Origin of the sequence: Amycolatopsis sp. lyj-90 (genome assembly GCF_046549035.1) — a bacterium.
Classification (GTDB): domain Bacteria; phylum Actinomycetota; class Actinomycetes; order Mycobacteriales; family Pseudonocardiaceae; genus Amycolatopsis.
Genome location: NZ_JAJPWP010000018.1, coordinates 1 through 56020, shown reverse-complemented (window position 1 = coordinate 56020; position 56020 = coordinate 1). Strand labels below are relative to the sequence as shown.

Below are 56020 nucleotides of genomic sequence, written 5' to 3'. Positions count from 1 at the left end.
GGTGGACCAGGTGGATCGGAAGATCATCGCGGCATTGCGGGAGAACGGCCGGGCTACCTACGCCGACCTCGGCCGGTCTGTCGGGCTCTCGGCTTCATCAGTGCACGAGCGGGTCGGCAAACTCGAGGCCGCCGGCGTGATCACCGGCTACCACGCCATGGTCGATCCCAGCACGGTCGGACTCGGGGTGACGGCGCTGGTCGGCATCCACCCCACCGACACCGCGACCGAAGAAGACGTCGCGGCCGCGCTGGGGGCTCTGGACGAGGTCGAAAGCTGCTACGCCGTCGCGGGTGACGAGGCTTTCGTGGTCAAGGTGCGCGTGGCGACCGTCGACGATCTGGAGCGGTCGCTCAACCGGCTGCGGCGGATCCCCGGCGTCGGCCGGACGAACACCACCGTCGTGCTCTCCACCCGCTTCGAGGGGCGGCCCAACAACGCGGGCCTGGACGACGTGCAGAACGGCAACGCGTAGCCTCCGTTGATGTGAGCGATAATCACCTGCCCCGTGACTTGACGCTGTACGTGCTGGCCAGGTTCCTTCTGGTCGGGGTCATCGGCGGCGGGTTGCTGCTGGTCAACGTCCCGCTGCTGGTCGCGCTGCTGATCGGCCTGGTCGTGGGCCTGCCGCTGGGCCTGCTGCTGTTCCGCCCGCTGAACGCGCGCGTGACGGCCGGGCTCGCCCGCCGCAACGAGAAGCGCGCTCGCGCTCGTGCCGAACTGCGCTCCCAGCTGCGCGGCGACCGGGCGGACGGGGCAGCGTGAGCAGGCTCCACAGCCGCAGCTGGGTCCGCGAAGCCGTCCGCATCATCGAGGCCGACGCGAACCGCAGTGCCGACACGCACCTGCACGTCTTCCCGCTGCCCGCCGACTGGGGCATCGACCTGTACTTGAAGGACGAGTCCGTCCACCCGACAGGCTCCCTCAAGCACCGGCTCGCGCGTTCGCTCTTCCTGTACGGCCTGGTGAACGGCCAGATCGGGCAGGACACCGTGCTCGTCGAGGCGTCCAGCGGCTCGACCGCGGTTTCGGAGGCCTACTTCGCGCGGATGCTCGGGCTGCGGTTCATCACCGTGGTGCCGCGCAGCACCTCGCCGGAGAAGATCGCGCTCATCGAGTTCTACGGCGGCGAGTGCCACTACGTCGACCGGGCGCCGGACATGTACCCGGAGGCGGAGCGGCTCGCTTCGGAGTGCAACGGCCACTACCTCGACCAGTTCACCTACGCCGAGCGCGCGACGGACTGGCGCGGCAACAACAACATCGCCGAGTCGGTGTACGCGCAGATGCAGTCCGAGCGGCACCCCGTGCCGACGTGGATCGTGGTCGGCGCCGGGACCGGCGGCACGAGCGCGACCTTCGGGCGCTACGTGCGCTACAAGCGGCACACCACGAAGATCGCCGTCGTCGATCCGGAGAACTCGTCGTTCTTCGGCGCCTGGGAAACCGGCGCGCTCGACTACGCGACCGGGATGCCTTCGCGGATCGAGGGGATCGGGCGGCCGCGCGTCGAGCCATCGTTCGTGCCGGGCGTGATCGACGAGATGTTCCAGGTGCCGGACGCCGGCTCGCTGGCGGCCATCCGCGTGCTGCGCGAGCGGACCGGGCACTGGGCTGGCGGCTCGACCGGGACGAACCTCTTCGGCGCGTTCACCCTGATCTCGCGGATGATCTCGGAAGGCCAGGCGGGCAGCATCGTCACGCTGCTGTGCGACGGCGGCGAGCGGTACGCGAACACGTACTACGACGACGAGTGGCTGGCGCGGAAGAACATCGACATCGCGCCTTATCTAGAGAAGTACCAGGAGTTCCTGGTGAGCGGGAAGCTCGCTCCGGAGGCCTAGGGGCGACCAGGGCCTACCTCAAGATCGCGGGATCGCCAAAGGAGCGAGGGACCTTTGCTATCGCCTGGGCCACCGGTAGTAGGCGCCTCCTCCGGCGACACCCACGGATAGTGGGTCGAAGCGGGAAACCCAAGTAATGAACGGTCCGTTCACGCCTCCTCGCCCACCCGAGCCCGACGTGGGCTGAAGGGCCCTTTCCCCGCATCAGATGCAGCGAAGGGGCCCTTCGCCGCGTCGCACTCGGCGAAGGGCCCCTTCAGCCCACGCAAGAGACGTCAGAGCGTGAGAGCGACCGCGGTCAGGATCGCCCACCCCAGCATGGCGAACCCGGTGTCCCGCAGCGCCGGGATCAGCGCCCGCCCCTGCTGGCCACCGCCGACGGCCTTGACCGACTTCAGCAGCAGCGGCGCGGTCAGCAGACCCAGCAGCGCCCAGGGCGTCACGAGGGCGAGCAGCACGCTCACGACGTACGGCACCGCGATCAGCACCAGGTAAAGCCGCCGCGTGCCCTTGTCACCGAGCCGGGTGGCGAGCGTGCGCTTGCCGGATTCGATGTCGGTCGGGATGTCGCGGAGGTTGTTCGCCGTCAGCACGCCGGTCGAGAACGAGCCGACCGCGACCGCGCAGCCGAACGCCGTCCAGCTGAGCTGTCCGGCTTGGACGTACACCGTGCCCAGCACGCCGGCCAGCCCGAAGAAGACGAAGACCGCGATCTCGCCGAAACCGTAGTAGCCGTAAGGCTTCTTGCCGCCGGTGTAGAACCAGGCGCCGAGGATGCAGACCGCGCCCATCGCCAGCAGCCACCACAGCCCGCTGATCGCGACGAGCACGAGCCCGAGGACTCCGGCGAGCCCGAGGGACACGAGAGCGGCCGTCAGGACGGCTTTCGGTTTCGCGACCCCGGAGCCGACCAGCCGCAGCGGGCCGACGCGGTTCTCGTCGGTGCCGCGGATGCCGTCGGAGTAGTCGTTGGCGTAGTTGACGCCGACGATCAGGGCCAGTGAGACCAACAGCGCGAGCAGCGACCGGGACCAGGAGAAGCCGTCGAGCGCGACCGCCGCGCCGACTCCGGCGACCACCGGCGCCACCGCGTTGGGCAGCGTCCGCGGGCGCGCCCCTTCGATCCATTCACCAGCAGTCGCCATTCCGCCATTCTGGCCCTGGCGACTACCCGCCGGTATGCGGGGCTCGTCACCCGCTCGCGGTGCCGAGCCACCGCGAGCAGGGGACGAATCGTGCTACTTCAGATCCTTGATCGTGTCTTCGAGCGTCCAGGTGAGTGTGCCGCTGTTCGGAACGGCGGTTTCCGGTTCGTCCGCCAGCGCGGGCCCGGCCAAAGCGACCAGTCCCATCGTGACGGCGGTGCAGGCCAATACTGTGCGTGTCCAGCGCGTCATGGTTAGACGTAAACCCGCGGGTAATGATCGTGTCAACTACGTCCCAGTAATCGGTGGAGAATTCACGACCTTCGTAGGAGATTCCGGACGGCCGTCCTGTCGACCTTTCCGGGGCCCCGCAACGGTAGTTCTTCCGTGAATTCGACCCGCTTCGGAGCGGCCGCCGCACCGGCCTCTTCGCGGCACGCGGCACGCAGGGAATCGACGTCGCAACCAGCGCCGACGACGAGCGCGACGACGGCTTCGCCCCACTCGGGATCAGGTACTCCGACCACGCACGCGTCCCGGATTCCGGGCTGTGCGGTCAAGATCCGTTCGACGGCCGCGGCGGCCACCTTCACCCCGCCGGTGTTGATCATGTCGTCGACCCGGCCGAGGACCTCCAGACGTCCATCCGGTGACCAACGACCGCGATCGGAGGTGCGGAACCGGCCTCCCTCGAAGGCCTCCGAAGTCAGGTCAGGTCGCAGTCGGTAGCCGTGCGCGAGGACGTCACCCGTGATACAGACCCGCTCGTCTTCGAGTTCGACGTGTACTCCATCCAGCGGTACGCCGTCGTAGACGCAGCCGCTCGCGGTCTCGCTCATGCCGTACGCGGGCACGATCTTCACGCCCGCTTCGGCCGCGCGCTCCCGGAGTTCCGCGGTGGTCGCCGCGGCGCCGACGATGATCGCGTCGAACGCGCGGGCCGCTGCCAGTCCCGGCCCCGCGTCGTCCAGCAGCCGTCCGAGCTGAGTCGGCACGAGCGCGGTGTAGCGAGGCCCCTCCAGCGCCAGCAGGGGCGCGGCGGCTTCGGCGAAGTCGTCCGGGCGGAACCCGGGGGCGTGCAGCACGGCGGGCGTCGTCCCGGCCAGGAGCGAGCGGACCAGCACCTGCAGCCCGCCGATGTACTGCGCCGGCGTCGCGAGCAGCCAGTGCCCCGGTCCGCCGAGCCGCGCGTGGGTCGCCCGCGCCGAAGCGGCGAGCGCGGCGGCCGAGAGCAGGACACCCTTGGGCTCGCCGGTGGACCCCGAGGTGGCGATGATCACGGCCGTCCCGGGCTCGGCCGGGCGTGTCGGCTCCATCGCGTCCCGCAAGGCCTCCGACGCGTAGGGGAGGACGGCCGGGCCGCCGCCGAGCGCCTCGGCCAGTGCCGAGGTCAGCTCGGTGATCGACTCCGGACTCCCGTCCACCCCTACCGTGCGCATCCCGCCAGCCTAGGCCCGCGCCCACAGATCGCGTTTAGCCCGCTAAACGCAGGTCAGTAGTAGTACGGGAAGGCCGACCAGTCGGGGTCTCGCTTCTCCAGGAAGGCGTCGCGGCCTTCGACCGCCTCGTCCTGCATGTACGCGAGCCGAGTGGTCTCGCCGGCGAAGAGCTGCTGGCCGACCAGGCCGTCGTCGGTGAGGTTGAACGCGTACTTGAGCATCCGCTGCGCGGTCGGCGACTTGCCGTTGATCGCCCACGCCCAGTCCAGCGCCTCGGCCTCGAGCTCCGCGTGCGGGACGGCGGAGTTGACCGCGCCCATCGCCTGCATCTGCTCGGCCGTGTACTCGCGCCCGAGGAAGAAGATCTCCCGCGCGAACTTCTGCCCGACCTGCTTGGCCAGGTAGGCCGAGCCGTAGCCGCCGTCGAACGAGCCGACGTCGGCGTCGGTCTGCTTGAACCGCGCGTGCTCGGCGGAGGCGAGCGTGAGGTCGCACACCACGTGCAGCGAGTGCCCGCCGCCCGCGGCCCACCCCGGGACCACCGCGATGACCACCTTCGGCATGAACCGGATCAGCCGTTGGACCTCGAGAATGTGCAGCCGTCCGGCCCTCGCCGGATCGATCGTGTCGGAGGTCTCCCCATCCGCGTACTGATACCCGGAGCGTCCGCGAATACGCTGGTCACCACCGGAACAAAACGCCCAGCCGCCGTCCTTCGGCGACGGGCCGTTGCCGGTGAGCAGGACGCAGCCGACGTCCGAGCTCATCCGCGCGTGGTCGAGCGCGCGGTACAGCTCGTCGACGGTGTGCGGACGGAAGGCGTTGCGGACCTCGGGACGGTCGAACGCGATGCGCACGACACGTTTGCCTGAGCGGCTCTCAGAGGAGCGGTGATAGGTGATGTCGGTGAAGTCGAAACCTTCGACTTCCGTCCACGAGGCGGGGTCGAACAGCTCGGAAACCTGGGCGTCATCCACGTTTGGGAGAATAGGACGTGTGGCCGTGAGTCGTAGTGTGAAACCCGAGGTCTGCCGGTGAACCCTTCCACCGCGCAGGCAAGGGTCATCGTCGACGAACTCGTCCGCAACACCGTCTCCCACGTCGTCCTCTGCCCGGGTTCCCGGAACGCCCCGCTGTCGATCGCGCTCTACGACGCGGCGGCCGCCGGACGTCTCCAGCTGCACGTCCGCATCGACGAACGCGGCGCCGCCTTCCTCGCCCTCGGCATCGCCGCGCGCACCGGCCGCCCGGTCGCCGTGCTGTGCACCTCGGGCACCGCGGCCGCGAACTTCCACCCCGCCGTGCTGGAGGCCGACCGCGCGGGCGTCCCGTTGATCGTGCTGACCGCCGACCGCCCGCCCGAGCTGCGGGCCGCGGGCGCGAGCCAGGTCATCGACCAGCACCAGCTCTACGGCAACGCCATCCGCTACTTCGACGAGCTCGCCGTCGCCGAACGCCGTGCCGGGCAGAACTCGTACTGGCGCGGCCAGATCTGCCGTGCCTGGAACGCCGCGTACGGCGAGTGGCGCTGCGGGCCGGTGCACCTGAACATCCCGTTCCGCGAACCGCTCGTGCCGGACATCGACGATGACGGCGAGTGGTACGAGTCACTCGAAGGGCGTCCCGACGGCGCCCGCTGGACCGAGCTCCCCGACTTCGGCGCGCTTCCCTCGTTCGTGGTGCCCTCGGCCCGCCACGGTCTGGTCATCGCGTGCGACACCGGCGTGCAGGCCGCCAGCGAATGGGCCGAGCTGCACGGCTGGCCGGTCGTCTCCGAGACCGGTGGCATCGGGCTGGCCGGAGCGACGGCGATCTCGTCCGGCGCGTGGCTGCTCGGTGTCGAGGAGTTCATCTCGCGGCACAAGCCCGAGCAGGTGCTCTGCATCGGCCGTCCGACGGTGTTCCGGCAGGTCCAGCGGGTCCTGTCCGATCCGGACGTCGAGGTGCTGCTGGTCCGGCCCGATTCGGACTGGCCCGCGCCCGCGCACAACGTCCGGCAGGTCGGCCAGTGGTTCGACGAACCGACCAAACCGGCCGATCCGGAGTGGCTCGCCAGCTGGCAGCGCGCGGACAAGGCGGCGTCGTCGGCGGTGGCCGAGGTGCTCGCCGACGAACCGTGGCCGAGCGGGCTGCGCCTGGCCACCGAGCTGGTCGACGCGGTCCCGGAGGGATCACTGCTGGTCGTCGGCTCGTCCAACCCGACCCGCGACGTCGCGCTCGCCGGACGGCTGCGGCCCGACGTCCTCGTGCACCGCAACCGCGGCGTCGCCGGGATCGACGGCATGGTCTCGACCGCGATCGGCGCCGCGACCGTCCACAGGGGACATTCGTACGCCCTGCTCGGCGACCTGACGTTCCTGCACGACGCGAGCGGCCTGCTGACCGGACCCGCCGAACAGCGCCCCGACCTGACGATCGTGGTCCTCAACGACGACGGCGGCGGCATCTTCTCGCTGCTGGAGCAAGGCGCGCCCGAGCACAACGCCAGCTTCGAGCGGGTGTTCGGGACGCCGCACGGCGCCGATCTCGGTGCCCTGTGCGCCGGTTACCGCGTCCCGCACGTCGTCGCCGAGACGCTCACCGAGTTCCGGGCCGCGCTGAAGCCCGCGCCGGGTCTGCGGGTGGTGGAGGTCCGGGTGGACCGAACGCGCCACCGCGAGCTGCACGGGCGCCTCCGTACGGCGGTTTCGTCGGCCGTACGCGCTGTCTAGCCGATTTCCGTCTCAGTCCAGAGGGTAGGAACCCCTCCTTCGGACGTGTCTGCGTGGTGATCATCTGGCTACGTTCGAGCGCGCTGACAAATCCTGGGAGGGATTCGCAATGCGCTTGAAGACTCGCGCCGGCTTCGCCGGACTGACCGCGGGCGTCGTCTCGGTGCTGCTCGTGGGCTCCGCGGCCGCCGCACCCGCGCCGGGCTCGATCGGCGTCGGTGACCCGTACTACCCGCACGCCGGGAACGGCGGCTACGACGTCGGGCACTACGACCTCAGACTGACCTACCAGCCCTCGACCGATCTGCTGTCCGGGGCCACGACGATCCTGCTCACCGCGACGCAGGACCTGTCGCGGTTCAACCTCGACTTCGGCCTCAAGGTGTCGAGCGTCCGGGTCAACAACCGGCCCGCGCAGTTCGCGACGTCGACCGACGGCACCGGTGAGCTGACCGTCACGCCGTCGACGCCGCTGAAGAAGGGCCAGACGGCGACCGTCGTCGTGGCCTACGCGGACACGCCGTCGAAGGTGAAGATCGACGGCTTCACCGCCTGGAAGAAGACCCCGGACGGCGCGCTGGCCGTCGACGAGCCGCAGAGCGCGGCCTGGTGGTTCCCGTCCAACGACCACCCGACCGATCTGGCCACCTACGACATCTCGGTCGAGGTCCCGAACGACGTCGCCGCGCTGTCGAACGGCACCCTCGTGCGCAAGACGGTGCAGCGGCCGGGCTGGACGCGCTGGAACTGGCGCAGCACCAAACCGCAGGCGACGTATCTCACGTCGCTCGAGGTCGGCAAGTTCGAGGTGAACGAGCAGACCACGCCGGACGGCAAGCCGTTCATCACCGCCTACGGCGCCGACCTCGGCGAATCGCTCGGCGCGGCCAAGGCCAGCATCGAGCGGACGCCGGAGATCACCGAGGTGCTCGCCTCGAAGTTCGGGCCCTACCCGTTCGAGGCGCAGGGCGGCGTCGTCACCACCGGCATCACCTTCGCGCTGGAGAACCAGACGCGTCCGGTGTACGGCGCGCGGGCCTTCCGGTCCGGCTCCAACACCTCGATCGTCGCGCACGAGCAGGCGCACCAGTGGTTCGGCGACAACGTGACGCTCGGCAAGTGGAGCGACATCTGGCTGAACGAGGGCTTCGCCTCCTACGGCGAGTTCCTGTGGTCGGAGGAGACCGGCGAGGGCACCGCGGACGAACTCGCGCAGTACATCTACGACTCGGCGCCTGCCGAGGACCCGTTCTGGCAGGTCCTGCCCGCAGACCCCGGTGAGCCGAACCAGTTCCACGCGGCCGTCTACGACCGCGGCGCGCTCGCGGTGCACGCGTTGCGCAAGGCTGTGGGCGACGACACGTTCTTCCGGATCCTGCAGACCTGGCAGCAGGTCAAGAAGGGCAAGTCGGCGGTGATCCCGGAGTTCATCGCGCTCGCGGAGCGGATCTCGGGCAAGCCGCTGTACGACCTGTTCCAGACCTGGCTCTACACCAAGGGCAAGCCGTCGGTGAGTCCTAACGGGACCCCGGCCTCGGCACTTCGGGCCGCCACGGCCCCGGTCGCGCCGAAGTCCTACCCGCAGATCAAGGCGACGCACGAATTCCTCGGCGAGCGACACGCCCACTGACGGGTAGCGCTACGCTCGCGGCGTGACGGCCAAAGCGGAGCGGGTGAGGCGCATCGGGTGGTATGCCGCCCTCGTTGTCGCCTCACTCGTCACCGTGCTCGGCGTCTCGCTGCTGTTCGCCGCGTTCCGCAACGACAGCGCGATCGAAGCCGAACTCGGCCAGGCCACCGCGCAGGTCGAGTCGGTGACGTTCGACCGCACGATCATCAACTACGCCACCCCCGACGGCATCGTGCACAGCCCGGCCAACGGCGTCCTCTACCCGGCCGGGCTGGCCGCCGGGCAGCTCGTGAACATCGAGTACGACGTCGGCGACCCGGAACTCGCGCGGGTGGCCGGGCGCTCGGCGGCGAACACGCTGCTGCCGCTGGGCAGCATGATCTTCTTCACCTGGCTGGTCGCCGGGCCGCTGCTGTGGTGGATCCGGCGGCAGCGGCTGGCTCACCGGCGCTCGCTCGCGGAAGCCGCCGCCTGAGCGGTCCGCTCCGCTCCCCGGAGAGACGCTATGAAAGGCCCGTTACTTGCAAATTTTGCAAGTAACGGGCCTTTCCTCTCACGCGCCGCAAGGAACGGGCCTTTCCTAGCGCGCCGCAAGTAACGAGTCGTTCCTCTCACGCGCGCGGGCGGAGCCGAGCGCTCAGCCGACCGACTCCTGCCACCACCCCAGTACCTCGTCGGCCACCCCCGGCGCCGCGACCAGCAGCGCGTCGACGGGCAGCGCCGAGCCCTCCCCGTGCCGGTCCAGCACCACGGCTCCCGCCTCGATGGCCAGTGCGACCGAGCCCGCGACGTCCCATTCGCGGTAGTTGTGCAGCACCGCCGCGGCCGCGTGTCCCAGCGCGACCTGTGCGATCGCCAGCGCGGCCGAGCCCAGCACCCGGACCCCGGCGTGCGCGGCGGCGGCCCGTTCGATGAAGTGGCCCATCCCGGGCCAGACACCCTTGCGCGTGAGTTCCGTGCAGACGATCGCCCCGGCGACCCCGCAGCGGTCGGTCAGCGTGATCGGCTTGCCGTTCGCCCGGGCGCCGCGGCCGCGTGCGGCGGCGTAGATCTGGGCGCGGTACGGGTCCGCGACCACGCCCACCACCGGCCCCGAAGCGTCGATCAGGGCGAGGCTGTAGGCGCACCAGGGGACGCCGGCGACGTAGTTCGCGGTGCCGTCGACCGGGTCGACGACCCAGCGGTACTCGGCGACGTCGGCACCGTGGTCGGCGCCGAATTCACCACCGACGACGGGGATGCCGGGGAACTCCGCGGTCAGCACCCGGCGGGTGTGGCGTTCGAGGATCCGGTCCGTGTCGGTGACCCAGTCGAAGGGCGAGTCGTTCGGATCCGGCTGCGCGCCCCGGCCCGCGGTCGCGGTGATCACGTCGGTCGCGTCGTTGGCCAGCCGCCCGGCCACTTCGAGGGCCCTCGACAGCAACCCGGGCTCGACGGGTTGCGGCGGCCTTGACGACAGGAGGGTCATGCCTGCCTAGTGTGGCCGAAACTGGTTTCCGGAACACGACCTTGAGATGACATGTCGTCTGTTCCGTTTTTGTTGGCGTGGGCGTCACAACCGGATGCGACAGTGAGCATCGTGCGAGTCGCGATAGTCACCGAAAGTTTCCTGCCCCAGGTGAACGGCGTGACCAACTCCGTGCTCCGCGTCGTGGAACACCTCCGCGACCGCGCGCACGACGTGCTGATCATCGCCCCGGGACCGGGTCCCTCGGAGTACCTCGGCGCCCCGGTCGTGCGCATTCCCGCCCTCGACTTCCCCGGGGTGAACTCCCTCCCGGTCGGCGTGCCGACGAGGACCGTGCTCACCGCGCTGGCCGATTTCGGGCCGGACGTGGTGCATCTGGCGTCGCCGTTCGTGGTCGGCGCCCGCGGTCTCGCCGCGGCGAGACGGCTGCGGGTGCCGTGCGTCGCGGTGTACCAGACCGACATCGCCGGTTTCGCCTCCGCGTACGGCTTCGGTCTCGCCGCCCGCGCGGCCTGGCGCTGGGTGCGACGGCTGCACTCGCGGGCCGACCGCACGCTCGCGCCCTCGTCGGATTCGGTGGAACAGCTGAGACTGCACGGGATCCCGCGGGTGCACCGCTGGGCGCGTGGCGTCGACATCGAGCGGTTCTCGCCGGTCCACGCCGATCCCGCGTTGCGCGCCGAGCTGGCGCCGAACGGCGAACTGCTGGTCGGTTTCGTCGGCAGGCTCGCGCCCGAAAAGGAGGTCGAGCGGCTGACCGCGCTCGCCGGGGTCGACGGGATCCGCGTGGTCGTCGTCGGCGACGGGCCGGAGCTGCCGATGCTGCGCGAGCGGATCCCGGGGGCCGCGTTCCTGGGCGCCCGGTACGGCGAAGAGCTTTCCGCCGCGTACGCGAGTCTCGACGTCTTCGTCCACACAGGACCGCACGAGACGTTCTGCCAGGCCATCCAGGAGGCGATGGCCTCTGGGCTGCCGGTGCTCGCGCCGAACGCGGGCGGCCCGAAGGATCTGGTCCTGCCCGGCCGCACCGGCTACCTGCTGCCCGCCGACCGGGCCGGGTTCGCGACGGCGCTGGTGGAGAAGGTGAACGACCTGCGCGACGACGCGCTGCGCGCCAGGCTGGGGGAGAAGGCGCGCAAGGTGGTGCTGAACCGGACCTGGCCCGCGGTCTGCCGGGAACTCGTCGGTCACTACGAGGCTGTCCAAGGCAAGATCGCTCGCGCGGCCTGACCCGATGCACATCGTCCAGCTGGCCAACTTCTACGGGCCACGCTCGGGCGGGTTGCGGACGGCGCTGCACCACCTCGGCGCGGGCTACGTGGCGAGCGGCCATCAGGTGACCCTCGTGGTGCCAGGGCAGCGCTACGCGGACGAGACGCTGCCTTCGGGAGTCCGCCGGTTTTCCCTTCCGGCACCCCGGATCCCGGGTACGGGCGGCTATCGCGCGGTCGATCCGCACCGGGTGCGCGCGGTGCTGAACCGGCTGGAACCGGACAGGCTGGAGGTGTCCGACCGCCTCACGCTGCGCGGTATGGGCGGGTGGGCGCGGCGCAACGGCGTACCCAGCATGGTGATCTCGCACGAGCGGCTCGACAGGCTGCTGGAGCAGTTCTTGATGCCGGAACCCGTCGCCCGGCGCGTCGCCGACGTCGCGAACCGGCGGATGGCGCGGCACTACGACACGGTGGTCTGCACGACGGCGTTCGCCCGCGTGGAGTTCGACCGGATCGCCGCGCCGAACGTGTGCCGCGTCCCGCTCGGTGTCGACCTCACGACGTTCGCCCCGGCCCGGCGTGACGACGGCTGGCGGCACACGCTGTCCGGCGACGCCGACGCGCTGATCGTCCACTGTGGACGCTTGTCGCCGGAGAAGCACGTCGAGCGCAGTGTGGACACGGTCGCCGAGCTGACCGAGGCCGGGCACCGGGTACGGCTCGTGATCGCGGGTGACGGGCCCCGGCGGCGAGCGCTGGAACGGCGGGCGCGCGGGCTCCCGGTGACCTTCCTCGGCTTCCTCTCCGGGCGTGGCGACGTCGCGCGCCTGCTGGCCAGCGCCGACGTCTCCCTCGCACCCGGTCCACACGAGACGTTCGGGCTGGCCGCGCTGGAGGCGCTCGCTTCGGGGACGCCGGTGGTGGTCTCGGCGTCGTCGGCGCTGCGGGAGATCGTGCGACCCGGCTGTGGTGAGGCCGTCGACGACAGGGCCCCGGCTTTCGCGGGGGCCGTCACCGGATTACTGGAGTGTCCCGAGGGGACCCGACGGGCGGCGGCGCGGGCACGGGCGGAGGAATTCGCCTGGCCACAGTCGGTTCAGGGGATGCTCTCCGTCCTCATTTGAGCTTTTGTATCCAATTTGTACAACCGGCATTCATCGTCCCCTCAGCCATCGAGCGAGAGGACGGCACGTGAGGTTCGAAGTACTGGGCACGTTCAGCATTTCTTCCGGTCCGAGGTCGATCCCGTTGCGCGGCCGGATGAGAAGAACGCTCCTCGGGGTTCTGCTGGTCCGGGCGAACACCTACGTGCCGGTGAACGTGCTCACCGAGGCCCTGTGGGACAGCCGGTGGGAGCCGCGCGCGGTGCCGAAGCTGCACTGGCACGTCCACAAGCTGCGGCAGGCCTTGCCCGAGGGGGACCGGCTCGGCTTCGACAACGGTGGCTACCGGCTGGAGGTCCACCCCGGCGAACTCGACGTCGAGACCTTCGAGACGCTCGGAAGCCAGGCGCTGAAGTCCGCGGACCCCGCGCAGCGCGCGTCACTGATCCGGCAGGCCCTCACTCACTGGCACGGAGCGCCCTACGACGGCCTCGACGTCCCCCTGCTTTCGGACGAGACGATGCGCCTCTCGGAGCACCGCTTGGTCCTGCTCGAAGAGCTCTACCAGGCCGAACTGAGCCTCGGGCGGCACGCGAGCGCGGCCGTCGAGCTGGCGGATCTGGTGCGGCGGCACCCGTTGCGGCAGCGTGCCCAGTACCTCCTCATGGACGCTCTCTGGCGAGCCGGGCGCACCTCCGACGCGCTGGCGGCGTACCGGCGTGCGCGCCGGGTCTCGGTCGATCAGCTCGGCCTCGAACCGGGGCCGGAACTGCGGTTGCTGGAGCGGCGGATCCTCGCCGGCGAGGTCGCGGGGGCCGGTGCGCACCGTGCCCCGGCGTTGCTTCACCGGGCCAGGTGACCCTACGGCGCGCCGCTTTGCTCCTGCTTGGCCGACGTGTCTCAGAGACGCCGGGTTAATGTTCGGGTATGTCCCGAGCGAGTCTTGACAAGGATCCGCACGAAGTCGCCGCCATGTTCGACGACGTCGCGGACGGCTACGACCGCGCGAATTCGTTCATGACCTTCGGCTTCGACCGCCGCTGGCGCACCACCACCGCACGGGTGCTGGACGCCAAACGCGGCGAGAAGGTGCTCGACCTCGCGGCGGGCACCGGCGTGTCCACCGTCGAGTACGCGCGCAACGGAGCCTGGTGCCTCGCCGCGGACTTCTCGGTCGGCATGCTCAAAGCGGGCAAGCACCGCGGCGTGCCGATGGTCGCCGCCGACGCGCTGAAGCTGCCGTTCGCCGACGACAGCTTCGACGCGGTGACCATTTCGCTCGCGCTGCGGAACTTCGTCGACACCAAGGCCGCCCTCACCGAGATCGCGCGCGTGGTCAAACCGGGCGGGCGCCTGGTCATCTGCGAAGTGTCGACGCCCACATTCCCGCCGATCCGGTTCCTGCACCGGACGTTCATCGCGAAGCTGCTCACCTGGGTCGGCAGCCGGACCTCGTCGAACCCCGAGGCCTACTCCTACCTGGCCGAATCCATGCTGGCGTGGCCGGATCAGCGGACGCTCGGCGAGATCATCGCGAGCGCCGGATGGACCGAGGTGGAGTGGCTGAACCTCACGTTCGGCGTCGTCGCCATCCACCGCGCGAAGAAGCCAGCCGTAAACTCGCGAGCATGACCCGTCGCAACGCAGACCACGACGCCGAAGTCATCGTCGTCGGTGCCGGACCGGCCGGCTCCACCGCCGCCACGTACCTCGCCCGCGCGGGCGTCGACGTGCTGCTGCTGGAGAAGACCGAGTTCCCGCGCGAGAAGGTGTGCGGCGACGGCCTGACCCCTCGCGGCGTCAAGCAGCTCATCGACCTCGGCATCGACACGAGCGAGGACGCGGGCTGGGTGCACAGCCGCGGCCTGCGCATCCTCACCGGCGAGCTGACGCTCGAACTCGACTGGCCGGACCTGACCAGCTACCCGCCGTACGGCGTTTCGCGTACTCGTCAGGACTTCGACGACCTGCTCGCGAAGACCGCGGTCAAGGCGGGTGCGCGGCTCTACGAGCGCACCACCGTCACCGGCGCGATCACCAGCCCGGCCGGTCGCGTGATCGGCGTCGAGGCGAAGGTCGGCCCGGAGAAGACGCCGGTGAGCTACCGCGCTCCGCTGGTCCTGGCCTGCGACGGCGTCTCCGCGCGGCTCGCGCTGAGCGTCGGCATCCAGAAGAACGAGAAGCGCCCGATGGGCGTCGCGGTGCGGCAGTACTACAAGAGCCCGCGCCACGACGACCCGTTCATCGAGGGCCACTTGGAGCTGTGGGACCGCTCGGACCCGCGCGACCCGAAGCTGCTGCCCGGCTACGGCTGGGCGTTCCCGCTGGGCGACGGCACGGTGAACGTGGGCCTCGGCATGCTGTCGACGTCGGCCGCGTTCCGCAGCACCGACTACCGCGCGCTGCTGCGCCAGTGGCTCGACGGGACGCCCGAGGAATGGGGCTACCGCGAGGAGAACGCCATCGGCAAGGTCGGCGGCGCCGGTCTCCCGATGGGCTTCAACCGCACCCCGCACTACCGCGACGGCCTGCTGCTGCTCGGCGACGCGGGCGGCATGGTCAGCCCGTTCAACGGCGAGGGCATCTCGGCCGCGATGGAGTCCGCGCAGCTGGCGTCGGAGTTCGTCGTGCAGGCCTTGGCGCGGCGTGAGGGGCCGTCCCGCGAGCGGGCGCTCGAGGGCTATCCGCGCGCCGTCGGGGAGCTGATGGGCGGCTACTACCGGCTCGGCAACGTGTTCGCGAAGCTGATCGGGAAGCCGAAGATCATGCACGCCGCGACGAAGTACGGACTGCGGATCAACTCGATCCTTCCGCTGGTCTACAAGGGACTCTCGGGCTGCTACGACGCCAAGGGCGGGGACGGCGTGGACCGCCTGATCGCCGCGCTAGCTCGGGCTACGCCCACTCCGCGCTGACACTCCGGGGCCTTCACGCGCTTAGGGAGACGCCCGCCCGCCCGCACCCTCGCTTCGCGAAGGATGCCATGCCCGCATCGCATGCGGTGAAGGCTCCTTTCACCCCGTCTGACGCGGGCAAAGTCCCCTTCAGCAGTACTCCGGGCAGTGGTATCGGTCACAGGACAGAACCGGTCAAAACCCGCATCGGAGTCGATCTTCGGAACGACGTCGCAGGTCACCGGTACCGCACGTCGGAAGTAACCGTACTGGCCGTGCGGCCAAGTTAGGGCAGCCTTATAGCACGGGGCCTAGGGACAAGAATGTGAGTCACGTCCTACACTCGCCCCATGCTTTGTGAATCGCTTCACATCCTCGACGGGAGGCTTGTGAACTATTTCACAAGCAAGGGGGCCGTCATGCACGGCCCGTAAGGGTTGCCTAACCCTCGGCGGTGTGACCCAGGTGACTTAGGGTGCCGACCGAGGGAAGCGGTGAACCCCGACTCGAAAACCGCAGCGGCGCGGAAAGGATGGCGAAAACCCCGTGCTGATGTTGCCCGTGCTGACCCAGGCCGGCACCCCCTCGGTGCCCAACCTGAACATGTACCTCCCCCTGGTCCTCCTGTTCGTCCTCGCTCTCGGATTCGCGGTGCTCTCGGTGCTGCTCGGCCCGCTCGTCGGCCCGAGCCGTCCCAACAGGGCGAAGACCGCGGCCTACGAATGCGGCATCGAACCGTCGCCGCAGCCGGTCGTCGGCGGCGGCCGGATGCCGGTCGCGTACTACATCACCGCGATGCTGTTCATCCTGTTCGACATCGAGATGGTCTTCCTCTACCCGTTCGCGGTCTCCGCGGACGCGCTGGGCATGTTCGGCCTGGTGGAGATCGTGCTGTTCATCGCGACGGTCGGTTTCGCGTACGCCTACGTGTGGCGTCGCGGCGGCCTGGATTGGAACTAGAGAAGCATGGGCCTCGAAGAAAAACTCCCCAACGGCATCCTTCTCGCGAGTCTTGAAGGCCTGGTCAACTGGGCGCGCAAGAACTCGATGTGGCCTGCCACCTTCGGTCTCGCCTGCTGCGCGATCGAGATGATGACCGTCGGCGGTTCCCGGTACGACATCGCCCGCTTCGGCATGGAGCGCTTCAGCGCGACACCGCGCCAGGCGGACCTGATGATCGTCGCCGGCCGCGTCACGCAGAAGATGGCGCCGGTGCTCCGCCAGATCTACGACCAGATGGCCGAGCCCAAGTGGGTGCTGGCGATGGGCGTCTGCGCCTCGTCCGGCGGGATGTTCAACAACTACGCCGTGGTGCAGGGCGTCGACCACATCGTCCCGGTCGACATGTACCTCCCCGGCTGCCCGCCCCGCCCCGAGATGCTGCTCGACGCGATCCTGAAACTGCACGCCAAGATCCAGGACGAGCCGATCAACGCCCGTCGCGCCGCGATCCGCGCCGCGAGTGGTGAGCGCACCGAGCTGATCGCCTCCTCGATCAAGTACGCGAAGAAGTGAGCGACGTGCCTGAAGAGACCCCCGAAACCCCGGAGACCGGCGGCGAGCAGTCCAGCGCCGACCGGCCCGAAGGCGGCTTGGAGCCGCGAGGCGTCCGTCCGGCCGAACCGGTCGTCACCGGTAAAGAGCGCCAGGGCATGTTCGGCGTGCACGGCACCGGTGACACCTCCGGCTACGGCGGCGTCCGTCTCCCCGCGTACAACCCGCCCCCGGCGGAGCGCCCGTACGGCGGCTGGTTCGACGAGTTCGCCGACGAGTTCTACGCGGCCTTGGCGGACAACAAGGTTCCGGCGAGCGCGGTCCTGCAGACCACGGTCGACCGCGGCGAGATCACCTTCTACGTCGCCCGCGAGCACCTCGTCGAGATCGCGCGGACCCTGCGCGACGACACCGGTCTCCGGTTCGAGCTGCTCAGCTCGGTTTCCGGCGTGGACTACGGCGTCGACGTCCCGCAGCGGCTGCACTCGGTCTACCACTTCACGTCGATGACCTACCGGCGCCGCATCCGCATCGAGGTCACCCTCGACATCGAGGACCCGCATGTCCCGTCGCTGGTCGGGCTCTACCCGACCGCCGACTGGCAGGAGCGGGAGACCTGGGACATGTTCGGCATCGTCTACGACGGTCACCCGGCCCTGACCCGCATCCTCATGCCGGACGACTGGGACGGCCACCCCCAGCGCAAGGACTACCCGCTCGGCGGGATCCCGGTCGAATACAAGGGCGCGGAGATCCCGCCGCCGGACCAGCGGAGGTCGTACTCGTGAGCATCAGCGAGAACGCAGCAGAAGCAACGGAAGTCCCCGAGGCCGATTCCCGGGACACCACCGAAGGTCGCGTCTACACCGTCTCCGGCGGTGACTGGGAAGACGTCATCGAGGACTCCCGCCACGACGAGCGCATGGTCATCAACATGGGCCCGCAGCACCCGTCGACGCACGGCGTGCTCCGGCTCGTGCTGGAGATGGAGGGCGAGACCGTCACCCAGCTCCGCTCGGTCATCGGCTACCTGCACACCGGGATCGAGAAGAACTGCGAGTACCGCACGTGGACCCAGGGCGTCACCTTCGTGACGCGCATGGACTACCTCGCGCCGCTCTCCACCGAACTCGCGTACTGCCTCGGCGTCGAGAAGCTGCTCGGTATCCAGGCCCCGCGCCGTGCCGAGCTGCTGCGCGTGATGCTGCTGGAGATCAACCGCATCGGTTCGCACCTGGTCTACATCGCCACCGGCGGCATGGAGCTCGGCGCCACCACCGCGATGACGCTCGGCTTCCGTGAGCGCGAAGAGGTCCTGCACCTGCTGGAGCACCTCACCGGTCTCCGGATGAACCACGCGTTCATCCGCCCCGGCGGCCTCGCGCAGGACATGCCGGACGACTACCAAGAGGTCGTCAGCGCGTTCGTCAAGACGATGGACGAGCGGCTTCCCTTGTACGACAAGCTCTTCACCGGTCAGCCGATCTGGCGCAACCGGCTCAAGGGCGTCGGCTACCTGCCGGTGGACGCGTGCCTCGCGCTCGGTGTCACCGGCCCGGTGCTGCGCAGCGCCGGTCTCCCGTGGGACCTGCGCAAGACCGAGCCGTACTCCCGCTACGACGAGTTCGAGTTCGACATCCCGACCTCGACCGACGCGGACTGCTGGGCGCGGTACCTGATCCGCGTCGAGGAGATGCACCAGAGCCTGCGGATCATCAAGCAGTGCCTGAAGAAGCTCGAGCCGGGCCCGGTCATGGTCGAGGACAAGAAGGTCGCCTGGCCCGCGCAGCTCTCGCTCGGCAGCGACGGCCTGGGCAACTCGCTCGAGCACGTCCGCAAGATCATGGGCCAGTCGATGGAATCGCTGATCCACCACTTCAAGCTGGTCACCGAGGGCTTCAAGGTCCCGGCAGGCCAGTCGTACACGACCGTGGAATCGCCGCGTGGCGAGCTCGGCGTGCACCTCGTGTCTGACGGCGGCACCCGGCCGCTGCGGGTCCACGTGCGCGAACCGAGTTTCGTGAACCTGCAGTCGATGCCCGCGATGGCCGAAGGCGGCCTGGTGGCTGACGTCATCGCCGCCATCGCCTCGATCGACCCCGTCATGGGGGGAGTGGACCGTTGAGCACCCAGCCCGGAACGACACCGACGCCCGAGCCCGGCACCAGTTTCGCCGAGCAGACCCATGTCGCCGCCGGTGGTGACGTCGACGTGATCGCGATCGCGCCGGATCCCGCCGAGGCGGAGGGGATCCTGGAGAACGCGAAGCTCGAAGACATCTTCGACGCCGACACCTACGCCAGGGCGCAGAACCTGATCTCGCGCTACCCGCAGTCGCGCTCGGCGCTGCTGCCGCTGCTGCACCTCGTGCAGTCGGTGCAGGGTTACGTGAGCCAGGAGGGCATCGCCTTCTGCGCCGCGCAGCTGGACCTGTCCGACGCCGAGGTCAGCGCGGTCGCGACGTTCTACACCATGTACAAGCGCCGCCCGTGCGGCGAGCACCTGGTGAGCGTCTGCACCAACACCCTTTGCGCGGCCATGGGCGGCGACGCGATCTACAAGAAGCTCCAGACGCACCTCGGTTCCGAGGAGAAGCCGCTGGGGCACAACGAGACCGCGGGCACGCCGAACGAGCCCGGCTCGATCACCCTCGAACACGCCGAATGCCTCGCGGCCTGCGACCTCGCCCCGGTCATCCAGGTCAACTACGAGTACTTCGACAACCAGACCGAGGACAAGGCCGTCGCGCTGGTCGACGCGTTGCAGGCGGGCAAGAAGCCCGCCCCGACGCGCGGCGCGCCGCTGAGCAGCTTCAAGGGCGCCGAGCTGCAGCTCGCCGGGTTCTTCCCCGACGACGCGCAGCAGTACCGCACGGACGTCGACGGTCCTTCGCAGGCCGTCGAAACCCTGCGGGGCGCGCAGGTCGCGCAGGACCGCGGCTGGACGGCGCCCGCCATGAAGGACGTAGCGCTCCCTGAAGTGGAGAAGAAGTAATGGCAGACCCCATCACTCCGGTCCTCACGAAGCGCTGGCTTTCGCCCAACTCCTGGACGATCCAGTCCTACGAAGCCCTCGAGGGCTATACCGCGATCCGCAAGGCGCTCAAGGGCACTCCCGAGCAGATCGTCCAGCTGGTCAAGGACTCCGGCCTCCGCGGCCGTGGCGGCGCGGGCTTCCCGGCCGGCATCAAGTGGTCCTTCATGCCTCCGAACGAGGACAAGCCGCACTACCTGGTGATCAACGCCGACGAGGGCGAGCCGGGGACCTGCAAGGACATCCCGCTGATGATGGCGGACCCGCACTCGCTGATCGAGGGCTGCATCATCGCCTCGTACGCGATGCGCTCGCACCACTGCTTCATCTACGTCCGCGGCGAGGCGCTGCACTGCATCCGCCGTCTCAACGCGGCCGTGCGCGAGGCGTACGAAGCGGGCTACCTCGGCCCGAACATCCTCGACTCCGGATTCGGCCTGGACATCACCGTGCACGCGGGCGCCGGGGCGTACATCTGCGGCGAGGAGACGGCGCTGCTGGACTCGCTGGAAGGCCGTCGTGGCCAGCCGCGGCTCAAGCCGCCGTTCCCGGCCGCCGCGGGTCTCTACGCCGCGCCGACCACGGTGAACAACGTCGAGACCATCGCCAGCGCGCCGTACATCATCAACGGCGGGTCCGACTGGTTCCGCCAGATGGGCCGCGAGAAGTCGCCCGGCCCGAAGATCTACTCGATCTCCGGCCACGTCGAGAATCCCGGCCAGTACGAATGCCCGCTCGGCACCACGCTGCGCGAGCTGCTCGACATGGCGGGCGGCATGAAGGACGGCGTCCCGCTGAAGTTCTGGACGCCGGGTGGTTCGTCCACGCCGATGTTCACCAAGGAACACCTCGATGTTCCGCTGGACTTCGAAGGCGCGGCGGAAGCCGGGTCGATGCTGGGCACGACGGCCGTTCAGGTCTTCAACGAGACCGTTTCCGTGCCGTGGGCCGTGATGAAGTGGACGCAGTTCTACGAGCACGAGTCCTGCGGCAAGTGCACGCCGTGCCGCGAGGGCACGTACTGGCTGGCGCAGATCCTGGAGCGCATGGTCGAGGGCAAGGGCACCGAAGAGGACATCGACACCCTCCTCGACGTCTGCGACAACATCCTCGGCCGGTCGTTCTGCGCCCTCGGTGACGGCGCGGTCTCGCCGATCCAGAGCGGGATCAAGTACTTCCGGGATGAATTCCTGGCTCTGTGTAATGCAAACAAGCGCGAACTGGTGGGGGCGCAGGCATGACGATCGCACCCGACAAGCCCGAAACGTCCACAGAGGACATTCCGGTTCCCGAAGGCCACGTCAAGCTGGTCATCGACGGTGAAACGGTCATCGCGCCCAAGGGCGAGCTGCTGATCCGCACCGCCGAACGGCTCGGCACGGTCATCCCGCGCTTCTGCGACCACCCGCTGCTCGACCCGGCCGGCGCCTGTCGCCAGTGCCTCGTCGAGGTCGAAATGGGTGGCCGTCCGATGCCGAAGCCGCAGGCCTCGTGCACCATGACGGTCGCCGACGGCATGGTCGTGAAGACCCAGCTGACCTCGGCCGTCGCGGACAAGGCCCAGCAGGGTGTGATGGAGCTGCTGCTCATCAACCACCCGCTGGACTGCCCGATCTGCGACAAGGGCGGCGAGTGCCCGCTGCAGAACCAGGCGCTCGCGCACGGCCGCGCGGAATCCCGCTTCGTCGACACGAAGCGGACGTTCGCGAAGCCGCTGCCGATCTCCTCGCAGGTGCTCCTGGACCGGGAGCGCTGCGTGCTCTGCCAGCGCTGCACCCGGTTCTCCCGCGAGATCGCCGGTGACCCGTTCATCGAGCTCCTCGAACGCGGCGCCCACCAGCAGATCGGCACGGCCGAGACGGCCGACGTGCTGGACCTGGCTTCCCGGACGACGTCTGGCCAGCCGTTCCAGTCGTACTTCTCCGGCAATGTCATCCAGATCTGCCCGGTCGGCGCGCTGACGTCGGCCGCGTACCGGTTCCGTTCGCGGCCGTTCGACCTGGTGTCCGCGCCGAGCGTGTGCGAGCACTGCTCGTCCGGCTGCGCCGAGCGGACCGACTTCCGCCGCGGCAAGGTCATGCGGAAGCTCGCGGGCGACGACCCCGAGGTCAACGAAGAGTGGCTCTGCGACAAGGGCCGGTTCGCCTTCCGTTACGCCTCCGCCGACGACCGCATCCGCCGTCCGCTGGTCCGCAACGCCGACGGTGTCCTGGAAGAGGCTTCCTGGACCGACGCGCTGCGCGCGGCCGCCGCCGGGCTCACCGAGGCGCGGGACGGCAAGGGCGCCGCGGTGCTGACCGGTGGCCGCCTGACCGTCGAGGACGCCTACGCGTACTCGAAGTTCGCGCGGATCGCCTTGGGCACCAACGACATCGACTTCCGCTCCCGTCCGCATTCGGCCGAGGAACTGAACTTCCTCGCGTCGCACGTGGTCGGGACGACGCCGGAAAGCGGCGTCACCTTCGGCGAGATCGAGCGGGCGCGCACGGTGCTGTGCGTGGCGTTCGAGCCGGAGGACGAGGCGCCGATCGTGTTCCTGCGGCTGCGCAAGGCGGCTCGCAAGAACCGCACCCGCGTCGTCCACTTGGGACAGTGGACCACCTCCTCGGTCCGCAAGACCTTCGGTGAGCTGCTGGCCTGCGCGCCGGGCAGCGAAGCCGCCGCACTCGACGGCATCGCGCAGCACGCGCAGGACGTCGACGCGGCGCTGACGGCCGAAGGATCCGTGATCCTCGTCGGCGAGCGTGCCGCCGAGGTCCCCGGCCTGTTCTCGGCCCTGCACCGGCTGGTGGAGCGCACCGGCGCCCGGCTCGCGTGGATCCCGCGTCGTGCGGGTGAGCGCGGTGCCCTGGCGGCGGGCGCGACGCCGACGCTGCTTCCCGGCGGCCGTCCGGTCACCGACGCCTCGGCTCGCGCCGAGGTCGAAAAGGCCTGGGGCGTCACGCTTCCCGCCACCGCGGGCCGCGACACCACCGCGATCCTCAAGGCCGCTTCCGGGCACGACCTCGACGGCCTGCTCGTCGGCGGCGTCGACCCGGACGACCTGGCGGACCCGGATCTGGCCCGTCGCGCCCTCGAGAACGCGAAGTTCGTGGTGAGCCTGGAACTGCGGCACAGCGCGGTCACCGAGCACGCGGACGTCGTCCTCCCGATCGCCCCGGCGGTCGAGAAGGCGGGCAGCTACCTGAACTGGGAAGGCCGCCGCCGCGAGTTCGCGGTCACCCTCGAAGGCACCGGCGCCCTGCCGGACTGCCGGGTGCTCGACACCCTCGCCGTCGAGATGGACGCGGACATCTTCACCCAGACCCCGGCCGCTTCCGCCGCCGATCTGGCCAAGCTGCAGGGCAAGACCGAGCCCACGACCTTCGAGCCGATCGCCGCCGCGGCGGCCTCGATCGCGGGGAACGGCAAGGTCCTGCTGGCCACCTGGCGTCAGCTGATCGACAACGGTTCGCTGCAGGACGACGAGCCGCACCTCAAGGGCACGCAGCGCGAGGTCGTCGCGAAGCTCTCGGCGAAGACCGCCGAAGGCTTGGGCGGCACCGTGAAGGTCTCCACCGAACGCGGCTCCATCACGCTGCCGATCGAGGTCGCGGACCTGCCGGACGGCGTCGTGTGGCTCCCGGGCAACTCCGACGGCTCAGCCGTCCGCGCCGCGCTCGCGGCCGGACACGGCTCGGCCGTCACCCTCACCGGAGGTGAGAAGTGACTCCGTTGCTCACCCAGATGCCGGACGCCGCCGAACGGGCGGCGCTGCTGGCGGACGACCCGTTGTGGCTGATCCTGATCAAGACGGTCGTCATCCTGCTGATCGGCCCGATCCTGACGATCTTCCTGATCGTCTGGGAGCGCAAGGCCGTCGGCCGGATGCAGAACCGCCCCGGCCCCAACCGGGTCGGGCCCGGCGGCTACCTGCAGTCCCTCGCGGACGCGATCAAGCTGCCGTTCAAGGAACAGATCATCCCGGACACCGCCGACCGCAAGGTGTACTTCCTCGCGCCGGTGATCTCCGCGGTGCCCGCGCTGATCGCGCTGGCGGCGATCCCGTTCGGCCCGGTGGTTTCGATCTTCGGTGAGAGGACCACGCTCCAGCTGGTCGACCTGCCGGTCGGCGTGCTGGTGATCCTGGCCTGCTCCTCGATCGGCGTGTACGGCCTCGTGCTGGCCGGCTGGTCTTCCGGTTCCCCGTATCCGCTGCTCGGCGGGCTCCGCTCGGCCGCGCAGGTGATCTCGTACGAGATCGCGATGGGCCTGTCCATCGTGGGCGTCATCCTCTACGCGGGTTCGATGTCGACCTCGCAGATCGTCGAATCGCAGCAGACCGGCTGGTACTTCTACCTGCTGCTGCCGAGTTTCGTGATCTACCTGATCTCCATGGTCGGTGAGACCAACCGTGCGCCGTTCGACCTCCCCGAGGCCGAATCCGAGCTGGTCGGCGGTTTCCACACCGAGTACAGCTCGATGAAGTTCGCGATGTTCTTCCTCGCCGAGTACGTCAACATGGTGATCGTTTCGGCGTTCGCGACCACGTTGTTCCTCGGTGGCTGGAAGTTCCCGTTCGTCGGCGCCGAGCACGCGCTCAACCAGGGCTGGCTCCCGCTGCTGTGGTTCACCGCGAAGCTGTTCATCCTGCTGTTCGGCTTCATCTGGCTGCGCGGCACGCTGCCGCGGCTGCGGTACGACCAGTTCATGCGGCTGGGCTGGAAGGTCCTGGTCCCGGTCAACCTGGTCTGGATCGTGGTGATCGTCTCGGTCCGCGCGATCAAGAACTCGGGCGGGCTCTCCACACCGCAGATCCTCATCGGCGGCGGCGCGCTCATTCTCGTCGTCGTCATCCTGAGCCTGCTGCTGCCGGACAAGAAGGTCCCGGACGACGACTACGTCCCGGTGACCGGCGGCGGGTTCCCGGTGCCGCCGCTCGACCTCCAGGTTCCGGACAAGACTCCGCGTCAGAAGGCCCTAGAGAAGGCCGAAGCCCGGGCGGCCAAGCGCAAGCCCGCGGCGGTTTCCAGTGGAAGGGAGGCCGGCGATGGGGATGTTTGATCCCATCAAGGGTTTCGGTGTCACCTTCGGGATGATGTTCAAGAAGGTCGCCACCGAGGAGTACCCGGAGGCCGGCGCCCCCGCCGCTCCGCGCTATCACGGCAGGCACCAGCTCAACCGGCATCCGGACGGGCTGGAGAAATGCGTCGGCTGCGAGCTGTGCGCGTGGGCCTGCCCGGCGGACGCGATCTTCGTCGAAGGCGGCGACAACACCGAAGAGGCACGCTTCTCGCCCGGTGAGCGGTACGGCGCCGACTACCAGATCAACTACCTGCGCTGCATCGGCTGCGGGTTGTGCGTCGAGGCCTGCCCGACCCGGTCCCTGACGATGATCAACTTCTACGAGCTGGCCGACGACGACCGGCAGCGGTTGATCTACACCAAGGAAGACCTCCTCGCGCCGCTGCTGCCGGGTATGGAGCAGCCGCCGCACCCGATGAGGCTCGGCGAGAACGAGCAGGACTACTACGTCAACGGCCCGGAACTTGCGCGCCCCAAGCCAGTCGAGAGCACGGAGGCCGCCAAGTGATCACGGCCTTCCTCGCCCAGACCGACGTTTCGGCCGGGATCACCACCGGCGAGACCATCGCGTTCTGGGTGCTCGGCCCGCTCGCGCTGCTCGGCGGGCTCGGCATGATCTTCTCCCGCAACGCCGTGCACTCGGCGCTGTGGCTGGTGCTCACGATGCTGTGCCTCGGCGCGCTGTACATGATCCAGCAGGCGCCGTTCCTCGGCTTCACGCAGATCATCGTCTACACCGGCGCGATCATGATGCTGTTCCTGTTCGTGCTGATGATGGTCGGCCGGGAGAGTTCCGACTCGGTGGTCGAAGTCCTGCGCGGGCAACGGGTCATGGCGACCCTGCTCGGCATCGGCGTCGGCGGCCTGCTCGCGGCGGGTCTCGCCCGTTCGCTGGCCAACGTCACCCCGGCGCTGCCGCTCGACCCGGCGAACGTCGACGGCGGTGGCCCCGGTGGGCTGGGACGGCTCATCTTCACCAAGTACCTGTTCCCGTTCGAGCTCACGTCGGCACTGCTGATCACCGCCGCGCTCGGCGCGATGGTGCTCGCCTTCACCGACCGGCACGCCAAGGGCGGCAAGAAGTCGCAGAAGGAACTCGTCGTCGACCGGTTTACCGGAAAGCACGACAGGCCTTCGCCGCTGCCCGGCCCGGGTGTCTTCGCGACGGCCAACTCGATCGCCACCCCGGCCCTGCTGCCGGACGGCTCGATCGCCCCGGAGTCGCTCTCGGACATCATCGAGTCGACCTCGGCCTCGCGACTGGAGGACGAGCGCAAGCAGGTGTCCGGTGCGGAACCGGGCCCGGACGCCCACGCGCTCGTCGGCAAGAAAGAAGGGGACGAGGAATGACCCCGACGTACTACCTGCTCCTGTCCGCGCTGCTGTTCACCATCGGCGCTGTCGGGGTTCTGGTGCGCCGCAACGCGATCGTCGTGTTCATGTGCATCGAGCTGATGCTGAACGCGGCGAACCTGTCCCTGGTCACGTTCGCCCGGATCAACGGCGGACTCGACGGTCAGGTGATGGCGTTCTTCGTGATGGTCGTCGCCGCCGCGGAGGTCGTGGTGGGGCTGGCGATCATCATGGCGATCTTCCGCACCCGGCGCTCGGCCTCGGTCGACGACACCAACCTGCTGAAGTACTGAGGGAGCACCGAAAGTGACCGCATCATCGTGGCTGCTGGTGGCCTTCCCTGCCCTCGGCGCCCTTGTTCTCCTGCTGGCCGGTAAACGCGCTCGTCCCTGGGGGCACCTCCTCGGCAGCGCGACCGTCTCACTGTCCTTTGTGTACGGCCTGATCCTCTTCTTCACGGCCGACACGAAGAACATCGCGGACGTCAAGCTGTTCTCGTGGATCCCGGTCTCGGCGCTGCAGGTCGACTTCGGACTCCGGATCGACGCGCTTTCGCTGACCTTCGTCCTGCTGATCACCGGCGTCGGCATGCTGATCCACTTCTACTCGATCGGCTACATGTCCGAGGACCGCGACCGGTCGAGGTTCTTCGCGTACCTCAACCTGTTCGTCGCCTCGATGCTGATCCTGGTGCTGGGCAACAGCTTCGTGACGCTGTACCTCGGCTGGGAAGGTGTCGGCCTCGCGTCGTACCTGCTCATCGGCTGGTACCAGGACCGCCCGTCCGCGGCCACCGCGGCGAAGAAGGCGTTCCTGATGAACCGCGTCGGGGACGTCGGGCTCGCGCTGGCGATCTTCCTGATGTTCAAGTACGTCGGGAGCACCGGCTACGCCGAGGTCTTCGGCGCCGTCGGCCAGATCCCGACCGGCGCGGTCACCGCGATCGCGATCCTGCTGCTGCTGGGCGCCTGCGGTAAATCCGGTCAGTTCCCGCTGCAGGCCTGGCTTCCCGACGCGATGGAGGGCCCGACCCCGGTCTCGGCCCTCATCCACGCGGCGACGATGGTCACCGCCGGCGTCTACCTGGTCGCCCGCGCGCACGAGATCTTCAACGCCACTCCGGACGGCCGCCTGATCGTCACCCTCGTCGGTACGGTCACGCTGCTGATCGGGTGCATCATCGGCTGCGCCTACGACGACATCAAGAAGGTCCTGGCGTACTCCACGGTCAGCCAGATCGGCTACATGATGCTCGCCGTCGGCCTCGGGCCGATCGCCTACGCGCTCGGCATCATGCACCTGGTGGCGCACGGTTTCTTCAAGGCCGGGCTGTTCCTCGGGGCCGGTTCGGTCATGCACGCCATGAACGACGAGGTCAACATGCGGAAGTTCGGCGGGCTGCGCAAGCACCTGCCGGTCACCTTCTGGACCTTCGCCCTCGGCTACCTCGCCCTGATCGGCATCCCGCCGCTTTCCGGCTTCTTCACCAAGGACGCGATCATCGAAGCGGCCCTGTCCCAGGGCGGCTGGCGCGGCTGGGTGATGGGTGGCGCGGCACTGCTCGGCGCCGGGCTCACCGCGTTCTACATGACGCGCCTGATGGTGATGACCTTCTTCGGCAAGGAACGCTGGAAGGAGATCAAGTCCAGCGACGGCCGCGACTTCCACCCGCACGAGTCCCCAGCGGTGATGAAGTGGCCGATGATCATCCTGGCCGTCGGTTCGATCGGCGCCGGTGCGTTCTTCGCGCTGGGCGACCGGTTCGCCGAATGGCTCTCGCCGGTGGTCGGCCCGCTCGAAGAGGGTGGCCACAGTGTCATCCCGCACCTGCTGGTCCCGTTCCTCACCGTGGCGCTGTCCGTGCTCGGTGCGGTGGCCGCGTGGCTCTTCGTCGGTCGCAAGGACGTTCCGGTGGAACGCCCCGAACGGGTCTCCGCCGTGGTCAAGGCCGCGCGCAACGACCTCTACGGCAACACCCTGAACGAGACGCTGGTCGCCCGCCCGGGCACCTGGCTCGCCCGCGCGCTGGTCTACGTGGACAACCGCGGGGTCGACGGCGCGGTCAACGGCCTCGCCGCCGCGCTCGGCGGCGGATCCGGGCGCCTGCGCCGCCTGCAGACCGGCTTCGTCCGCTCGTACGCACTGTCCATGCTGGGCGGCACATTCCTGCTTCTGGCGGCACTCCTGCTGGTGAGGTTCTCCTGATGACTTGGCTCCTGGCAACCATCCTGGTGCCGCTGGTAGGCGCGGCGGTCGTGGCGGGGTTGAAGAAGAACGATCGCCTGGCGACGCTCACCGCGCTCGGGGTGTCCATCCTGACGTTCCTGCTGGTGATCCCGCTGTGGGCGAGCTACTCGCCGACGGGGGACCGGATCCAGCAGAAGTCCTCGATGGACTGGATCCCGAACTTCGGCATCCACATCTCGTTCGGCATCGACGGCATCGCGCTGGTGATGATCGCGGTCATCGGGCTGCTGGTGCCGATCGTGGTCGGCTCGCTCGGCCTGACCGACAAGCTCCCGGCCGGGCGCTCGGCGGGCGGGTACCTCTCGCTGATCCTGGTGCAGCAGTCGCTGACCATCGCGGTGTTCGCCGCGACCGACGTCTTCCTGTTCTACGTGCTGTTCGAGATCATGCTGATCCCGATGTACTTCCTGATCGGCGGCTACGGCGGCGCGAACCGGCAGTACGCGGCGGTCAAGTTCTTCCTGTACTCGTTCCTCGGCGGCCTGATCATGCTGGCCTCGGCCATCGGGGCGTACTCGATGGCTTCGGACGAACTCGGCAAGGGCACCTTCGACTGGGAAACGCTCGTCACGGTCGTCCGCGACGCGCCGACGGGCACCCAGATCTGGCTGTTCCTCGGGTTCTTCCTGGCGTTCGCGATCAAGGCCCCTTTGGTGCCGTTCCACACCTGGCTGCCGGACGCCGCGGGCCAGGCGCCCATCGGCGTCGCGGTCCTGCTGGTCGGCGTGCTGGACAAGGTCGGCACGTTCGGGTTCCTGCGCTACTGCCTCCCGATGTTCCCTGAGGCCAGCAAGGAACTCGCGCCGTGGGTGCTGGTGCTCGCCGTCGCGGGTGTCCTCTACGGCTCGATCCTCGCCGCCGGGCAACGCGACATGAAGCGGTTCATCGCCTACGTGTCGATCGCCCACTTCGGGTTCATCGCGCTGGGCATCTTCACCTTCAACGAGCAGGCGATGGTCGGCTCGGTGTCGTACATGCTCAACCACAGCCTCGCCACCGGGATGCTGATCGTGGTCGTCGGGCTCATCGTGATGCGCGGCGGATCCACCAAGATCTCCGACTACGGCGGCATGGCGAAGGTGACCCCGCTGCTCGGCGGGATGCTGCTCATCGCCGGTCTGTCCACGTTGTCCCTGCCGGGCACGAACTCCTTCATCAGTGAGTTCCTGGTGCTGCTGGGATCCTTTGTGGACTATCCGGTGTACACGATCATCGCGACGGTCGGCATGGTGCTGGCCGCGGCGTACGTGCTCTGGCTCTACCAGCGCGTCATGCAGGGCCCCGTCCGCGGTGACGCTTTGTTATCGCCGGCCCCGACGGGGCCTCCCACCCCGACCAGCGATCGATCGCCGGCTTTGACCAGTACGGCTATCGCGCCCGAACTGGGCGCGACCAAGGCCATCAAGGACCTCGGCGGCAAGGAGATCGCGATCCTGGCGCCGATGGTCGTGCTGATCATCGCGCTCGGGTTCTATCCCAAGCCGGTGCTCGACACGATCACCCCGTCGGTGCAGGCGACGATGTCGTCCGTGCAGGGAGGCAAGTAAACAGTGCTCTTCTTGACTCAGGCGCCACCGGTGAAGGTGCCATCGATCGACTACTTCGCCGTCACGCCGATCTTGATCATCCTCGGCGCGGCGTGTGTCAGCGTGCTGTTCGAAGCCTTCCTGCCCAAGCACATGCGGTGGCCGTCGCAGGTCTTCCTCTCCCTGCTCGGGATCGGGGCGGCGGGTGTCTTCCTGGCCTGGTACGCCAGCTCGTCCGCGCCGAAGGGCGGTGTCACGACCTTCAGCGGCGCGATCGCCGTCGACCGGCCGTCGCTGTTCCTGTGGGGCACCCTGCTGGCGCTGGCGCTCGGCGCGCTGCTGCTGATCGCGGACCGCTCGGTCGAACCGGGCGGCGCGTTCGTCGCGCAGGCCGGTATCCGCCCGGGCACCGTCCAGGACCGCGCGCAGGTCGGCACCACCGGCATGCAGACCGAGGTCTTCCCGCTGACGCTGTTCGCGCTCGGCGGCATGATGGCGTTCGTCGCGGCCAACGACCTGCTGACCATGTTCATCGCGCTCGAAGTGCTGAGCCTGCCGCTGTACCTGATGTGCGGTCTGGCGCGGCGGCGTCGCCTGCTCTCGCAGGAATCCGCGGTCAAGTACTTCCTGCTCGGCGCGTTCTCGTCGGCGTTCTTCCTCTACGGTCTCGCGCTGCTCTACGGCTACGCGAACTCCGTGCAGCTGTCGGACATCGCCAACGCCGCCGCCGGTTCGGACCGTTCGGACACACTGCTGTTCGCCGGGCTCGGCCTGCTCGCTGTCGGCCTGCTGTTCAAGGGCTCGGTCGGCCCGTTCCACACCTGGACCCCGGACGTCTACCAGGGCGCGCCGACCCCGGTCACCGCCTTCATGGGCGCCTGCACCAAGGTCGCCGCGTTCGGCGGGATCCTGCGGGTGTTCTCGGTGGCGTTCGAATCGACCAGCTGGGAATGGCGCGGCGTGCTCTGGGGCGTCGCGATCATCTCGATGCTGATCGGCGCGGTGCTCGGCCTGACGCAGACCGACGTGAAGCGCATGATCGCCTACTCGTCCATCGCGCACGCCGGCTTCCTGCTCATCGGTGCGATCACGATGACCGAGGAAGGCCTGTCGAGCACGCTGTTCTACCTGCTGGCCTACGGCTTCACCACGCTCGCCGCGTTCGGTGTCGTCTCGCTGGTGCGGGACTCGAACGGCGAGGCGACGCACCTGTCCGCGTGGGCGGGCTTGGCGAAACGGTCTCCGGTACTGGCGGGCGTGTTCACCTTCCTGCTGCTCGCCCTGGCCGGTATCCCGCTGACCAGCGGTTTCGTCGGCAAGTTCGTGGTGTTCTCGGCGGCCCTGTCCGACGGGATGGCGCCGCTGGTCGTCATCGCCCTGATCTTCAGCGCCGTCGCCGCGTTCTTCTACCTGCGGGTGATCGTGCTGATGTACTTCTCCGAGCCGGCCCCCGACGGCCCGACCGTCACCGTGCCCGGCGCGTTCACCACGACGGCGATCACGCTCGGCGTCATCGTCACGCTGGTGCTCGGCCTGATCCCGGCGTTCGCCCTCGACTGGGCGGCCTCGGGCGGCTTCGCCCTCAAGTAGTTCTTCGCGCGTGAAGGCCCCCTCGCTCTTGTGAGGGGGCCTTCACGCGTATGTGGGTAGTTGCCCGGTGAGGGGTCCGCGAGCACGCTTCGCGCGTCATAGTGTGGTCACGTTGTCACGCTTGGGGAGGGGTGCGATGTCAGGCGGGTATGAGGTCGTCTTGACGGCGATCGAGTCTTCGGCCGGTGCGGCGAAGCGCGCGGCCGAGGTGGTCCGGCCGACGGATCTCGCGGCGGGATTGACCGGCGTCGCGGCAGGACTGCCCGGCGGGGTCTCCGGTGAAGCGGCCAGGCTGCTCGCCGACGCCTGGGGCCGGGCGGTGCCGACCTGGGTCGAGAACGTCGATGCCTACTCGGCCCAGCTGGACCAGGCCGCGGCGCGATACCGGTCGAACGAACAGTCCGCCGTCCACGACCTGCGTCCGATGGCCCCCGGCGGTGGGCGGAGGCCGGTCTGATGGTCACGTGGGCCGACGTCCGGCGATGGGATCCGGCCGCGGTGGGGCGGGTCGCCGACGACCTCAACGCGTGGTGCACCCGGCTCATCGGCGCGAACGACGACGTCGAGGCGATGGCGCGGTTCGACGGCTGGACCGGCGACGCGTCCGTCGCCGCCTCGACGCGGGGAAACTCGCTGATCACCACCGCGGAACAGTTGGTCGCGCAGGCCTCGGCCGTCCGCCGGGGTGCCCATGAAGTGCAGATCGCGCTCGAGCGGATCAGCGCGTTCGTCCGGGAGACCGAAGACCTCGCCTATCGTCACGGGCTGACGATCGGTGACGGTTGTGTGGTGCCGGTCCCGGGGCAGCCGCCGCTCGCGCCCGAGGTGCTGGCGATCCGTCAGCGGGTTCAAACGGAGATCGCGGACAAGGTCGAGCAGATTCTGCGCCGGGCAACGGACGTGGACGCGGATTTCGCCGCGATCATGACCAGGGCGATGCGCGGCGAGATCAGCGAACAGGGCGTCGGCACCCTCGCCCAAGCCGCCGACGTCGGTGCCGCGCAAAGCGGACTGTCGATCATCGGTCCGCCCGAAGGTGGCGCGCCGAGCGACAACAAGGCGTGGTGGGACAGCCTGTCCGACACGGCGAAGGTCGCCTTGCTGCAGAACGCGCCGGACCTGATCCGCAACCTGGACGGTGTCCCGGCGGTCGATCGCGACTCGGCCAACCGTGCCGTTCTGCAGCGGGAGATCGACCGCCTGCAAAGCGAGGCGACCGAGATTTCGCGCGCCAACCCGAACGATCCGCGCACGCCGAACCAGGGCGACTGGCCGGGCAAGGAGAAGCTCGACGAGATCGCGGCGAAACTGGACGGGCTGCGGGCGATCCAAAGCCGTCTCGATCATCCGGGGCCGGGGCAGCAGCAGGCGTTCTTGCTCGGGTTGGACGTCGGCGGGGACGGCAAGGCGATCATTTCGGCGGGGAATCCGGACAAGGCGGTGAATGTCGCGACGTATGTTCCTGGGACGGGTGCGGATCTGGCGGGGATCAATGGCGAGATGGTCCGCTCGGATCGGATGGTCGATGCCGCTCTAGGTGCGGGATCGCCCTCGACCGCCGTGATCTCCTGGGTTGGGTACGACGCCCCGGATGATGTTCTGCCCAACGCGATGAGTGAGAGCTACGCCGACAACGCGAAGAAAGACCTGGACCGTTTCCAGGACGGTTTGCGAGCGACACACGAAGGCGCCCCTTCACACAATACGGTGATCGGGCACAGCTATGGCACGACCGTCATCGGGCACGCCGCGCGCGACGAGCGACTGGCCGTCGACGACATCGTGTTCGTCGCGAGTCCTGGTGTCGGGGTCAATCAGGCGGAGGAACTCGGCCTGCCTGCGGACCGCGTTCATGCGACCGTGGATCGCAAGGATCCGATCCAGCTGGTGCCGATCCATGGGATCGAACCCCAGCATTTCGAGGGTGCGGATGTGTTCGCCTCGGGACGGCCGAACGAGCCGCCACCGTCTTACTGGGAGGGCTACGACGAAGCTTCACATTCGAAGTACTGGGATATTGAGAACAAGGCACTGGTCAACATGGGGCGAATCATCGCCGGGCAGCCCACTTCCTGACGAGGATCGGACATCATGCGGTACTGGATGACAAGGGCGGCCGTCGCGATGGTGGTCACTCTGGTGGCTGGCTGCGGTTCGGGAGGGAGCGATATGAAACCCACGATGACCATCAAACAAGCCAATCAGAGGATCGAGGATCACTTGAGCCAAGTGCGTGAGGCTCTACCCGCCGAAGCGCGCTACCAACTTACCTACTCCGAGGAACGAGGACCTTGTCTTGATCCAACGGATGGCGGGTCGGCTGAACGTGTTGTCGCGAACCGAAGCTACGAAATCCTTGGCCTGCCGAAAGAGAACATCCCGTCGTACTTCACCGCAGTGAAGGCATGGGCGGGAAATCATGATTTCCGCGTACTCGACAACAATCCGCCCAATGAGTACTTGTGGCTCGAGAGTAACTCGGATTCATTCCGGATGGCGTTGCAGTCCAATCACTTGGGCAAGCTGTTCCTGAAAGGCTCGTCGCCGTGTGTCTGGCCTGACGGAACGCCCATTCCCGAAGCTGCGGCTCAAAACGCACCGGAGCCGGAAATCGTCGCGCAGACAGTCACGACACCGCCGGTTCAGAAGCCGCGTAAGACCCGTCCGCCCGTTGACGACGAGGACTTCGCGCAGACCGATTGGACCGACGAAGACACCTATTGAGTAGGCGAATTGCCGTCGTGCACGTGGCAAGGTCGCTCGCCTGAAGAAGGGGAGCGATGCCGAAACCGAAGCCCGTGCCGCTGGCTCGAGGACTTGCCGAGGGTCTCCGCGCCGCGCGGAAGGCCAGCAGACTGGCGATGACCGAAGTGGCCGACAAACTGGCGTGGTCCCAGTCGACGCTGAGCCGGATCGAAACCGGCGTGCGCTCGGCGTCAGCCGAAGAGGTGTCTGCCTTACTCGCGGTCTACCAAGTCACCGGAGAACACCGGGACACGCTGCTCGAGATGGCTCACGACGTCGACCGGCCGAACTGGCTCGAAACTCGTCAGAGCGGTGTGTCGTATCAGGTGAGGACCCTTGCACAGTACGAAAAAGAGGCCACCAGAATCATCGAGTGCAGCACAACGATATTGCCCTGCTTACTGCAAACGCCCTCGTACGCGAGGGCCTCGCTGGTCGCTGTCGGCGCATCCACCGCGGAGATCGAAGCGTCGGGGGAGGCGCGGCTGGAACGTCAGAAGGTGCTGGGCCGGAAGAACTGATCGCCTACCTCGATGAGGGTGCCTTGCGACGGCAGATCGGCGGCGCGCGGATCATGGCGAACCAGCTTCGGCACCTCGTCTCGATGGCGCAACGGCCGTCCGTCGAGCTCCGGGTGTTCCCCTTCGACGTCGGTGGCCACCCGGGGATGAGCGGCGCCTACGCCCTGCTCGATTTCGCGGACGGCCCGCCGGTGGTGCGGCTGGAACACCAGCGGTCGGGTGTCTTCCTGCATCGGCCAGCCGATGTCGAGCCCTATGTGCAGGTGACACTGCGGGCGAACGCTGTGGCGCTGGATTCGGCACGATCGGTGCGCCTGATCGAGAGCCTGGTGCCGTCCGGCTAGTGGTCGAGGCTCGCCCGCAACGCGGCGACCTTCTGTGCCAGCAAAGTGGGTTCGCCGGGCAGGACCGTGATGTACCGGTTCCGGGGCGAACCGGTCACGTGCATGGCCACCCGTCCGGCGTCGAGGTCCAGATACGTCAGGCCGTCGATGGCCTCGGTGCGGCGTCCTCCGTCAGGGCGTTTGGCCGCGGCGAAGAACCCGACGCCGAAGTACGGCTGGTCGAAGACCTCGTCCAAGCGACGCGCGTCCCGGCTTCGTGACTCGGGTTCGTCGTAGAGGTCGTTCCCGGCGTCGAGCTTGAAGTCGTCCTGGGGCAAGGAGAACGGAGCGAACCGCGCCGGCGGGTACTCGGGCAGGTTCATCACGAGGGCCGCCGCGCGGTCGGTGGTCCGCACGCCTTTCAGCCACACTCGGTTTCCTTCGCAGATCGCGGTCACCGCGGCACGCCCGCGGACGGCGACGAGCACGCCGTACTGCTCGGTTTCCGTCCGCACGGTCGCGTAGTACTCGGTGTTCGGCCGGTCGAGTACGTGCAGGACGTCCTCGAAGTCGCTGGTCAACCGTTTGCCCTCGGTGAACCCGAGCCCGCCGAGCTCCTCGAACGCCGCCCGGTCTTCGCCGTTTCGCGACGACGGCGGGATGTAGCGCAGGCCGCCCGCGAAGATCAGATGCGGATCTCCGCAACCGGCGTGACGGAACGCGGTCAGCAAGGTGTCGAGCGTGATCTCGACCGGGCGCGCGAGCACCACGTGTCTCCCTCCCCTGGGAACTGTGGCGCTAGCTCTTCTTCTCGCCGATCACCGGCGGCGTCGGCTTCTCGGTGTAGCCGCCGAAGGTCTCGTCCGGATCCGGGTTCTGGAGGTACGCCGGAGCCTTCTTCTCCTTGTCCTCCTCGCCTTTCCCGCGGCCGGCGCCGGGCGCCATCGGCATCCCGTTCGCCCCGCCACGACCGGCGGCACCCGCCGCTCCCGCCGTGCCACGGCCACCGACGCCTTCACCCGGCATCCCGGCACCGCTTCGGCCGCCCATCCCGGGCTGCCCGGACCCGCCGGGGCCACCTGGCGTGCCGCCTCGGAACCCGCCACCAGGTCCACCGGGCGATTTGCCGCCGGTTCCCGGACCTGCGAGACCGGGGCCGTTCGGTCCGCTTGTTCCCGGACCGAACGGGCCGTACCCAGGTAGGAACGTGCCGGGCGGGTTGTAGCCGGTGGGCGGCCTGCCGTTGGGCCCGAAGTCGAGGTTTGCCGCCGGCGGTACGACCGGCGTGGTCTGGGGCGGCGTGTACGAGTTCGCGCGTGTGCCGTCGTCGGGCTGCTGGTGCTGTGTGCCCGGATCCTGCTGGCGCTGGCCCGGCTGGGGGCCTTGCCCCGGCTGCGGACCGCTGTCGGCGGGGCCGCCCTGACCCGGCCCCGGCGCATAGGCACCCGGCCCGTTCGGTCCACTGGGCCCGTTCGGTCCGCTCGTGCCGCGATAGGGCTCGCCGATGCCGGGATCGCGCCCGTCCGCACCGTCGCCGAACCCCTTCGCCGCCGGCTTCCCGGAGCCGCCGTCGTCCAGGGTGACACTGCCGCCGGGGTCGGTGAGCTGGGCGTACTGGGCAGGCAGCTCGTCACCGTTCGAAGTGCTGGCCGAGTGGTAGGTCGCGAAGGTGTCGATGTTGTGCTGGCTGTCGGCCTGATAGCCCTTGAGCTTGTCGAAGTAGCCGACAGGCTTGCCTGCCATCAGGTCGAGCGCGTCCTGAGCGGTGGGCTGGGGCTGCTCCGGCGGCACCGGCTTGACCGAGTTCTTCGCCGATCCGAACGCATCCATCTGCGAGGTGATGGCGCTCTGGGCGCGGGCCAGGTGCATGGCGTCGTCCATCGACGCCTCGACGAGTGGCTTGGTCGCGTCCACAGCCGCGTTGCTAGCCCCGCCCTGCCAACCTGCGGCCGTCTTCTGGCTGAGCGCCGTGATCCGTTGCATGCGCTCGTGGTGCCGTTTGGTCAGGTTGTAGGCGCCTTGCTGGGCGTCGGAGAGCGAGCCGGTGCCTTCGCCGCCGGTGACCTGTTCGTAGATCTGAGCGGCGGTGAGCGGTCCTTCGGCGACCATCAGTTGCCTCCGCGGATGGTGGTCAGGACTCTGATCGCAGCTTCTCGGGCAGCGTCGCAGGGGTCCTTCTTGCCGATGTTGGCTTCGGACTGCTCGGCGACTATGCCGACAGTTTCGGTGTCGCTCGCCCCCAGTGCAACCGAGCACTTACCTGAAGGGCGTTCGTCTTTCGTGCCGTAGGCGGTCAGGGGGTGGCCGTCAACTGGCGCGAGCGGTTCGACAAATTTGTAAGCCCCGCCCTTCGCTTTGTAGACAGTTGCTGTGCCCCCATCTGGGGTTCTGCCGAAGATCACATCGACCAACGGGCGAGAGGTCGCCGGAATGGACCACATGCAAGAAGGCCCTGCTGCGCCGTCCAGGCTCTCCTTGGGAGATGCGCCGGACCCAAGAAGTTCTCCCGCCTGTTTTTCGGTGAGAGCGTTGCAGGGTGTCCGCTTGACCTGGGTCAGGTTGAGGGGAGTGGCTACTTTGGGGACGTCTGGACCGGGCGACTGATCAGACGAGCTTGAGGGGTTTGGGCTCGCTCCGCCGCTCGTGGGCGTAGGGGTGCCGTCGGTGGTCGGGGGTGAGCACGCGGAGAGCGCTAGTGCGGCGGCACCGATGAGGAGTATGGAGCGTCGCATCAGAGGATGCCCTTCGGCTGTTGATCGATGACTGCGGTGGCGTGTTCTTCCGCGGTGGCGTATTTGCCGAGCGCGGTCACGTACTTGTTCGCCATGTTCTCGCAGTAGGCGATGCGCAGATTCAGGGCGTTCGTGAGGGCTGTGCCGGAATTCCGGGTGACGTTGGCGTTGTTCCCACTGGCGTACTCCTGCCCTGGGGGCTTCGCCTTGGCCAGGTACTCCGCTTGATTCAGATCGACTTTGTACTCCTTGGCTAGTTCATGCCACTCCGCCACCAGCTCATGGAGCGTCGCCTCGTCGTACTTGAACCCAGCACCCTCCGCGACCGGCGTCCCGTAGGTGCCGCCGGTCGGTGGGGCTTTGCAGATCGAACCGGGGTTGAAGCCGGGTTTGTAGACGGGTGGTTCGTCAGACACGGCCATGCACCTCTGCCGCCGCGAATCGATCCCCGCTGAATGGGCGAACCCGCCCCGAAGTCACCGTCGTCATGTGCCCCTCCCGTGGCTACAAGGCGCGTCTCCCCGATGCACCCTGCGTAATCCGACGCCGGGAAGATTACCAGGGTTCCCGAGGCGGGGAACCCGTCCGCATAAAGTCCCGCTCCCCACTGAATAGCGTCAGCAGCCATGGTGACTATCCGTGAAAACCATTCGTGTGAATGCGCCTCGGAGAACAGGGTTCTACCTGGTAGTCGACACGTTGACCTCGCATACTCTGCGTAATGAAGTTCCGAAGAGTGATTCTCGGCGCAGTGCTCATCGGCCTGGCAGCGGCTTGTACGGATTCCGTGGATACACCCCCGCCGCGACCGCAGTTTCCGAAATGGCACCCGCAACAACCGCGTCCCACCGATCGTGACGAACAGGCTGTCGGTGCTGCGCTGACCGCCCTCGATTTCTGCGACCTGATCGACCTTGCGGCCTATGACCGCAGAAAGGCTGGCGACACCCGCCCCGTCACGCGCGAACCCAAGGTGAGGGACGGCAGGAAGACGTGCATGCTCCTCCGCGACGGCTACGAAGCCCTCGTCTACGTCCAGGACATGGATCCGAGTCACGCGTGGCTCCGGAACGACGGCGCCGTGGTCGACCTCGGTGGTGTCAAGGCCTACCAGGTCGAAACCCGTCGCGACGGCGGTGTCAGCGGCTGCGCGATCACTGTCCCGGTCAGCTTTCAGCGCGCGATCGGTTTTGAACTTGGGCTCCAGAGCCGGAGCAAAGACTGCGGACTCCTTCGCGATTTCGCCACCGCTGGCGCCGCGAAGCTCTCCCGCGATCTCGTCTACCCACCGGACGGCCAGGACAGTGGCCGCGTCGGGGCCTGCGCGGACTGGGTGTCCACCAGCAAAGGCGAGAACTGCGACCCGGCCGTCGACGCGCAGGTGCCCACGGGCGCTGAGCTGGTCCTCGCCGCCGGGGCGGCCGATCCGAACGTCGAATGCGCGGTGTTCCGCGACGCGGTCAAGAAGACCTTCGGTCAGGACTTCGAGCCGATCGCCACACCGGGCTCCTGCTACTTCGTCGAACCGCGGCACCGGCTCCAGATCGAGACCGGGGCCACTGCGAACGGCGGCGCGCCGGGGCAGTGGCTCGCGGATCCGAACAAGACCTACAAGGACCATCGTCAGACCTCGTTCAGCGGCAATCCGGGTGTCACGTTCCGCTCGACGGACGACCACGAATTCTCTCTCTACATTTCGCCGCTGGGGAGCTTGAATGCCGTAGGGCACGTCCGGCTGACGATCACACCTGAACGAGAACGCGGGATCGACGACTGGGATCGGTCGAAGACGGTCACCGCCGTGGACGTCGCCAAGGCACACGCTGTGATGGAACTGGCGATGGCGACCCACTTTCGGGCGCCGAAGTGACGTCCGCGCCGTCGTAAGCTTTCTCCATGTACATCGAGCGGGTCCGGCTGGAGAACATCCGCGGCTTCAGCGGTGCCCGCACCGTCGACCTCCGGTTGCCCGGCCCCGGCTGGGTGGTGCTCGCCGGGCGCAACGGCTCGGGCAAGACGTCGCTGCTGCGCGCCATCGCGGTCGCGGCGGCGCCGGACGTGGCCTGGGGGCTGCTGTCGGACGCCGGGAGCTGGATCTCCATGGACCAGACCTCCGGTTCGATCGAGTTGTCGGTGATGCGCGAGGAGGGGCCGGCGCCGGTCGAGGTCCGCTGGCTCGACTCCGGCCTGCTGCCGATCTCCGGACTTCCGCCGGGTCAGCCGTTCTGCGCGGCCTATGGGCCCTTCCGGCGGCTCGCGGGAGGTAGTGGCGAGGCCGAGTCGTGGATGCGTGGCGCGGGGTCGTTGGCGCGGATGGCCAGCCTGTTCCACGAGGACGCCTCGCTCGCCGAGGGCGTCACCTGGTTGATCAACCAGCATCTCCGTGCCCTGGAAGGAAAAGCGGGTGCCCGCGAGCTGAAGGACGCGGCGCTGGAGATCCTCGGCGACGGCCTTCTGCCCGGTGGTTACCGGATCCGGGACGTCGATTCGGACGGGCTCTGGGTCGAGTACCGGGGTGACAGGTTTCCGCTGCGCGAGATGAGCGACGGCTATCGCACGGTGACCGCGCTCGTGGTCGACCTGCTCAAACAACTCGACAGCGCGGGCCTCGATCACGAGAGCCCCGGTGTCGTGATCATCGACGAGGTCGACGCGCATCTCCACGTGTCGTGGCAGAAACGCATGGGACCTTGGTTCAAGGCGCATTTCCCGCGGATCCAGTTCATCGTCACCACGCACAGTCCCTACGTCTGCCAGGCCGCCGATCCCGGCGGGCTCATCCGGCTTTCCGGGCCGGATGAAGAGGTTCCGCCCCGGGTGGTCTCCGAGGAGCTGTACGAACGGGTCGTGTTCGGCACGGGGGACGACGCCGTGCTGTCCGACCTCTTCGGCTTGGACACGCCCTATTCGCCGCAGGCGGTCGAACTGCGGGAACACCTCGCCGAGCTCGAGTTCCAGGTGGCTTCCGGCCGGGCGGACGCGAACGGTGTCCGGGAATGGGAACGCCTCCGGGACATGCTGAGCAGCTCGCCGCCGAGCCGGGTGGACGAGGTGGCCAGGCGGTTCGAGGCCGACGATCGGTGATCGGGATCCGCCGGATCGCGCTGCCGGAACGGGTGGTGGCCGATCTCGAAGAGCTGACCGCGCGAATTCCTTCCGGTGACAGCAAAGAAGCGCGACGGCTCTGGCGGGTTTCCCGTGCCGTGCGGCGCTCTCTGCGGGCGGGCCTCGACGCCATGGCCTCCGGACGCGGGTACTGCATGTACTGCGGCGACGGGCTCGGGTCCACTGTGGACCATTTCGAGCCGATCGCGCGGAATCCTGGGCGCGCGTTCGACTGGCTCAATCACGTGCTCGCGTGCGAGTACTGCAACAGCCACCACAAGCGCGACCTGTTCCCGGTGGACGACGACGGCGACAGCCTGCTGATCGACCCGACCGCCGAAGACCCGTTGGAGCACCTGTTCCTGGTGCTGTCCATCGGGACCTACCGTGCGCTGACCGCAAAGGGTGAGCAGACGATCAAGGTGTGCGGGCTCAACCGCGCGCAACTGGCGCGTGGGCGGGAAACGGCGGTCAACCAGGTGAGCGCGCTCGTCACAGGGTGGTGGATCGCGCGCGAGCTGGGGGACGACGTCCGGCGGCGCGCGATGGCCTGGACGCTGCTCGACCAGCCGCACGCCGACGTCCTGCACGCGATGCTCCGCCAGGCGGGGATGCCCGGGGCCCGTGCCGTGTTCCGCAAGGACGACGAGCTCATCGAGCTGCTTCGCGCGCCGGAGCTCGCCGAAGACCTTCAGCTCTCCGGCGGCGCGGTGTAGGCGGCGAGAGTCGCGTCGGCGCGTGTGCGGGCGGTGGCCGCGTCGGTCCCGTTGGCGACGTCCGCCTCGTACCAGGCCTCGCTGCTGAGGGTCATGAACCGGACGCCGTCTTCGCTCGTCATCCAGGCCATGGCGGCCTCGGGGTCGTTGGCCTCGCCGGATTCGAGGTGCAGCGCGAGGCCGTGCAGCATCATGTCCCAGCCGATGCCGACCGCGCCCGGGCCGAACTGCTTCCAGTGCTCATTGGGGATGGCGGTGTGGTCGAGTTCGAACCGCGTCCGTCCGTCGGCTTCGGCGCTCAGCCGGACCTCGACCCAGCTGACGTCACCGTCGTACTCCCAGGTCGCGGCGAAGCTCTTCGGCGGATCGCAGCGTTCGACCGTCCCACCGGCGTTGCCTTCGAACTGGTATTTGCCGCCGGCCCGCAGCTCACCGCTGATCGGGAGGAACCAGCGCGGGATGCGTTCGGCGCTGGTGCAGGCGTCCCAGAGGTCGTCGAGGTCGGTGTCGTAGACCTGGCTGACGGTGGCCGTCACCGCCTCACCCGCATCGATCACGCGGTTGCCCAGCTTGCGCTGAACGGAGTTGATGTGGCTGGTCACGTCGACCATCGGTGCCCTCCTCGACTCGGTTTCCGCCAAGGTATCAGCGTGGACTTATATAAGCCAGGACAGAAAAAGGGCGCCCGGAAGGCTCCGGGCGCCCCGTTCCCTGGCGGGGTGGCTCAGGGGGTGGGGGAACAGGCCGCGCGCCCGATGACCACTTCACCGGTGATGCCGGAGGCGGGCGCGAACTTGATCCGCAGCATGGTCAGGCCGATGCTGCCGTTGCCGGGGAGGTGCTGTTCGTTGAAGATCGCTTCGGCGAGCAGGGTCCCGTCGGATTTGGTGAGCGGCTTGACGTAGCCCACCGGCACCGGCTTCGGCAGGGTGCCGAGCCCGCTCGCCGCGCTGTAGGTCCAGCTCGCGCTCGTTTCCCGATGCGTCGCCGAGCAGGTGACCGTGTAGTCCCCGATCCTGACGCGCGGCCCGCGCGACGAGACCAGTGCCGACAGTTCGAAGTTCTTGCCCTTGGCCTCGGACTTCGTCGTGGTCACGTCGTTCGCCGGGTCGACGACCGTGGTCGTGCAGGTCGTGGTGCCGCCACCGAACGTGATCCCGGTCTTGCTCACCGCCCCGGACGAGTTGGCCGTCGGTCCCTCGACCGCGCAATCGGCGAGCGACGAAATGGAGATCGGCGCCGAGTTGCCCTTGGTGAAGGCGGCGGAGCCGAGTGAGGCCACGCCGTCCGGGTTGGCCGCGGAGGCGGGCGTCACTCCGGCGGTGAGACCTGCCAGCAGCAGTGCGCCGACCAGGCCGGCCCGGCTTGCGATGGTGATGCGCATGGGCTTCCTCCTCACGTGATGGAGAGCGAGCCGGATCGGCCGTTCTTCCCTTTGTGATCACTATCTGCGTGTCGGATTCGACCGTTGCGCGCGTCACGGTCGTTTCACTCGACCGTGGATCATGGGCACCCGTTGGATATTCGGGTTCGTATCCGGATACAGGTCTGTATATTCGAACGCATGCCGACCTACCGCGTCCTCGTCAACGGCAAGTTCGACCACCCCGACGCCGACACCCGCGCCCGGCTCCTGGCCGGGCTCGATCAGCACCAGGCGATCGGGTTCACCGAGGACGGGCTGCTCACCTACAGCGCGCACCTCGGCGCGTTCACCTTCCGCGTCACGCTGCGGGGGGAAGAGGAACGCGACGTGCTCGACGAGGCCGAGCTGAAGGTGATGGAACTGCTGGACGCCAAGGGCTACCCGTACCGCGACGTCGCGGGGAAGGCGACCTGCATGGACGACATCAAGATCCGGCGCCGCTGAGCTCGCCGGTCAGGACACCTCGCTAGCCGGGGCTGCGAAGGTGTTGCACGCCGACGTGTCCTTGGCCTTCCAGCCTCGCTGCTGCCACAACGCGGCGTTCTTCGCCGAGCCGTGGGTCTCGCTGTTCTCGACCACGTACTCGCCTTGCCTGAGCGGCTTGAGCAGCGCGGCGCTGAGCGAGCCGCGGCCGACGGCGTTGGTCAGGAACAGCGCGCTGAAACAGTCGGCCTGGAGTTCGAGCCGCCTGCTCAGGTCGAGGATCTTCGGCCGGTCGCCGTCCGCCTCGCGGTAGAGCGAGTCGTGCTTCGAGAGGATGCCGGACTGCTCCTGGACGTGGTGCCCGTACTCGTGGGCGAACAGGAACAGCTGGGTCAGGAGGTCGGGGCCGCGGTCCTCGAGCTGCCTCGGCAGCGGGACGAAGATCGTCGCGCCGTCCGAGCAGTAGAAGCCCATGGCCTCCGAGGCGGGCGGAGGAGCGCCGCAAGCGGTGTTCTGGACGTCGTCCGCGTTGACCTTGACCGGGATCCGCGGTTCGCCGACCTGGGTCAGGACCGGATGCCACGCCTGCTCCAGGCAGGGGACCATGGCCAGGTAGAAGGCCTCCAGCTTCTCCTTCGTACCGCCGATCTTCGGCAGCTCGCAGGTCACCTTCGGCATGGTCACGCCGGGGGCGACGAGCGGATTGTTCGCCGTCTCGTACTTGCGGGTCGGCACGGGCGGCCGTGAGACCGAAGGCGCGGAGGACGGCGAGGCGGTCGGCGGCGGCGGCTGCTGCCGGGGTTGGACGGCGCCCGCCTTCGAGTCCTTCACACCGCCCATCACCAGCGCGGCGACGACCAGCATCACCGTCATGAACACGGCGAACAGGATGACGGTGAGCCACACCGTCGAACGCTGCTCCCGGTGGTCTTCGGCGGGAGGCGCCCACGCCGGTCTTTCGCCGGAATCATCCGGTGTCGTCATGCTTTTTCCCCAGTTCGCGCTAAGACCAGCAGGATACTCGGCGGGGGTGTCATGTTCGTCACCGTTTCCCCTGGACAGCACGTCAACAGGCCTCGGTGGGTAGCCACTACGCTGGAAGCAATCCCGAACGGTGTCAAAGAGAGCGGAGCCGACGTGTCTGTGTCTTCACCTGCCCCAGGTGGTGCCATCGAGGACCTGCGCGCGTCCGTGGGGCTCCAGATCGCCGATGAACAGCTCCTGCGCACTCTCGCGGCCGGTCTCGCGGACGTCGAGACGCTGCTTCGCGACGTCGTGCGCAGTGACGTCAAGGCCGTCGAGGACGCCGCTTCGCACCTGGTCGAGGCGGGGGGCAAACGCTTCCGTCCGCTGTTCACGCTGCTGGCCTCGCAGTTCGGGCCGAAGCAGGGTGACCAGGTGGTCATCGCCGCCGCGGCGGTCGAGCTGGTGCACCTCGCGACGCTGTACCACGACGACGTGATGGACGAGGCGACGATGCGCCGCGGCGCGGAGAGCGTCAACGCCCGCTGGGACAACACCATCGCGATCCTGACCGGCGACTTCCTGTTCGCGCACGCCTCACGGCTGGTCGCGGACCTCGGCACCGACGCCGCCCGGATCATCGCCGAGACCTTCGGCGAGCTGGTCACCGGCCAGATGCGCGAGACGGTCGGCCCGGCCGAAGGTGACGACGCCGTCGAGCACTACCTCACGGTCATCGCGCAGAAGACCGGTTCGCTGATCGCCACGTCCGGCCGCTTCGGCGGGATGATGTCCGGCGCCGCCGACGAGCACATCGACGCGCTTCGCCGCTTCGGCGACATCATCGGCACGGCGTTCCAGATCTCCGACGACGTCATCGACATCGCGTCGGCCTCGGACGAGCTCGGCAAGGCACAGGGCACGGACCTGCGCGAAGGCGTCCGCACCCTGCCGATGCTGTACGCGCTCGCCGACCCGGCCACCGACCCGCGCCTGGTCGAGCTGCTGTCGGGCCCGATCGCCGACGACAAACTCGTCGCCGAGGCCCTGGACCTGCTGCGGGCCTCCTCCGGACTCGAACGCGCACGCGAAACTCTTTCCGACTACGCTCGTCGGGCGCGTGCCGAGCTCGCGTCGCTGCCCGCGTCGCCAGCCCGGGACGCCTGCGAATCGGTCGCCGACTACCTGGTCGCGCGAACGCATTAAAGGGGCAAGATAGATGTCCATTTTCGGACAGGTTTGGCTGTGGAGCCTGCTGGCGTTCGTCGTCGGCGCGCTGCTCACCTGGCTGGTACTGGTGCTTCCCGCGCGTAAGCGCATCCGTGAGCTGGAAGGCTCGCTGGCCACCGTGCACGCCGAGACGTCCCGGCTGCCCGCCGGGGTGAGCCTCGGCGCGGGGGCCGCGGCCGCCGCGGGCGGGACCGCGTACTTCACGAAGCCGACGGACGACGAGCTGGACGAGGAGTTCGCGGCCGCCGAGGAGCCGAAGCCCGCTTACCCCGAGACGCTCACCGAGCACGAGCCCGCGCAGGTGTGGACCGAACCCGTCCAGGAGCAGGCCCCGGAGCCCGTCCAGGACGTCGTCGAAGAGCACCCCGCCGAAACCCAGACCTTCGAGCCGGAAGACGAGTACGAGGCCGAGTACCGCACCGCGCCCGATGTGGAACCCGAGCCGGATCCGGAACCCGCGGCCGAGCGGACGCAGTTCATCCCGGCGGCCCAGTTGGAGCCGGAACCCGAACCCGAGCCGGAGAACCCGTACGCGGCCGCCGCGACCGAGTACCTCCAGCCCGCGTCGAAACTGGACGTCGAGCCCGAACCGGAGCCCGAGCCCGAACCTCAGCCGATCTTGCCTGGCGAAGGGCCGTACCGGTCCCGCCTGGAGATCCAGCTGGACCCCGAAGGCGTCGAGACGCAGCCGGAGCCGGTCTCGCTGTTCAGTCCCGCTTCGCGCGTGGACACGGAGCAGGCGCCCATCGAGACCAACTGGTTCGAGCGGGAAGAAGAGCTTCAGGATCCGCCCGCGTACGCCTTCGGTTCCGACGAGGAGGCGCGGGCCGGCCTCCTCGACTCGGAGCCCGAGACGCCCGCCGAAGCCACCCAGGTACTGCCCAAGCGCACGCCGAGGGGAATGGTGCGCGGCGGTTTCGAGCCGCCGCAGCCGATCCAGCCGTCGATGCGGGCGATCGAACGTCGTGAGCCGGACCTGTCCGGTGGTCAGAGCGGTTCGCTGTTCGAGCCCGCCGTCCAGCCGGGCGACGCGATGCCCGCCCCGGAGCCCCCGCCCGCGCGGGAGGCCGCCGCTCCTGTCGCGGAGTCCGTTCCGCCCGGCCCGTTCGGTCCCGGTTCGGCGATGCCGCGGCCGGGTGGTGGCCGTCCCGCGGACGACTTCGCGGTCAAGGCCAGCGTGACGGCCCTGCGGTACTGCACCGAGGACTCGCCGCAGTTCCCGAAGATGGTCGCGGAGGTCTGGTTCCGCACCGCCACCGACGCGGAGCGCGTGGGGTTCCGGCCGCTCAGCTGACGAACGCTATGAAAGGCCCGTTACTTGCAAAATTTGCAAGTAACGGGCCTTTCATAGCGCTTGTGCGAGGACGGACGGCTAGCTGACGACGGTCCAGGTGTCCTTGCCGCGAAGCAGGGACTGCAGGTTCGGCGCCTTCGCCTCGCGGGCCGCCGCGACCTGGGCACGCGCCTGGTCGTCGTAGGTGGGCCGCTCGACCTGGCGCAGGATGCCGGTCGGCACGTGGTTCAGGTTCTGGTCGCCGATCCGCGACAGCGCGAACGCGTACGCGGTGTCTTCGATCGTCGGGTCGTGCACGACGAGGTTCTCCTCGCCGATGTTCGCGACCTTCCCGACCTCGAGCCCGCCCCAGCCGCCGCGCGTGACGCCGAACTCGCCCTGCGATCCGAACTTGATCGGCTCGCCGGTCCGCAGCGGGATCAGCCGGGACGCGGCCTCGTCCTTGTCCTTGAGGACGTCGAAAGCGCCGTCGTTGAAGATCGGGCAGTTCTGGTAGATCTCCACCAGTGCCGACCCACGGTGCTTCGCGGCGGCCTCCAGCACCTCGGTCAGGCCCTTGCGGTCCGAGTCGAGTGCGCGGCCCACGAACGACGCCTCGGCGCCGATCGCCAGCGAGAGCGGGTTGAACGGGGTGTCGACCGAGCCCATCGGGGTGGACTTGGTGACCATGCCCGGCCCGGACGTCGGCGAGTACTGGCCCTTGGTGAGGCCGTAGATCCGGTTGTTGAACAGCAGGATCTTGATGTTCACGTTGCGCCGCAACGCGTGGATCAGGTGGTTGCCGCCGATGGACAGCGCGTCGCCGTCACCGGTGACGACCCACACCGACAGATCGGGCCGCGCGGTGGCGAGCCCGGTCGCGATCGACGGCGCGCGGCCGTGGATCGAGTGCATGCCGTAGGTGTTCAGGTAGTAGGGGAACCGGGACGAGCACCCGATGCCCGAGATGAACACGATGTTCTCGCGCTTGAGGCCGAGCGTCGGCAGGAACGACTGCACGGCGTTGAGGACGACGTAGTCCCCGCAGCCGGGACACCAGCGGACCTCTTGGTCCGACTTGTAGTCCTTCGCCTTCTGCGGCTCGGTTTCGGTCGGCACGAGGTCTAGGCCGCCGAGAGTAGGAATCCCCAGGTCAATCGCGGTCACTTCGCCGCCTCCGTACTGGTGATGATCTCCGTGAACACGCCTTGCAGCTCCTCCGCCTTGAAAGGCAGCCCGGCGACCTTCGTGTACGACTTCACGTCCACGAGGTACTTGGCCCTCAAGAGCATCGAGAGCTGGCCGAGGTTCATTTCAGGGACGACCACGGTGTCGTACGAACGGAGTACGTCACCGAGGTTGCCCGGGAACGGGTTGAGATGCCGTAGGTGCGCCTGCGCGATCGGCATGCCTTCCTTGCGGACGCGGCGGCACGCGGCGCCGATCGGCCCGTAGGAAGAACCCCAGCCGAGCGCGAGCACCCGTGCCTTGCCGCCGCTCGGGTCGTCGACGACGAGGTCCGGGACGTCGATGCCGTCGATCTTGGCCTGCCGCAGGCGGACCATCGTCTCGTGGTTGTCCGGGTCGTAGGAGATGTGACCGGTCTTGTCGGCCTTCTCCAGCCCGCCGATCCGGTGCTGCAGACCGGCGGCGCCCGGCACCGCCCACGCGCGGGCGAGGGTCTCGGGGTCGCGCACATACGGCCAGAATTCCCCGGAACCGTCCTCGGCATTCGGCTCGGTGGCGAATTCCACCCGCAGATCCGGCAGCGTCTCGACGTCCGGGATCAGCCACGGCTCCGAGCCGTTCGCGATCGCGCCGTCCGACAGCAGGAAGACCGGGGTCCGGTACTTCAGCGCGATCCGGGTCGCCTCCATCGCCGCGTCGAAGCAGTCCGCGGGGGAGAGCGGCGCGACGATCGGGACCGGGGACTCGCCGTTGCGGCCGAACATCGCCTGCAGCAGGTCGGCCTGCTCGGTCTTGGTCGGCAGGCCGGTGGACGGGCCACCGCGCTGGACGTCGACGACGACCAGCGGCAGTTCGGTCATCACCGCGAGGCCGATGGCTTCGGACTTCAGCGCGACACCGGGCCCGGACGTCGAGGTGACGCCCAGCGCACCGCCGTAGGAGGCGCCGAGCGCCGCGCCGATGCCGGCGATCTCGTCCTCGGCCTGGAAGGTGAGGATGCCGTAGTTCTTGTGCTTGGACAGCTCGTGGAGGATGTCCGACGCCGGGGTGATCGGGTACGTGCCCAGCAGGATCTGCAGGCCGGACTGCTGCCCGGCGGCGACCAGCCCGTACGCCAGCGCGGTGTTCCCGGTGATCTGGCGGTACGTGCCCTGGTTCAGCTTCGCGGGCGCGACCTCGTACGTCGTCGCGAACGACTCCGTCGTCTCGCCGTAGTTCCAGCCGGCGCGGAAGGCCAGGATGTTGGCCTCGGCGATGTCGGACTTCTTCGCGAACTTCTCGCGCAGGAAGCGTTCCGTGCCCTCGGTCGGCCGGTGGTACATCCAGGAGAGCAGCCCGAGCGCGAACATGTTCTTCGCGCGTTCGGCGTCCTTTTTGGACAGTCCGGTCGCTTCGAGCGCGCCTCTGGTCAACGTCGACATGGCCACCCGGTGGACTTGATAGGCCGAAAGGGTGTCGTCGTCGAGGGGATCGTTCTCGAAGCCGACCTTGACCAGGTTCCGCTTCGTGAACTCGTCGGTGTTGAGGATGATCGTCCCACCCGTCGGGACGTCGGCGAGGTTCGCCTTCAACGCCGCGGGGTTCATCGCGACCAGGACGTCCGGCCGGTCGCCCGGCGTCAGGATGTCGTAGTCGGCGAAGTGCACCTGGAAGCTCGAGACGCCAGGGATGGTGCCCTGTGGCGCGCGGATCTCCGCGGGAAAGTTCGGCATGGTGGACAAGTCGTTGCCGAAGGCGGCCGCCTCCGAGGTGAACCTGTCGCCCGTCAGCTGCATGCCGTCACCGGAGTCGCCGGCGAACCGGATGACCACCCGGTCCAGCTTGGCGACCTCGGTGGGCCTCACGGCCGACAAAGAGCTGTTGCCGTTCGCACTCGTGCTCATAGGTCAGGGATTCCCTCTCTCCCGACGTGCGTCGTCCCCGGCAGCGCCGGAGATCCGGTGCCTCGCCCGGCGGTGTCGGCCAGGTCACAGGTGCCATGTCCCGAGGTTAGTCCTCGGCACCCGTCCCAGGTTGCCGTATAAACGGCCTGGACCTACTCCTCGAGTGTCCTGAGCTCGGCGCTGAGCGGGGGTTATCCGGTTTATGTGTTACCGATGGTAACGGTTAACGATACGTCCCGATTGTGAGCCGTATCTCCTTCAAGCGTACGGAAGTCCGCTCGAGGAATGGTCATTGGCCGGTCATTGCGGCCCTCAGCCTGGCCAGCCGCTCGGCGAAGGCGGGCGCGGTGAGTGACGCGAGCTGCGGCTCGATCTCGGCGTCGACGGCGGCCGAATGGTCGGTCAGTGAAGCGGTGTGCCGAAGCGTGCGCTTCGTCGCCAGCAGGACGTCGCGAGGAGCGTCGACGGCGGGTTTCGCCAGTTCAAGGGCGGCCTCGAGCAGGTCTCCGTCGGCGAGCCGGAGCGCGAGCCCGGATTCGACGGCGGCTTCGGCGCCGACGACCTCGCCGAAGAGGGTCATCGCGGCGGCCTTCTGCGGGCCGACGAGCCGTTGGATCATCCACGTCATCCCACCGCCGGGGTGGATGCCGAGATCAAGAAATCTGGCCACGAACTTCGCCTTCGGTCCCACGATGCGGACGTCCGCGGCGAGCGCGAGGTTCAGGCCGGCGCCCACCGCGGCACCGCCGACGGCGGCGATCGTCGGCAGGGAACAGCGGGCGACGGAGAGGAAGCCGTCGTAGATCGCGCGGAGCCCGTCCTCCCGTGCGCCGGCGAGCGTGTCCAGGTCCGCGCCCGCGCAGAAGGCCGGGGGCGCGCCGGTGACGACCACGGCGTGGACGCTCTCGTCGGCTTCGGCACGCGCGACGGCGTCGGCCAGCTGGGCGGACAGGTCGAGGGTGAGGGCGTTGCGGGTCTTGGGCGCGTCGATGGTGAGCACGGCGACGCCGCCGTCATGGCTGGAGCGGATCTGATCGGTCACGGTGCCGAGGGTTTCACGCTTCGGGCGTCGGCGGGCGCTCCAGCAACCGGGAAAGGACGACGGTGGAGACCGTGCGGTCGACGATCTCCAGCCCGCGCAGCCGCTCCAGCGCGGTCTCCAGATGGTGGATGTCCGACGCGCGCAGATGGACGATCGCGTCGGCCGCGCCCGACACCGTGTAGGCCGCGACAACCTCCGGCAGCGGCTCCAGCCTGGCGCGGATCCGGGCCGGGGTGATGTTGCCGTTGCAGGTCATCTCGACGAACGCCTCGGTGCCCCAGCCCAAGGCTTCGGGGTCGACGACCGCGGTGAAGCCGCGCAAAACCCCGGTTTCGAGCAGTCTGTCGACCCGTCTCTTCACCGCGGGCGCAGACAGACCGACGACTTTCCCGATGTCGGCGTAGCTGGACCTCGCGTTGGCCATCAGACATGAAACGATTCGCTGGTCGATGGTGTTCACACGCAATGTTTAGCAGGTATACGCGCAGCGAACAGCGATTGATTGCGGAATTAGGTGAGCCTTACCCTTCGTGTATGCCGGTACTAGAGCAGCCCCGTGTGCCCACGACGCGCCGCTACCTCATGTGCCCGCCGCGGTACTTCGCGGTGGATTACGTCATCAACCCGTGGATGGACCCGTCCGTCCCGGTCAGTGTCGACGCCGCGATGGCGCAATGGACCGAACTCCGTGACACCTACCGACGCCTCGGCCACACGGTCGAGGAGATCGACGCCCAGCCCGGCCTGCCCGACATGGTGTTCGCCGCGAACTCCGGCACCGTCGTCGACGGCCGGGTCCTCGGCTCCCGGTTCCGCGCCCCGCAGCGCACCGCCGAGGCCGAGCACTTCCGCCGCTGGTTCGTGGAGCACGGCTACCGCGACATCACCATGCCCGAGAAGATCAACGAGGCCGAGGGCGATTTCGCCTGGACCGGCAAGGTCCTGCTCGCCGGCACCGGCTTCCGGACCGACCCGGCCGCGCACGCCGAAGCGCAGGAGGTCCTCGGTGTCCCGGTCGTCTCGCTGCGGCTGATCGACCCGAGCTACTACCACCTCGACACCGCGCTGTTCGTGCTCGCCGAGGCCACCGACGCCACGCCCGCCCAGATCGCCTACTACCCGGAGGCGTTCTCGGCCGGGTCGCGGAAGGTGCTGGCGCGGATGTTCCCCGACGCGGTAATCGCGGACCGGGCCGACGCGGAGTGTTTCGGCCTGAACGGGGTGTCCGACGGCCGCAACGTCGTCCTGCCGCTCGAAGCGACCGGTTTGGCCGCGCGGCTGACCGAACGCGGCTACGAGGTCGTCTTCCTGGACATCTCCGAGCTCAGGAAGGCGGGCGGCGGCCCGAAGTGCTGCACCCTGGAGATCCGCAAGTAATCCGTTCGTGGACATCTTGCTCGATCATGTAACTACTCCATTCGCCAACTCGATTAATCGGGAAACACACTCGGTCCCGAATGAGGCGCGGATGGTGATCCTGGCGATTGGCGGCGTGGGCAGACCCGTGCGCGCGCTGGATCCAGGCGAAAACGAAACCTGGGTGACGGTCGAGCAGTTCGAGCGGGTGCTCGACTCGGTGGCCGGACGGGAAGACGTCGGGCTCACCTTCGACGACGGCAACTCCTCCGACGTCGAGATCGCGCTCCCCAGACTGGTGGAGCGCGATCTCACGGCGGAGTTCTTCCCGTTGGCAGGCCGGATCGGCCAGCGGGGCTTCCTCGACGCGAACGGCCTGCGCGAGCTGGTCGAGGCGGGGATGTCGATCGGCTCGCACGGCTGGGAGCACCGCGATTGGCGGCGGCTCGACGACAGGCACGCCCGGCGCGAACTGGAGACGGCGCCGAAGCTGCTCGCCGACCTGAGCGGGAAGCCCGTCCGCGCGTATGTGCCGCCCTTCGGCGCGTACGACCGGCGGGTGCTCAGCAGGCTCCGGCGTTCCGGCGCGACGAGGATCTACACCACGGAAGGTGGCGTGGCGTCACGCGACGGCTTGGTGCGACCGCGGACGAAGATCAGGTACGACGTCGACCAGGAGTGGATCGACGGCGTGCTCGGTGACCGGGACGGCCTGTACCGCCGAGCGGGACGGGTGATGGCGCGAGTCTCCAGGCTTGTCCGCTTTTGACCGTTTTTCGTTGTGCAGTGGGAAAACAACACTCCGCCGGCCCTTGAGTCCGGCCACCGACGACTGCATCCTGGGCACCCTCGATAAAGAAGCCTTATTAACTAAGGGGTGCACGGTATGCGGAAGTTGCTCCTGTTCTCGGCGATGGTGGTGGCCGCAGGACTGGCCCCCGCGGCGACGGCCGTGGCTTCGACGGCTCCGGCCGCCATCCAGGCGGGCCCGACCGCGCAGCAGTTGCTGGCGAAGACCACCACTTGCAAGCAGGTCTCGAACGGCAAGTACAAGACCGACGACGAAACCGGCCGGACCATCGCGGTCTGCGACGCGGGCGGCGCCGTGTTCTGGAAGGCCGACATGGACATCGACTGCGACGGGCAGCCGACCGCGCGATGCAACAAGAACACCGACCCGTGGTTCCAGGACGGCACGGCGTTCCCGCGCTCCGACGGCAAAGCGCTGATCGCCGACCAGACGCCCTACGTCGTCGTGCCGAGCGTCAGCAGCACGTGGAACTTCGGGAACTCCGGGCTCAAGGGCGCAGGCTCGTGCGCGGTGATCTACAACAACAAGGTGCTCTACGCCGTCATCGGTGACACCGGCCCGAACGACATCATCGGCGAAGCGTCCTACGCGGCCGCGAAGGCACTGGGCATCAACCCGGACCCGGCGAACGGCGGCGTCGACTCCGGGGTCACCTACATCTGCTTCAAGAACTCGAAGGTGTCGCCGATCGAGGACAACGGAAAGTCGACCTCCGTGGGGGAGGGCCTGGCGGCGAAGTTCGTCCAGGGATAGCGGAAGTCGTTGTACGGCAACGGCCCCGGCGCGAATCGCGCCGGGGCCGTCGTGTCGTTCAGCGGATCAGCCCGGTACTACCCGGAATCCCCAGCCGAAGTCGTGGGGCGGGGCGTAGTGGAAGACCATCGGGTGCTCGGCCACCTTCCAGGGACCGGTCACATGAATGACGTACTCGCCCATGGCGACATTCCTGAAGGTCGCGAAACCGCCGGCGTCGGTCCGGGCGAGTGACACGAGCCTTTTGTCCCCTTCTCTCGTGAGGGTGACGGTGGTGTTCGCCAGTCCTTCACCGGGATCCGGCCGGTAGTTGCCGTTCTTGTCCTGCCAAAGCTGACCGCGGCTGTCTCCGCTCATGCCCGGAGCCTTGGCCTCTCCCGACGCGCTCGGACCGCTGAGGTGGGTCTTTCCCTCGAAGAGACAGTGGAGGTGGGTCGAGCCGAAGTACGGCGCCTTCGCGGGTACCTTGCCCACGACATCGAGGACCACGCTCTGGCCGGGCGTGAGCTCGCCGGCCTTGGTCAGCGGACTGAACGCGCCCCAGCTCGACGGCTGGACTTCGAGGGCGTTCGCGGCGCCGGCCGGATCGCAGGCCGCGTACAGGCCGGTCAGTGGCACGGTCCCGGCGTTCTTCAGCGTGACCTTCGCCTTGGCGGCGTCGCCCGCCTGGTAGGTCTTCTTGTCGAGCGTGATGCTCGCTTGCAGCGCTTCACTCAACGGCCGCTTGATCGGGTTGTCGAGGGCCGTGTGCGGTCCGCTGCCGTCGATCCGCAACGCCGGGCGGTACGGGACCAGCCAGCCGTCGGGGAGGTTGTGGAAGAACAGATAGCGCTGGGTGCCCGCCGGAACCGCGTCGAACACGAACCGGCCGTTCGCGTCGGTGGTCGAGACCAGGTCCTGGGGCATTCCCGGACCGCCGATCCGGGCCTGTGCCCCGGCGACGTTCTCGCCGGGCGATGGCAGACCGTCGCGATTCGCGTCCGCGTAGAGGTGACCCGCGACCCGCTCCGTCGTCCCGGCGGGCACCAGGCCCACCGTGATCGTGGCGAAGTTGTCCGAAGGATCCGCTTCGGCCGAACCCTCGACCCTGATTTCGAGCACCGGGTCGCCGTTGCCGAGACCGCTCACGGTGCCGTGCAGGCGATAGGTCCGGCTTTCACCCGCCGCGAAGGTCGTACCGGCGCCCCGGTGTTCCAGATCGCCCCAAGTGTTCTGCTGGAACTGGAAGTACTCCCCGGACTGCGGGGAGTCGTACCCCTTGACCTGCTGGGCGGGCGCGTCGCCGGTGTTGGTGATCTTCAGGTCGATGGGGATGGAATCCCCCGGCAGCCAACGGCCTTGCTGGACCGTGGCCGTCACCCTGAGGTTCGGCCCCGGCTCGGCGGACGCGGGTGCCGCCGTCAGCACGCCGGTGAAGGTCAGGGCCGCGGTCATCGCGCCGAGGGCGCGGATCGATCTTCCGGGCAGGGTTCTTCGCATCGTTGGTTCCCCCAAGCCACGCCTGGACGCTCTTCCCGCCCTTTGACGGGCGCCCCCCGGCGTTCATCGTCGACGATTTCGAACCTAGAGCCTGAACGCCAGGTTGACCAGGAGGAAGCGGGAAGCGGCAGTGGGGAGTGGGTCGGGCGGGTCGTGAGTGGTAAGTGACGGGTGGATTCATGCGATCGTCGCAACATGCTCCTGTTAGGACAGTAGCTTGTTGAGTCGTTCGGCTGGGGTGTCCCAGTCGAGGGTTTTGCGGGGGCGGCCGTTGAGTTCGGCGGCCACCCTCGCAA

The 56020-nt window shown here is 68.4% G+C and carries 54 protein-coding genes and 1 pseudogene; 38 read left to right on the top strand and 17 right to left on the bottom strand.

Annotation, left to right across the window (positions count from 1 at the left end; all coding sequences use genetic code 11):
• Position 1 precedes the first annotated feature (1 nt).
• From ACLJPX_RS43725 to ACLJPX_RS43715, 3 genes are read left to right on the top strand one after another with little or no spacing between them, the layout of a single operon-like run.
• On the top strand, positions 2 to 475 hold the full coding sequence (locus ACLJPX_RS43725) for an Lrp/AsnC family transcriptional regulator (protein ID WP_410606010.1): 474 nt from the start codon (positions 2 to 4) through the stop codon (positions 473 to 475).
• 11 nt (positions 476 to 486) lie between these two features.
• On the top strand, positions 487 to 765 hold the full coding sequence (locus ACLJPX_RS43720) for a DUF4229 domain-containing protein (RefSeq protein WP_101612032.1): 279 nt from the start codon (positions 487 to 489) through the stop codon (positions 763 to 765).
• A complete protein-coding gene (locus ACLJPX_RS43715; protein WP_410606009.1) occupies positions 762 to 1844 on the top strand; it encodes a PLP-dependent cysteine synthase family protein in 1083 nt (360 codons plus the stop codon). Before ACLJPX_RS43720 ends, ACLJPX_RS43715 begins: the two co-directional genes overlap by 4 nt.
• A 275-nt stretch (positions 1845 to 2119) precedes the next feature.
• Here ACLJPX_RS43715 and ACLJPX_RS43710 read toward each other — a convergent pair whose 3' ends face one another.
• The 4 genes from ACLJPX_RS43710 to ACLJPX_RS43695 all read right to left on the bottom strand — a co-directional run bounded on the left by ACLJPX_RS43710 (position 2120) and on the right by ACLJPX_RS43695 (position 5405).
• A complete protein-coding gene (locus tag ACLJPX_RS43710; protein ID WP_410606008.1) occupies positions 2120 to 2989 on the bottom strand; it encodes a 1,4-dihydroxy-2-naphthoate polyprenyltransferase in 870 nt (289 codons plus the stop codon).
• A 93-nt stretch (positions 2990 to 3082) separates the two neighbouring features.
• On the bottom strand, positions 3083 to 3241 hold the full coding sequence (locus ACLJPX_RS43705; RefSeq protein WP_168214479.1) for a hypothetical protein: 159 nt from the start codon (positions 3239 to 3241) through the stop codon (positions 3083 to 3085).
• A 62-nt stretch (positions 3242 to 3303) separates the two neighbouring features.
• Positions 3304 to 4428 carry an o-succinylbenzoate--CoA ligase gene (gene menE / locus ACLJPX_RS43700; protein ID WP_410606007.1) on the bottom strand — a complete coding sequence of 375 codons (1125 nt, stop codon included), beginning with the start codon at positions 4426 to 4428 and terminating at the stop codon, positions 3304 to 3306.
• Between the two features lie 53 nt (positions 4429 to 4481).
• Complete coding sequence (locus ACLJPX_RS43695) at positions 4482 to 5405, bottom strand: 1,4-dihydroxy-2-naphthoyl-CoA synthase (protein WP_101612035.1); 924 nt, start codon at positions 5403 to 5405, stop codon at positions 4482 to 4484.
• A gap of 57 nt (positions 5406 to 5462) precedes the next feature.
• Here ACLJPX_RS43695 and menD point away from each other — a divergent pair, with 57 nt between their 5' ends.
• The 3 genes from menD to ACLJPX_RS43680 all read left to right on the top strand — a co-directional run bounded on the left by menD (position 5463) and on the right by ACLJPX_RS43680 (position 9244).
• Positions 5463 to 7139 (top strand): 2-succinyl-5-enolpyruvyl-6-hydroxy-3-cyclohexene-1-carboxylic-acid synthase, encoded by a 1677-nt coding sequence (gene menD, locus ACLJPX_RS43690; RefSeq protein WP_168214481.1) that lies wholly within the window; start codon positions 5463 to 5465, stop codon positions 7137 to 7139.
• A gap of 109 nt (positions 7140 to 7248) precedes the next feature.
• Positions 7249 to 8769 carry a M1 family metallopeptidase gene (locus ACLJPX_RS43685; RefSeq protein ID WP_101612037.1) on the top strand — a complete coding sequence of 507 codons (1521 nt, stop codon included), beginning with the start codon at positions 7249 to 7251 and terminating at the stop codon, positions 8767 to 8769.
• A gap of 22 nt (positions 8770 to 8791) precedes the next feature.
• Positions 8792 to 9244: a DUF3592 domain-containing protein gene (locus ACLJPX_RS43680; RefSeq protein ID WP_410606006.1), complete on the top strand. Its 453-nt coding sequence runs from the start codon at positions 8792 to 8794 to the stop codon at positions 9242 to 9244.
• Positions 9245 to 9406: 162 nt separating this feature from the next.
• Here the strand turns inward: ACLJPX_RS43680 and ACLJPX_RS43675 are convergent, their stop codons facing one another.
• Complete coding sequence (locus ACLJPX_RS43675) at positions 9407 to 10237, bottom strand: inositol monophosphatase family protein (RefSeq protein ID WP_101612041.1); 831 nt, start codon at positions 10235 to 10237, stop codon at positions 9407 to 9409.
• Positions 10238 to 10348: 111 nt separating this feature from the next.
• Between ACLJPX_RS43675 and ACLJPX_RS43670 the strand changes: the two genes are divergently transcribed.
• From ACLJPX_RS43670 to ACLJPX_RS43560, 23 genes and pseudogenes are all read left to right on the top strand, one after another.
• Positions 10349 to 11467, top strand: a complete 1119-nt coding sequence (locus tag ACLJPX_RS43670; protein WP_410606005.1) for a glycosyltransferase family 4 protein — start codon at positions 10349 to 10351, stop codon at positions 11465 to 11467.
• Between the two features lie 4 nt (positions 11468 to 11471).
• Positions 11472 to 12575, top strand: coding sequence for a glycosyltransferase family 4 protein (locus tag ACLJPX_RS43665; protein WP_410606004.1), 1104 nt, complete (start codon positions 11472 to 11474; stop codon positions 12573 to 12575).
• A gap of 67 nt (positions 12576 to 12642) precedes the next feature.
• Positions 12643 to 13413 (top strand): AfsR/SARP family transcriptional regulator, encoded by a 771-nt coding sequence (locus tag ACLJPX_RS43660; protein ID WP_101612044.1) that lies wholly within the window; start codon positions 12643 to 12645, stop codon positions 13411 to 13413.
• A gap of 68 nt (positions 13414 to 13481) precedes the next feature.
• Positions 13482 to 14186 (top strand): demethylmenaquinone methyltransferase, encoded by a 705-nt coding sequence (locus ACLJPX_RS43655; RefSeq protein ID WP_410606003.1) that lies wholly within the window; start codon positions 13482 to 13484, stop codon positions 14184 to 14186.
• Positions 14183 to 15469 carry a geranylgeranyl reductase family protein gene (locus tag ACLJPX_RS43650; protein ID WP_184898788.1) on the top strand — a complete coding sequence of 429 codons (1287 nt, stop codon included), beginning with the start codon at positions 14183 to 14185 and terminating at the stop codon, positions 15467 to 15469. The genes ACLJPX_RS43655 and ACLJPX_RS43650 overlap by 4 nt, the downstream gene beginning before the upstream one ends.
• A 531-nt stretch (positions 15470 to 16000) precedes the next feature.
• Positions 16001 to 16408 (top strand): NADH-quinone oxidoreductase subunit A, encoded by a 408-nt coding sequence (locus ACLJPX_RS43645; protein ID WP_076164505.1) that lies wholly within the window; start codon positions 16001 to 16003, stop codon positions 16406 to 16408.
• Between the two features lie 6 nt (positions 16409 to 16414).
• Positions 16415 to 16963 carry a NuoB/complex I 20 kDa subunit family protein gene (locus ACLJPX_RS43640; RefSeq protein WP_005151847.1) on the top strand — a complete coding sequence of 183 codons (549 nt, stop codon included), beginning with the start codon at positions 16415 to 16417 and terminating at the stop codon, positions 16961 to 16963.
• 5 nt (positions 16964 to 16968) lie between these two features.
• The gene (locus ACLJPX_RS43635) at positions 16969 to 17730 is read left to right on the top strand and encodes an NADH-quinone oxidoreductase subunit C (RefSeq protein WP_410606002.1); all 762 of its coding nucleotides are present in this window, start codon (positions 16969 to 16971) and stop codon (positions 17728 to 17730) included.
• Positions 17727 to 19067: an NADH-quinone oxidoreductase subunit D gene (locus ACLJPX_RS43630; protein WP_101612046.1), complete on the top strand. Its 1341-nt coding sequence runs from the start codon at positions 17727 to 17729 to the stop codon at positions 19065 to 19067. The genes ACLJPX_RS43635 and ACLJPX_RS43630 overlap by 4 nt, the downstream gene beginning before the upstream one ends.
• Positions 19064 to 19936 (top strand): NADH-quinone oxidoreductase subunit NuoE, encoded by an 873-nt coding sequence (gene nuoE / locus ACLJPX_RS43625; RefSeq protein WP_101612047.1) that lies wholly within the window; start codon positions 19064 to 19066, stop codon positions 19934 to 19936. The genes ACLJPX_RS43630 and nuoE overlap by 4 nt, the downstream gene beginning before the upstream one ends.
• Positions 19936 to 21216, top strand: a complete 1281-nt coding sequence (gene nuoF, locus ACLJPX_RS43620; RefSeq protein ID WP_101612048.1) for an NADH-quinone oxidoreductase subunit NuoF — start codon at positions 19936 to 19938, stop codon at positions 21214 to 21216. Before nuoE ends, nuoF begins: the two co-directional genes overlap by 1 nt.
• Complete coding sequence (locus tag ACLJPX_RS43615) at positions 21213 to 23684, top strand: NADH-quinone oxidoreductase subunit G (protein WP_410606001.1); 2472 nt, start codon at positions 21213 to 21215, stop codon at positions 23682 to 23684. The genes nuoF and ACLJPX_RS43615 overlap by 4 nt, the downstream gene beginning before the upstream one ends.
• Complete coding sequence (gene nuoH, locus ACLJPX_RS43610) at positions 23681 to 25018, top strand: NADH-quinone oxidoreductase subunit NuoH (RefSeq protein WP_101612050.1); 1338 nt, start codon at positions 23681 to 23683, stop codon at positions 25016 to 25018. Before ACLJPX_RS43615 ends, nuoH begins: the two co-directional genes overlap by 4 nt.
• Entirely contained in the window at positions 25005 to 25547 is a 543-nt protein-coding gene (gene nuoI / locus ACLJPX_RS43605) for an NADH-quinone oxidoreductase subunit NuoI (protein WP_101612051.1), read from the top strand. The genes nuoH and nuoI overlap by 14 nt, the downstream gene beginning before the upstream one ends.
• Positions 25544 to 26389 (top strand): NADH-quinone oxidoreductase subunit J, encoded by an 846-nt coding sequence (locus ACLJPX_RS43600; RefSeq protein WP_410606000.1) that lies wholly within the window; start codon positions 25544 to 25546, stop codon positions 26387 to 26389. The genes nuoI and ACLJPX_RS43600 overlap by 4 nt, the downstream gene beginning before the upstream one ends.
• Positions 26386 to 26685: an NADH-quinone oxidoreductase subunit NuoK gene (nuoK, locus tag ACLJPX_RS43595; RefSeq protein ID WP_101612053.1), complete on the top strand. Its 300-nt coding sequence runs from the start codon at positions 26386 to 26388 to the stop codon at positions 26683 to 26685. Before ACLJPX_RS43600 ends, nuoK begins: the two co-directional genes overlap by 4 nt.
• Before the next feature lie 13 nt (positions 26686 to 26698).
• Entirely contained in the window at positions 26699 to 28597 is a 1899-nt protein-coding gene (gene nuoL, locus ACLJPX_RS43590) for an NADH-quinone oxidoreductase subunit L (RefSeq protein ID WP_410605999.1), read from the top strand.
• Positions 28597 to 30186: an NADH-quinone oxidoreductase subunit M gene (locus tag ACLJPX_RS43585; RefSeq protein WP_410605998.1), complete on the top strand. Its 1590-nt coding sequence runs from the start codon at positions 28597 to 28599 to the stop codon at positions 30184 to 30186. The genes nuoL and ACLJPX_RS43585 overlap by 1 nt, the downstream gene beginning before the upstream one ends.
• 3 nt (positions 30187 to 30189) lie before the next feature.
• Positions 30190 to 31755: an NADH-quinone oxidoreductase subunit NuoN gene (nuoN, locus tag ACLJPX_RS43580; RefSeq protein ID WP_410605997.1), complete on the top strand. Its 1566-nt coding sequence runs from the start codon at positions 30190 to 30192 to the stop codon at positions 31753 to 31755.
• Positions 31756 to 31891: 136 nt separating this feature from the next.
• The gene (locus ACLJPX_RS43575; protein ID WP_101612057.1) at positions 31892 to 32212 is read left to right on the top strand and encodes a hypothetical protein; all 321 of its coding nucleotides are present in this window, start codon (positions 31892 to 31894) and stop codon (positions 32210 to 32212) included.
• Complete coding sequence (locus tag ACLJPX_RS43570; protein ID WP_410605996.1) at positions 32212 to 33831, top strand: alpha/beta hydrolase; 1620 nt, start codon at positions 32212 to 32214, stop codon at positions 33829 to 33831. The genes ACLJPX_RS43575 and ACLJPX_RS43570 overlap by 1 nt, the downstream gene beginning before the upstream one ends.
• A gap of 15 nt (positions 33832 to 33846) precedes the next feature.
• Positions 33847 to 34479, top strand: a complete 633-nt coding sequence (locus tag ACLJPX_RS43565; RefSeq protein ID WP_410605995.1) for a hypothetical protein — start codon at positions 33847 to 33849, stop codon at positions 34477 to 34479.
• 56 nt (positions 34480 to 34535) lie between these two features.
• Positions 34536 to 35365 (top strand): annotated as a pseudogene (locus tag ACLJPX_RS43560) (helix-turn-helix domain-containing protein).
• Here the strand turns inward: ACLJPX_RS43560 and ACLJPX_RS43555 are convergent.
• From ACLJPX_RS43555 to ACLJPX_RS43540, 4 genes are read right to left on the bottom strand one after another with little or no spacing between them, the layout of a single operon-like run.
• Positions 35362 to 36114 carry an ESX secretion-associated protein EspG gene (locus tag ACLJPX_RS43555; protein WP_410605994.1) on the bottom strand — a complete coding sequence of 251 codons (753 nt, stop codon included), beginning with the start codon at positions 36112 to 36114 and terminating at the stop codon, positions 35362 to 35364. The pseudogene ACLJPX_RS43560 and the gene ACLJPX_RS43555 overlap by 4 nt on opposite strands.
• Positions 36115 to 36142: 28 nt before the next feature.
• The gene (locus ACLJPX_RS43550; protein ID WP_410605993.1) at positions 36143 to 37453 is read right to left on the bottom strand and encodes a hypothetical protein; all 1311 of its coding nucleotides are present in this window, start codon (positions 37451 to 37453) and stop codon (positions 36143 to 36145) included.
• The gene (locus tag ACLJPX_RS43545; protein ID WP_410605992.1) at positions 37453 to 38076 is read right to left on the bottom strand and encodes a DUF3558 domain-containing protein; all 624 of its coding nucleotides are present in this window, start codon (positions 38074 to 38076) and stop codon (positions 37453 to 37455) included. Before ACLJPX_RS43545 ends, ACLJPX_RS43550 begins: the two co-directional genes overlap by 1 nt.
• Complete coding sequence (locus ACLJPX_RS43540) at positions 38076 to 38498, bottom strand: hypothetical protein (RefSeq protein ID WP_410605991.1); 423 nt, start codon at positions 38496 to 38498, stop codon at positions 38076 to 38078. Before ACLJPX_RS43540 ends, ACLJPX_RS43545 begins: the two co-directional genes overlap by 1 nt.
• 299 nt (positions 38499 to 38797) lie before the next feature.
• On the opposite strand from ACLJPX_RS43540, the gene ACLJPX_RS43535 reads away from it, so the two are divergent.
• From ACLJPX_RS43535 to ACLJPX_RS43525, 3 genes are read left to right on the top strand one after another with little or no spacing between them, the layout of a single operon-like run.
• A complete protein-coding gene (locus ACLJPX_RS43535) occupies positions 38798 to 39946 on the top strand; it encodes a hypothetical protein (protein WP_410605990.1) in 1149 nt (382 codons plus the stop codon).
• Between the two features lie 26 nt (positions 39947 to 39972).
• Complete coding sequence (locus tag ACLJPX_RS43530; protein WP_101612066.1) at positions 39973 to 41160, top strand: AAA family ATPase; 1188 nt, start codon at positions 39973 to 39975, stop codon at positions 41158 to 41160.
• Positions 41157 to 41897, top strand: coding sequence for an HNH endonuclease (locus tag ACLJPX_RS43525; protein WP_410605989.1), 741 nt, complete (start codon positions 41157 to 41159; stop codon positions 41895 to 41897). Before ACLJPX_RS43530 ends, ACLJPX_RS43525 begins: the two co-directional genes overlap by 4 nt.
• On the opposite strand, the gene ACLJPX_RS43520 is transcribed toward ACLJPX_RS43525, so the two are convergent.
• Together ACLJPX_RS43520 and ACLJPX_RS43515 are read right to left on the bottom strand one after the other, a co-directional pair.
• Positions 41873 to 42508, bottom strand: coding sequence for an SRPBCC family protein (locus tag ACLJPX_RS43520; protein WP_410605988.1), 636 nt, complete (start codon positions 42506 to 42508; stop codon positions 41873 to 41875). The genes ACLJPX_RS43525 and ACLJPX_RS43520 overlap by 25 nt on opposite strands.
• 113 nt (positions 42509 to 42621) lie before the next feature.
• Positions 42622 to 43281, bottom strand: a complete 660-nt coding sequence (locus tag ACLJPX_RS43515; RefSeq protein WP_410605987.1) for a hypothetical protein — start codon at positions 43279 to 43281, stop codon at positions 42622 to 42624.
• A gap of 180 nt (positions 43282 to 43461) precedes the next feature.
• Between ACLJPX_RS43515 and ACLJPX_RS43510 the strand changes: the two genes are divergently transcribed.
• Positions 43462 to 43767 carry a DUF6204 family protein gene (locus tag ACLJPX_RS43510; RefSeq protein WP_410605986.1) on the top strand — a complete coding sequence of 102 codons (306 nt, stop codon included), beginning with the start codon at positions 43462 to 43464 and terminating at the stop codon, positions 43765 to 43767.
• 9 nt (positions 43768 to 43776) lie between these two features.
• Here the strand turns inward: ACLJPX_RS43510 and ACLJPX_RS43505 are convergent, their stop codons facing one another.
• Complete coding sequence (locus ACLJPX_RS43505; RefSeq protein ID WP_410605985.1) at positions 43777 to 44730, bottom strand: neutral zinc metallopeptidase; 954 nt, start codon at positions 44728 to 44730, stop codon at positions 43777 to 43779.
• Positions 44731 to 44889: 159 nt separating this feature from the next.
• On the opposite strand from ACLJPX_RS43505, the gene ACLJPX_RS43500 reads away from it, so the two are divergent.
• Both ACLJPX_RS43500 and ACLJPX_RS43495 read left to right on the top strand, forming a co-directional pair.
• Complete coding sequence (locus ACLJPX_RS43500) at positions 44890 to 45915, top strand: polyprenyl synthetase family protein (protein ID WP_410606071.1); 1026 nt, start codon at positions 44890 to 44892, stop codon at positions 45913 to 45915.
• A gap of 13 nt (positions 45916 to 45928) precedes the next feature.
• Positions 45929 to 47233 (top strand): hypothetical protein, encoded by a 1305-nt coding sequence (locus ACLJPX_RS43495; RefSeq protein WP_410605984.1) that lies wholly within the window; start codon positions 45929 to 45931, stop codon positions 47231 to 47233.
• A gap of 78 nt (positions 47234 to 47311) precedes the next feature.
• Here ACLJPX_RS43495 and ACLJPX_RS43490 read toward each other — a convergent pair whose 3' ends face one another.
• From ACLJPX_RS43490 to ACLJPX_RS43475, 4 genes are all read right to left on the bottom strand, one after another.
• Complete coding sequence (locus ACLJPX_RS43490) at positions 47312 to 48379, bottom strand: 2-oxoacid:ferredoxin oxidoreductase subunit beta (RefSeq protein ID WP_410605983.1); 1068 nt, start codon at positions 48377 to 48379, stop codon at positions 47312 to 47314.
• Positions 48376 to 50283: a 2-oxoacid:acceptor oxidoreductase subunit alpha gene (locus ACLJPX_RS43485; RefSeq protein ID WP_410605982.1), complete on the bottom strand. Its 1908-nt coding sequence runs from the start codon at positions 50281 to 50283 to the stop codon at positions 48376 to 48378. The genes ACLJPX_RS43490 and ACLJPX_RS43485 overlap by 4 nt, the downstream gene beginning before the upstream one ends.
• 289 nt (positions 50284 to 50572) lie before the next feature.
• A complete protein-coding gene (locus ACLJPX_RS43480; RefSeq protein WP_410605981.1) occupies positions 50573 to 51325 on the bottom strand; it encodes an enoyl-CoA hydratase in 753 nt (250 codons plus the stop codon).
• Between the two features lie 13 nt (positions 51326 to 51338).
• Complete coding sequence (locus ACLJPX_RS43475) at positions 51339 to 51785, bottom strand: Lrp/AsnC family transcriptional regulator (protein ID WP_005151923.1); 447 nt, start codon at positions 51783 to 51785, stop codon at positions 51339 to 51341.
• Positions 51786 to 51859: 74 nt separating this feature from the next.
• Here ACLJPX_RS43475 and ddaH point away from each other — a divergent pair, with 74 nt between their 5' ends.
• From ddaH to ACLJPX_RS43460, 3 genes are all read left to right on the top strand, one after another.
• Positions 51860 to 52702, top strand: coding sequence for a dimethylargininase (ddaH, locus tag ACLJPX_RS43470; RefSeq protein ID WP_410605980.1), 843 nt, complete (start codon positions 51860 to 51862; stop codon positions 52700 to 52702).
• Positions 52703 to 52793: 91 nt separating this feature from the next.
• Complete coding sequence (locus ACLJPX_RS43465; RefSeq protein WP_101612078.1) at positions 52794 to 53450, top strand: polysaccharide deacetylase family protein; 657 nt, start codon at positions 52794 to 52796, stop codon at positions 53448 to 53450.
• 117 nt (positions 53451 to 53567) lie between these two features.
• Complete coding sequence (locus ACLJPX_RS43460) at positions 53568 to 54245, top strand: glycoside hydrolase family 75 protein (protein ID WP_410605979.1); 678 nt, start codon at positions 53568 to 53570, stop codon at positions 54243 to 54245.
• 66 nt (positions 54246 to 54311) lie between these two features.
• Here ACLJPX_RS43460 and ACLJPX_RS43455 read toward each other — a convergent pair whose 3' ends face one another.
• The gene (locus tag ACLJPX_RS43455; protein ID WP_410605978.1) at positions 54312 to 55724 is read right to left on the bottom strand and encodes a hypothetical protein; all 1413 of its coding nucleotides are present in this window, start codon (positions 55722 to 55724) and stop codon (positions 54312 to 54314) included.
• Positions 55725 to 56020: the final 296 nt, after the last annotated feature.

What these genes read in the sequence shown, in the direction of transcription:
- menE (WP_410606007.1), bottom strand. Translation starts at nt 4,428, where the DNA reads ATGCGCACGGTAGGGGTGGACGGGAGTCCGGAGTCGATCACCGAGCTG.
- ACLJPX_RS43685 (WP_101612037.1), top strand. Translation starts at nt 7,249, where the DNA reads ATGCGCTTGAAGACTCGCGCCGGCTTCGCCGGACTGACCGCGGGCGTC.
- nuoF (WP_101612048.1), top strand. Translation starts at nt 19,936, where the DNA reads ATGGCAGACCCCATCACTCCGGTCCTCACGAAGCGCTGGCTTTCGCCC.
- ddaH (WP_410605980.1), top strand. Translation starts at nt 51,860, where the DNA reads ATGCCGGTACTAGAGCAGCCCCGTGTGCCCACGACGCGCCGCTACCTC.
- ACLJPX_RS43550 (WP_410605993.1), bottom strand. Translation starts at nt 37,453, where the DNA reads ATGGTCGCCGAAGGACCGCTCACCGCCGCTCAGATCTACGAACAGGTC.
- ACLJPX_RS43520 (WP_410605988.1), bottom strand. Translation starts at nt 42,508, where the DNA reads ATGGTCGACGTGACCAGCCACATCAACTCCGTTCAGCGCAAGCTGGGC.
- ACLJPX_RS43530 (WP_101612066.1), top strand. Translation starts at nt 39,973, where the DNA reads ATGTACATCGAGCGGGTCCGGCTGGAGAACATCCGCGGCTTCAGCGGT.
- ACLJPX_RS43510 (WP_410605986.1), top strand. Translation starts at nt 43,462, where the DNA reads ATGCCGACCTACCGCGTCCTCGTCAACGGCAAGTTCGACCACCCCGAC.
- ACLJPX_RS43515 (WP_410605987.1), bottom strand. Translation starts at nt 43,281, where the DNA reads ATGCGCATCACCATCGCAAGCCGGGCCGGCCTGGTCGGCGCACTGCTG.
- ACLJPX_RS43615 (WP_410606001.1), top strand. Translation starts at nt 21,213, where the DNA reads ATGACGATCGCACCCGACAAGCCCGAAACGTCCACAGAGGACATTCCG.
- ACLJPX_RS43585 (WP_410605998.1), top strand. Translation starts at nt 28,597, where the DNA reads ATGACTTGGCTCCTGGCAACCATCCTGGTGCCGCTGGTAGGCGCGGCG.
- ACLJPX_RS43640 (WP_005151847.1), top strand. Translation starts at nt 16,415, where the DNA reads ATGGGCCTCGAAGAAAAACTCCCCAACGGCATCCTTCTCGCGAGTCTT.
- ACLJPX_RS43455 (WP_410605978.1), bottom strand. Translation starts at nt 55,724, where the DNA reads ATGCGAAGAACCCTGCCCGGAAGATCGATCCGCGCCCTCGGCGCGATG.
- ACLJPX_RS43485 (WP_410605982.1), bottom strand. Translation starts at nt 50,283, where the DNA reads ATGAGCACGAGTGCGAACGGCAACAGCTCTTTGTCGGCCGTGAGGCCC.
- ACLJPX_RS43705 (WP_168214479.1), bottom strand. Translation starts at nt 3,241, where the DNA reads ATGACGCGCTGGACACGCACAGTATTGGCCTGCACCGCCGTCACGATG.
- ACLJPX_RS43535 (WP_410605990.1), top strand. Translation starts at nt 38,798, where the DNA reads ATGAAGTTCCGAAGAGTGATTCTCGGCGCAGTGCTCATCGGCCTGGCA.
- ACLJPX_RS43505 (WP_410605985.1), bottom strand. Translation starts at nt 44,730, where the DNA reads ATGACGACACCGGATGATTCCGGCGAAAGACCGGCGTGGGCGCCTCCC.
- ACLJPX_RS43675 (WP_101612041.1), bottom strand. Translation starts at nt 10,237, where the DNA reads ATGACCCTCCTGTCGTCAAGGCCGCCGCAACCCGTCGAGCCCGGGTTG.
- ACLJPX_RS43495 (WP_410605984.1), top strand. Translation starts at nt 45,929, where the DNA reads ATGTCCATTTTCGGACAGGTTTGGCTGTGGAGCCTGCTGGCGTTCGTC.
- ACLJPX_RS43545 (WP_410605992.1), bottom strand. Translation starts at nt 38,076, where the DNA reads ATGCGACGCTCCATACTCCTCATCGGTGCCGCCGCACTAGCGCTCTCC.
- ACLJPX_RS43650 (WP_184898788.1), top strand. Translation starts at nt 14,183, where the DNA reads ATGACCCGTCGCAACGCAGACCACGACGCCGAAGTCATCGTCGTCGGT.
- ACLJPX_RS43575 (WP_101612057.1), top strand. Translation starts at nt 31,892, where the DNA reads ATGTCAGGCGGGTATGAGGTCGTCTTGACGGCGATCGAGTCTTCGGCC.
- ACLJPX_RS43655 (WP_410606003.1), top strand. Translation starts at nt 13,482, where the DNA reads ATGTCCCGAGCGAGTCTTGACAAGGATCCGCACGAAGTCGCCGCCATG.
- ACLJPX_RS43465 (WP_101612078.1), top strand. Translation starts at nt 52,794, where the DNA reads ATGGTGATCCTGGCGATTGGCGGCGTGGGCAGACCCGTGCGCGCGCTG.
- ACLJPX_RS43570 (WP_410605996.1), top strand. Translation starts at nt 32,212, where the DNA reads ATGGTCACGTGGGCCGACGTCCGGCGATGGGATCCGGCCGCGGTGGGG.
- ACLJPX_RS43540 (WP_410605991.1), bottom strand. Translation starts at nt 38,498, where the DNA reads ATGGCCGTGTCTGACGAACCACCCGTCTACAAACCCGGCTTCAACCCC.
- nuoI (WP_101612051.1), top strand. Translation starts at nt 25,005, where the DNA reads ATGGGGATGTTTGATCCCATCAAGGGTTTCGGTGTCACCTTCGGGATG.
- ACLJPX_RS43565 (WP_410605995.1), top strand. Translation starts at nt 33,847, where the DNA reads ATGCGGTACTGGATGACAAGGGCGGCCGTCGCGATGGTGGTCACTCTG.
- ACLJPX_RS43665 (WP_410606004.1), top strand. Translation starts at nt 11,472, where the DNA reads ATGCACATCGTCCAGCTGGCCAACTTCTACGGGCCACGCTCGGGCGGG.
- nuoK (WP_101612053.1), top strand. Translation starts at nt 26,386, where the DNA reads ATGACCCCGACGTACTACCTGCTCCTGTCCGCGCTGCTGTTCACCATC.
- ACLJPX_RS43645 (WP_076164505.1), top strand. Translation starts at nt 16,001, where the DNA reads ATGTTGCCCGTGCTGACCCAGGCCGGCACCCCCTCGGTGCCCAACCTG.
- ACLJPX_RS43710 (WP_410606008.1), bottom strand. Translation starts at nt 2,989, where the DNA reads ATGGCGACTGCTGGTGAATGGATCGAAGGGGCGCGCCCGCGGACGCTG.
- ACLJPX_RS43460 (WP_410605979.1), top strand. Translation starts at nt 53,568, where the DNA reads ATGCGGAAGTTGCTCCTGTTCTCGGCGATGGTGGTGGCCGCAGGACTG.